61 protein-coding genes (1 of these 61 running past the window's edge) are annotated in these 57,671 nt (G+C 40.7%); 32 read left to right on the forward strand and 29 right to left on the reverse strand.

Going from position 1 to position 57,671, the window contains the following annotated elements:
* Positions 1-79: 79 nt before the first annotated feature.
* The 3 genes from CF596_RS00005 to CF596_RS00015 form a co-directional block, all read right to left on the reverse strand.
* Entirely contained in the window at positions 80-1,228 is a 1,149-nt protein-coding gene (locus tag CF596_RS00005) for a phospholipase A (RefSeq protein ID WP_096900844.1), read from the reverse strand.
* A 34-nt stretch (positions 1,229-1,262) separates the two neighbouring features.
* On the reverse strand, positions 1,263-4,202 hold the full coding sequence (locus CF596_RS00010) for an insulinase family protein (RefSeq protein WP_096900845.1): 2,940 nt from the start codon (positions 4,200-4,202) through the stop codon (positions 1,263-1,265).
* Between the two features lie 148 nt (positions 4,203-4,350).
* On the reverse strand, positions 4,351-4,800 hold the full coding sequence (locus CF596_RS00015; protein WP_096900846.1) for a GNAT family N-acetyltransferase: 450 nt from the start codon (positions 4,798-4,800) through the stop codon (positions 4,351-4,353).
* Positions 4,801-4,939: 139 nt separating this feature from the next.
* On the opposite strand from CF596_RS00015, the gene CF596_RS00020 reads away from it, so the two are divergent.
* From CF596_RS00020 to CF596_RS00055, 8 genes are all read left to right on the forward strand, one after another.
* Positions 4,940-5,944: an adenosine kinase gene (locus CF596_RS00020; protein WP_004973415.1), complete on the forward strand. Its 1,005-nt coding sequence runs from the start codon at positions 4,940-4,942 to the stop codon at positions 5,942-5,944.
* Positions 5,945-5,958: 14 nt separating this feature from the next.
* Complete coding sequence (locus CF596_RS00025) at positions 5,959-6,270, forward strand: Rieske (2Fe-2S) protein (protein ID WP_171287411.1); 312 nt, start codon at positions 5,959-5,961, stop codon at positions 6,268-6,270.
* A 152-nt stretch (positions 6,271-6,422) separates the two neighbouring features.
* A complete protein-coding gene (locus CF596_RS00030; protein WP_096900848.1) occupies positions 6,423-7,031 on the forward strand; it encodes an OB-fold-containig protein in 609 nt (202 codons plus the stop codon).
* A gap of 553 nt (positions 7,032-7,584) precedes the next feature.
* The gene (gene cydP / locus CF596_RS00035) at positions 7,585-7,776 is read left to right on the forward strand and encodes a cytochrome oxidase putative small subunit CydP (protein ID WP_070155611.1); all 192 of its coding nucleotides are present in this window, start codon (positions 7,585-7,587) and stop codon (positions 7,774-7,776) included.
* A complete protein-coding gene (locus tag CF596_RS00040) occupies positions 7,776-9,356 on the forward strand; it encodes a cytochrome ubiquinol oxidase subunit I (RefSeq protein ID WP_096900849.1) in 1,581 nt (526 codons plus the stop codon). Before cydP ends, CF596_RS00040 begins: the two co-directional genes overlap by 1 nt.
* 2 nt (positions 9,357-9,358) lie before the next feature.
* Complete coding sequence (gene cydB / locus CF596_RS00045) at positions 9,359-10,504, forward strand: cytochrome d ubiquinol oxidase subunit II (protein WP_004973405.1); 1,146 nt, start codon at positions 9,359-9,361, stop codon at positions 10,502-10,504.
* A gap of 24 nt (positions 10,505-10,528) precedes the next feature.
* Positions 10,529-10,630 carry a cytochrome bd-I oxidase subunit CydX gene (gene cydX, locus CF596_RS00050; RefSeq protein WP_004860610.1) on the forward strand — a complete coding sequence of 34 codons (102 nt, stop codon included), beginning with the start codon at positions 10,529-10,531 and terminating at the stop codon, positions 10,628-10,630.
* A 4-nt stretch (positions 10,631-10,634) separates the two neighbouring features.
* Entirely contained in the window at positions 10,635-10,934 is a 300-nt protein-coding gene (locus tag CF596_RS00055) for a cyd operon YbgE family protein (protein WP_004973403.1), read from the forward strand.
* A 252-nt stretch (positions 10,935-11,186) separates the two neighbouring features.
* Here the strand turns inward: CF596_RS00055 and aroC are convergent, their stop codons facing one another.
* The 3 genes from aroC to CF596_RS00070 all read right to left on the reverse strand — a co-directional run bounded on the left by aroC (position 11,187) and on the right by CF596_RS00070 (position 13,792).
* Entirely contained in the window at positions 11,187-12,281 is a 1,095-nt protein-coding gene (gene aroC / locus CF596_RS00060; protein WP_004973401.1) for a chorismate synthase, read from the reverse strand.
* Between the two features lie 13 nt (positions 12,282-12,294).
* Positions 12,295-13,305: a 50S ribosomal protein L3 N(5)-glutamine methyltransferase gene (gene prmB / locus CF596_RS00065; RefSeq protein ID WP_004973398.1), complete on the reverse strand. Its 1,011-nt coding sequence runs from the start codon at positions 13,303-13,305 to the stop codon at positions 12,295-12,297.
* Between the two features lie 106 nt (positions 13,306-13,411).
* Entirely contained in the window at positions 13,412-13,792 is a 381-nt protein-coding gene (locus CF596_RS00070; RefSeq protein WP_004973395.1) for a DUF1311 domain-containing protein, read from the reverse strand.
* Positions 13,793-14,022: 230 nt separating this feature from the next.
* Between CF596_RS00070 and CF596_RS00075 the strand changes: the two genes are divergently transcribed.
* The 4 genes from CF596_RS00075 to CF596_RS00090 all read left to right on the forward strand — a co-directional run bounded on the left by CF596_RS00075 (position 14,023) and on the right by CF596_RS00090 (position 18,676).
* Entirely contained in the window at positions 14,023-14,328 is a 306-nt protein-coding gene (locus CF596_RS00075; protein ID WP_096900850.1) for a hypothetical protein, read from the forward strand.
* A 143-nt stretch (positions 14,329-14,471) separates the two neighbouring features.
* Entirely contained in the window at positions 14,472-15,845 is a 1,374-nt protein-coding gene (locus CF596_RS00080; protein ID WP_096900851.1) for an AarF/ABC1/UbiB kinase family protein, read from the forward strand.
* A 269-nt stretch (positions 15,846-16,114) separates the two neighbouring features.
* Entirely contained in the window at positions 16,115-17,425 is a 1,311-nt protein-coding gene (locus CF596_RS00085) for an acyl-CoA dehydrogenase family protein (protein ID WP_004973388.1), read from the forward strand.
* Positions 17,426-17,476: 51 nt separating this feature from the next.
* Entirely contained in the window at positions 17,477-18,676 is a 1,200-nt protein-coding gene (locus CF596_RS00090; RefSeq protein WP_096900852.1) for an acyl-CoA dehydrogenase family protein, read from the forward strand.
* Between the two features lie 89 nt (positions 18,677-18,765).
* On the opposite strand, the gene CF596_RS00095 is transcribed toward CF596_RS00090, so the two are convergent.
* The 3 genes from CF596_RS00095 to CF596_RS00105 all read right to left on the reverse strand — a co-directional run bounded on the left by CF596_RS00095 (position 18,766) and on the right by CF596_RS00105 (position 20,731).
* Entirely contained in the window at positions 18,766-19,101 is a 336-nt protein-coding gene (locus tag CF596_RS00095; RefSeq protein WP_096900853.1) for a type II toxin-antitoxin system PemK/MazF family toxin, read from the reverse strand.
* Positions 19,101-19,349, reverse strand: coding sequence for an AbrB/MazE/SpoVT family DNA-binding domain-containing protein (locus CF596_RS00100; protein WP_004973383.1), 249 nt, complete (start codon positions 19,347-19,349; stop codon positions 19,101-19,103). The genes CF596_RS00095 and CF596_RS00100 overlap by 1 nt, the downstream gene beginning before the upstream one ends.
* A 176-nt stretch (positions 19,350-19,525) precedes the next feature.
* Positions 19,526-20,731, reverse strand: a complete 1,206-nt coding sequence (locus CF596_RS00105; protein ID WP_096900854.1) for an alkane 1-monooxygenase — start codon at positions 20,729-20,731, stop codon at positions 19,526-19,528.
* Positions 20,732-20,897: 166 nt separating this feature from the next.
* Here CF596_RS00105 and CF596_RS00110 point away from each other — a divergent pair, with 166 nt between their 5' ends.
* Positions 20,898-21,851, forward strand: a complete 954-nt coding sequence (locus tag CF596_RS00110) for an AraC family transcriptional regulator (protein WP_096900855.1) — start codon at positions 20,898-20,900, stop codon at positions 21,849-21,851.
* Positions 21,852-21,856: 5 nt separating this feature from the next.
* On the opposite strand, the gene lpxB is transcribed toward CF596_RS00110, so the two are convergent.
* Positions 21,857-23,032: a lipid-A-disaccharide synthase gene (gene lpxB, locus CF596_RS00115; RefSeq protein ID WP_096900856.1), complete on the reverse strand. Its 1,176-nt coding sequence runs from the start codon at positions 23,030-23,032 to the stop codon at positions 21,857-21,859.
* 226 nt (positions 23,033-23,258) lie between these two features.
* Between lpxB and CF596_RS00120 the strand changes: the two genes are divergently transcribed.
* The 3 genes from CF596_RS00120 (at position 23,259) to CF596_RS00130 (ending at position 25,991) form a co-directional block, all read left to right on the forward strand.
* Positions 23,259-24,146, forward strand: coding sequence for a sulfite exporter TauE/SafE family protein (locus tag CF596_RS00120; RefSeq protein WP_096900857.1), 888 nt, complete (start codon positions 23,259-23,261; stop codon positions 24,144-24,146).
* Positions 24,147-24,316: 170 nt separating this feature from the next.
* Positions 24,317-25,408: a 3-deoxy-7-phosphoheptulonate synthase gene (locus tag CF596_RS00125; RefSeq protein WP_042068745.1), complete on the forward strand. Its 1,092-nt coding sequence runs from the start codon at positions 24,317-24,319 to the stop codon at positions 25,406-25,408.
* 61 nt (positions 25,409-25,469) lie between these two features.
* Positions 25,470-25,991 (forward strand): protein tyrosine phosphatase family protein, encoded by a 522-nt coding sequence (locus tag CF596_RS00130; RefSeq protein ID WP_004973370.1) that lies wholly within the window; start codon positions 25,470-25,472, stop codon positions 25,989-25,991.
* Between the two features lie 34 nt (positions 25,992-26,025).
* On the opposite strand, the gene ispF is transcribed toward CF596_RS00130, so the two are convergent.
* Positions 26,026-26,514: a 2-C-methyl-D-erythritol 2,4-cyclodiphosphate synthase gene (gene ispF, locus CF596_RS00135; RefSeq protein ID WP_004973369.1), complete on the reverse strand. Its 489-nt coding sequence runs from the start codon at positions 26,512-26,514 to the stop codon at positions 26,026-26,028.
* Between the two features lie 98 nt (positions 26,515-26,612).
* Here ispF and CF596_RS00140 point away from each other — a divergent pair, with 98 nt between their 5' ends.
* Positions 26,613-27,263: a hypothetical protein gene (locus CF596_RS00140; protein ID WP_096900858.1), complete on the forward strand. Its 651-nt coding sequence runs from the start codon at positions 26,613-26,615 to the stop codon at positions 27,261-27,263.
* 28 nt (positions 27,264-27,291) lie between these two features.
* Here CF596_RS00140 and CF596_RS00145 read toward each other — a convergent pair whose 3' ends face one another.
* The 7 genes from CF596_RS00145 to CF596_RS00175 form a co-directional block, all read right to left on the reverse strand.
* Positions 27,292-28,200 (reverse strand): AEC family transporter, encoded by a 909-nt coding sequence (locus CF596_RS00145; protein WP_096900859.1) that lies wholly within the window; start codon positions 28,198-28,200, stop codon positions 27,292-27,294.
* 187 nt (positions 28,201-28,387) lie between these two features.
* Positions 28,388-29,524, reverse strand: coding sequence for a rod shape-determining protein RodA (gene rodA, locus CF596_RS00150; RefSeq protein WP_096900860.1), 1,137 nt, complete (start codon positions 29,522-29,524; stop codon positions 28,388-28,390).
* Positions 29,525-29,651: 127 nt separating this feature from the next.
* Positions 29,652-30,383 carry a 2-C-methyl-D-erythritol 4-phosphate cytidylyltransferase gene (ispD, locus tag CF596_RS00155; protein ID WP_004973351.1) on the reverse strand — a complete coding sequence of 244 codons (732 nt, stop codon included), beginning with the start codon at positions 30,381-30,383 and terminating at the stop codon, positions 29,652-29,654.
* Positions 30,340-30,744, reverse strand: a complete 405-nt coding sequence (locus CF596_RS00160; protein ID WP_004973349.1) for a septum formation initiator family protein — start codon at positions 30,742-30,744, stop codon at positions 30,340-30,342. The genes ispD and CF596_RS00160 overlap by 44 nt, the downstream gene beginning before the upstream one ends.
* 13 nt (positions 30,745-30,757) lie before the next feature.
* A complete protein-coding gene (eno, locus tag CF596_RS00165) occupies positions 30,758-32,047 on the reverse strand; it encodes a phosphopyruvate hydratase (RefSeq protein ID WP_004973347.1) in 1,290 nt (429 codons plus the stop codon).
* Positions 32,048-32,131: 84 nt separating this feature from the next.
* Positions 32,132-32,989 carry a 3-deoxy-8-phosphooctulonate synthase gene (gene kdsA, locus CF596_RS00170; protein WP_004973345.1) on the reverse strand — a complete coding sequence of 286 codons (858 nt, stop codon included), beginning with the start codon at positions 32,987-32,989 and terminating at the stop codon, positions 32,132-32,134.
* A 31-nt stretch (positions 32,990-33,020) separates the two neighbouring features.
* Complete coding sequence (locus CF596_RS00175) at positions 33,021-34,661, reverse strand: CTP synthase (RefSeq protein ID WP_004973343.1); 1,641 nt, start codon at positions 34,659-34,661, stop codon at positions 33,021-33,023.
* Between the two features lie 226 nt (positions 34,662-34,887).
* Between CF596_RS00175 and CF596_RS00180 the strand changes: the two genes are divergently transcribed.
* Positions 34,888-35,307, forward strand: a complete 420-nt coding sequence (locus CF596_RS00180) for an internalin (protein WP_096900861.1) — start codon at positions 34,888-34,890, stop codon at positions 35,305-35,307.
* A 197-nt stretch (positions 35,308-35,504) separates the two neighbouring features.
* On the opposite strand, the gene CF596_RS00185 is transcribed toward CF596_RS00180, so the two are convergent.
* The 3 genes from CF596_RS00185 to CF596_RS00195 form a co-directional block, all read right to left on the reverse strand.
* Positions 35,505-36,611, reverse strand: coding sequence for an alpha/beta fold hydrolase (locus CF596_RS00185; RefSeq protein WP_026438425.1), 1,107 nt, complete (start codon positions 36,609-36,611; stop codon positions 35,505-35,507).
* Between the two features lie 90 nt (positions 36,612-36,701).
* Positions 36,702-37,115 (reverse strand): nuclear transport factor 2 family protein, encoded by a 414-nt coding sequence (locus CF596_RS00190; RefSeq protein WP_096900939.1) that lies wholly within the window; start codon positions 37,113-37,115, stop codon positions 36,702-36,704.
* A 140-nt stretch (positions 37,116-37,255) separates the two neighbouring features.
* Positions 37,256-39,280 carry an NADPH-dependent 2,4-dienoyl-CoA reductase gene (locus CF596_RS00195; RefSeq protein ID WP_096900862.1) on the reverse strand — a complete coding sequence of 675 codons (2,025 nt, stop codon included), beginning with the start codon at positions 39,278-39,280 and terminating at the stop codon, positions 37,256-37,258.
* Positions 39,281-39,414: 134 nt separating this feature from the next.
* Between CF596_RS00195 and CF596_RS00200 the strand changes: the two genes are divergently transcribed.
* Complete coding sequence (locus tag CF596_RS00200; RefSeq protein ID WP_096900863.1) at positions 39,415-39,966, forward strand: PadR family transcriptional regulator; 552 nt, start codon at positions 39,415-39,417, stop codon at positions 39,964-39,966.
* Between the two features lie 125 nt (positions 39,967-40,091).
* Positions 40,092-41,000 (forward strand): alpha/beta hydrolase, encoded by a 909-nt coding sequence (locus CF596_RS00205; protein ID WP_096900864.1) that lies wholly within the window; start codon positions 40,092-40,094, stop codon positions 40,998-41,000.
* Positions 41,001-41,061: 61 nt separating this feature from the next.
* Here CF596_RS00205 and CF596_RS00210 read toward each other — a convergent pair whose 3' ends face one another.
* Positions 41,062-42,303 (reverse strand): acyl-CoA dehydrogenase, encoded by a 1,242-nt coding sequence (locus CF596_RS00210; protein ID WP_096900865.1) that lies wholly within the window; start codon positions 42,301-42,303, stop codon positions 41,062-41,064.
* 264 nt (positions 42,304-42,567) lie between these two features.
* On the opposite strand from CF596_RS00210, the gene CF596_RS00215 reads away from it, so the two are divergent.
* The 4 genes from CF596_RS00215 to CF596_RS00230 all read left to right on the forward strand — a co-directional run bounded on the left by CF596_RS00215 (position 42,568) and on the right by CF596_RS00230 (position 45,460).
* Positions 42,568-43,269: an NAD-dependent deacylase gene (locus CF596_RS00215; RefSeq protein WP_004973326.1), complete on the forward strand. Its 702-nt coding sequence runs from the start codon at positions 42,568-42,570 to the stop codon at positions 43,267-43,269.
* 162 nt (positions 43,270-43,431) lie between these two features.
* A complete protein-coding gene (gene trmA / locus CF596_RS00220) occupies positions 43,432-44,514 on the forward strand; it encodes a tRNA (uridine(54)-C5)-methyltransferase TrmA (protein ID WP_096900866.1) in 1,083 nt (360 codons plus the stop codon).
* A gap of 241 nt (positions 44,515-44,755) precedes the next feature.
* Positions 44,756-44,980: a hypothetical protein gene (locus CF596_RS00225; protein WP_004973321.1), complete on the forward strand. Its 225-nt coding sequence runs from the start codon at positions 44,756-44,758 to the stop codon at positions 44,978-44,980.
* A gap of 231 nt (positions 44,981-45,211) precedes the next feature.
* Positions 45,212-45,460, forward strand: a complete 249-nt coding sequence (locus tag CF596_RS00230) for a hypothetical protein (protein ID WP_004973320.1) — start codon at positions 45,212-45,214, stop codon at positions 45,458-45,460.
* A 30-nt stretch (positions 45,461-45,490) separates the two neighbouring features.
* On the opposite strand, the gene CF596_RS00235 is transcribed toward CF596_RS00230, so the two are convergent.
* Positions 45,491-46,243 (reverse strand): phosphodiester glycosidase family protein, encoded by a 753-nt coding sequence (locus CF596_RS00235; protein ID WP_242439115.1) that lies wholly within the window; start codon positions 46,241-46,243, stop codon positions 45,491-45,493.
* A 135-nt stretch (positions 46,244-46,378) separates the two neighbouring features.
* Here CF596_RS00235 and CF596_RS00240 point away from each other — a divergent pair, with 135 nt between their 5' ends.
* Positions 46,379-46,912 (forward strand): lecithin retinol acyltransferase family protein, encoded by a 534-nt coding sequence (locus CF596_RS00240; protein WP_096900868.1) that lies wholly within the window; start codon positions 46,379-46,381, stop codon positions 46,910-46,912.
* A 130-nt stretch (positions 46,913-47,042) separates the two neighbouring features.
* Here the strand turns inward: CF596_RS00240 and CF596_RS00245 are convergent, their stop codons facing one another.
* A complete protein-coding gene (locus CF596_RS00245) occupies positions 47,043-48,767 on the reverse strand; it encodes a glutamine--tRNA ligase/YqeY domain fusion protein (RefSeq protein ID WP_096900869.1) in 1,725 nt (574 codons plus the stop codon).
* Positions 48,768-48,973: 206 nt separating this feature from the next.
* Here CF596_RS00245 and CF596_RS00250 point away from each other — a divergent pair, with 206 nt between their 5' ends.
* Together CF596_RS00250 and CF596_RS00255 are read left to right on the forward strand one after the other, a co-directional pair.
* Positions 48,974-49,483, forward strand: coding sequence for a peptidylprolyl isomerase (locus tag CF596_RS00250; protein ID WP_004973310.1), 510 nt, complete (start codon positions 48,974-48,976; stop codon positions 49,481-49,483).
* Positions 49,484-49,600: 117 nt separating this feature from the next.
* A complete protein-coding gene (locus CF596_RS00255) occupies positions 49,601-50,320 on the forward strand; it encodes a UDP-2,3-diacylglucosamine diphosphatase (protein ID WP_096900870.1) in 720 nt (239 codons plus the stop codon).
* A gap of 102 nt (positions 50,321-50,422) precedes the next feature.
* Here the strand turns inward: CF596_RS00255 and hpaI are convergent, their stop codons facing one another.
* Positions 50,423-51,217 carry a 4-hydroxy-2-oxoheptanedioate aldolase gene (gene hpaI, locus CF596_RS00260; protein WP_096900940.1) on the reverse strand — a complete coding sequence of 265 codons (795 nt, stop codon included), beginning with the start codon at positions 51,215-51,217 and terminating at the stop codon, positions 50,423-50,425.
* A 241-nt stretch (positions 51,218-51,458) separates the two neighbouring features.
* Here hpaI and nfsB point away from each other — a divergent pair, with 241 nt between their 5' ends.
* Positions 51,459-52,112, forward strand: coding sequence for an oxygen-insensitive NAD(P)H nitroreductase (gene nfsB, locus CF596_RS00265; protein ID WP_004973304.1), 654 nt, complete (start codon positions 51,459-51,461; stop codon positions 52,110-52,112).
* A 115-nt stretch (positions 52,113-52,227) separates the two neighbouring features.
* Positions 52,228-52,449 carry a hypothetical protein gene (locus tag CF596_RS00270; protein ID WP_081402487.1) on the forward strand — a complete coding sequence of 74 codons (222 nt, stop codon included), beginning with the start codon at positions 52,228-52,230 and terminating at the stop codon, positions 52,447-52,449.
* On the opposite strand, the gene CF596_RS00275 is transcribed toward CF596_RS00270, so the two are convergent.
* The 4 genes from CF596_RS00275 to CF596_RS00290 all read right to left on the reverse strand — a co-directional run bounded on the left by CF596_RS00275 (position 52,412) and on the right by CF596_RS00290 (position 56,151).
* Positions 52,412-53,272, reverse strand: a complete 861-nt coding sequence (locus CF596_RS00275; RefSeq protein ID WP_004973300.1) for a DMT family transporter — start codon at positions 53,270-53,272, stop codon at positions 52,412-52,414. The genes CF596_RS00270 and CF596_RS00275 overlap by 38 nt on opposite strands.
* A gap of 103 nt (positions 53,273-53,375) precedes the next feature.
* The gene (fba, locus tag CF596_RS00280; protein WP_096900871.1) at positions 53,376-54,413 is read right to left on the reverse strand and encodes a class II fructose-bisphosphate aldolase; all 1,038 of its coding nucleotides are present in this window, start codon (positions 54,411-54,413) and stop codon (positions 53,376-53,378) included.
* 137 nt (positions 54,414-54,550) lie between these two features.
* Entirely contained in the window at positions 54,551-54,823 is a 273-nt protein-coding gene (locus CF596_RS00285; RefSeq protein ID WP_096900872.1) for a hypothetical protein, read from the reverse strand.
* A 140-nt stretch (positions 54,824-54,963) separates the two neighbouring features.
* The gene (locus CF596_RS00290) at positions 54,964-56,151 is read right to left on the reverse strand and encodes a phosphoglycerate kinase (RefSeq protein WP_096900873.1); all 1,188 of its coding nucleotides are present in this window, start codon (positions 56,149-56,151) and stop codon (positions 54,964-54,966) included.
* Positions 56,152-56,290: 139 nt separating this feature from the next.
* Between CF596_RS00290 and CF596_RS00295 the strand changes: the two genes are divergently transcribed.
* The 3 genes from CF596_RS00295 to CF596_RS00305 form a co-directional block, all read left to right on the forward strand.
* The gene (locus CF596_RS00295) at positions 56,291-56,674 is read left to right on the forward strand and encodes a DUF2237 domain-containing protein (RefSeq protein ID WP_096900874.1); all 384 of its coding nucleotides are present in this window, start codon (positions 56,291-56,293) and stop codon (positions 56,672-56,674) included.
* Between the two features lie 7 nt (positions 56,675-56,681).
* On the forward strand, positions 56,682-57,275 hold the full coding sequence (locus CF596_RS00300) for a Maf family protein (RefSeq protein ID WP_096900875.1): 594 nt from the start codon (positions 56,682-56,684) through the stop codon (positions 57,273-57,275).
* A 120-nt stretch (positions 57,276-57,395) separates the two neighbouring features.
* Positions 57,396-57,671 carry the 5' end (the start) of a cupin domain-containing protein gene (locus CF596_RS00305; protein WP_096900876.1) on the forward strand. It continues 891 nt past the right edge of the window, so 276 of the gene's 1,167 nt are visible here — the first part of the coding sequence; the start codon lies at positions 57,396-57,398; its stop codon lies beyond the right edge, outside the window.

Raw genomic sequence — 57,671 nt, forward strand, 5'->3', positions numbered from 1 at the left:
GTATCAACTTTGCCAAAAGAATAAGCCTAAAATTCATGTGATTAAATCTTTGGCTTATCCGTAACTGGGGTTAATCTACTTAAAACCAATTCATTAAAGACACACCCAAACCAACATAGGTGGCGCGGTGGTTATAATCAATCAGGCTTTCACCATAACCATCAAACAATTGGAAATGACCGCGTAATTTTCCACTGATTGGGAAAACCCAGTCAAACTGTGCTGCACCGTGCGCGTCATCACCGCCTTTTAAGCTATGACGAAGCATCAAAGAAAAGTCATGCTCTTTCCAGCGATAAAATGCCAACATATCGCCACGCCCGATATAATTTTTAATTTCAGGGTTATTGTCATCGCTGCGGTCTTCTTCAATGCGATACCACGGACGTAACATCAAGGCAAAATTGTCTTTTTCAAAACCTAAATTAAAAATCACCCGATTCCAACTGCGTGATAATGGATCAGAACGACCATTGGATTGATGGTTCAACGTCACACCCAATAAACGACCATGCAGCCCCATAAGTGTATAGTTGGTGCGGAACATCAAACTGGCTTCAGGCTCATAATTGGTTTCACGAAATGGACGTGACTCATCACCATTATAAACCTGCCAACGTGATGACTGGGTATAACCTAGCCACACATCACCGTTATCACCCAACAGATTTTCTACCGCTTTGGTTTTTAAAGACAGCTGAAATTTGGTTTCCATTGAGGTCAGGTTTTGCTCCTTACCCACGGGAACGGTATTTTGCTCATTCAAGCTTTGTGGACGTTCATTTTTATCGGACGTCCAAAAAGTAGGCATCAAATACACAGGTTGATAAGCACGTAAATTCCATGTGCCTAATTTGCTATCGGGTGAAAGCTCCCAGCGCTTATCCAGTAAAGATACATTCGGATCAAGCTTTGGTACATCAAATGAAAATAAATTACTCACACCCACTGCAATTTTTTCTTTCACAGTTTCAGGTGCAGGAGCAAGTGCCTGAGCGGCTTGACGTTCGCTAATCAGCGCTGTTTTTTCTGCTTCAGGAATTTTAAACAGAGCATCGTAACACACCAAACGATCAGCATTTGACTCTAAAGCCACACAGGCTTCAGGTGTTGCAGGTGCAACTAAGCTAGCTGGGTCTTGTGCATAGGTTTTCGCCACAAACACAGTGCTGAGTGCGGCAACACTCAGCGACAGTCCTGTGCGTTCAAACAGTTTGAACGCGCTCATAAATCCCCCTAAGTTTTCGTTGTTATTTCACGTATCAGTTCACTTGTTTAATTTCAAAACCAAGTTCGAGCAATGCTTCACGTTTTGACACAGGTGCGACTACGGCTTTAGATGCTTGCTGCTGACGCAAATATTGCTCCGCAACACGTTTTAAATCGTCTAAAGTCACCGCCAATAAACGCTCACGTAATACTGTGCGGAATGAGGGTGTACGCGCGTGCAATAATGCATAACATGCAGTAATCGCTTCACCTGCAGGCGAACCCGGTTTATCCATGCTGGCAATCAAACCTAAAATCGCTTCTTCTAGTTGATGCGGCAACTGCTCTGCATTAAGTAACCAATCAATACTCGCTTCAAAGTCTGCAAAAGTTTCTGCCAAGCGTGGGTCACGATAACTATAGAAACGGAATGAACATGCATTGCCATCGTAGCTTGCACCGCCACCGTAAGCGCCGCCTTTTTCACGGATTGCGCTGTGTAAGAAACCATTGCGCAAATATGCAGCCAATACCATCAAAGGTGCAGCATCAGGATGCGACACTTCCACCGCAGGATACGCTGCTGCACAGAATTGCACATTGGCTTGAATCAACCATGCTTGATCTTGCGCTGAATCATCTACAGGAACTTGAGTTAAAGCAGCAGGATTTTCTGCAACAGTAAGTTTATCCCAAACTTCTTGAACTTCTTCGACCAAACGGTCAGATTGATGTTCTTCACATACCAACAAAAATTGTTTAGGTGCTTGCAGTAATTTATGGTGAATCAATTGCAATTCAGCAATCAGTTTCTCGTACTCCGCTGTATCTTTTTCAATTTTAGCAACCAAGTCAGCCAACCAATTTAATGCGCCCAAACCTGTGTTGTTGTAATCACGCTGCGCCAAAGCACTGTGATGACGCCCTGCAATTTGCATGGCATAACTGTGCCCCGAACCCGACAAACGTGACTGCCAACGGGTTTTTCGTTGTTGTAACAGCTCGATAATGCGGTCTTTTTCATCAAAACGTAATTGCTCAAATGCTAATTTCAGCAAGCGGATGGCTTCAAGATTATTCACCAAAGACTTAGTGGTTAATGTGAGCCATGCACTGATCTGATTTTTGTCATCGACTTTAGAACGTAAAGATGCACCCATGCCCAAACCACCGCTAACTGCGGTTTGTAGCTGTTGCAATTCTAAATAGCCGTATTCACCTGCACCCACTTCGCCCATTAAAATGGACAGCAAATTAAAGTATGGCGATTGTACAATTTCATCTGGAATTTGAATCAACACTTGCTGATAGTAAATTCCATTGGTTCCTGCATGATATAAATTTAAAGGATAATCAATGCGGTTACTGATAATTTCACGCAACTCACCCTGCACAATATGCAAAGCTGCAGGCACATCTTCCAAACCAACTTTTGGCAATAAATTCAAATCATCTGGCGTATCTTGACGGACTTTTAAAGCTTCCGTTTGCGCGACGATTTCTGCTTTTTGCTCATCTGTGAGTTGTGCGCCTATCTCAGCCAGACGTGCTTTTTCAAGTGCAGCATCTTTGGCCGATTTTTCTGCATCTGGAACCAAAGTCATTTGAACACGGTGCGGGTTATCAATTAAATGCGTCTGAATTAGCCGTGATAACCACATTGGATCTTTAAGTTCTTCTTTGACTTGCTCAATCGCAGTATCTACATCCCACACCTGAATTGGGTCATTGTGGTGAATTGCACTGCTTAAACCATTTAAAATCAAGCTCAACCCGTATGGCATACCATCGCCATTAATTTCACGCTGATGCAATTCAATTTGATGCAAAATTGCATCGACCAATGCCGTATCCACAGGCTGTGCAGCCACGTCTTGTAAAACTTTTAAAACGCCCGCCTGAAATTCTGCTGCATGTTCAGGGTTAGAACCTTGCACACCACAGAAGAACGTCATTTCAAAGTTGGAATCATCTACACCCATCAATGGCCCTGTAGATTGTGCATGCGCCCAAGTTTCCAAATAATGACGCAGTGGTGATGCAGAGTTTTCGAGTAAAACACCTTCAACCAAACGCATACCCAAGCGTAATTTAATATCGCTCGCTTCAGGCAATAACCACGCCAAAACATGATAAGTTTTATCTTTCAGTTCTTCTGCATCGACTGCATAACTTTCAGTCACTGACACTGGTGCTGCTAAACGACGTTCAGGTTTCGAATATAGCGTTTCGCCCTGTTCAAATTTCGCCAAAGCCAACTGTTCAAACTGTTCTTGTAAATCGTATGCAGGCGTATTGCCAAAAGTCATAAATACCGCATTACTTGGGTGATAATGTGACTTATAAAAATCTACCAATTCTTGATAGGTTAAATCTGGAATATCTTTCGGGTCGCCACCTGAATTGTAGTGGTAAGTTGTTTCAGGGAATAAATGATAAGCCAATTGGTGATAAAGCTGATCGGATGGCGAACTCATCGCACCTTTCATTTCATTAAATACCACGCCTTTATAAACAGGCTCGCCATTTTCCAGCTCAATACGAATACCTTCCTGAGCAAAATCGAGAGGATTTAAATTGGCTGCAAAAGCCGCATCCATATACACCGCAAGCAGGTTTTGGAAATCTTTTTTGTTTTGTGTTGCAAATGGATAAGCCGTCCAATCTGCCGCGGTAAATGCGTTCATAAAAGTATTCAATGAACGACGAATCATTAAAAAGAACGGGTCACGGACAGGGAATTTTTCAGAACCACACAACGCAGTATGTTCTAAAATATGCGCCTCACCTTTGGAGTCCATCGGCTGAGTGCGAAATGCGACTAAAAATACATTTTCATCATGATCTGTCGCCAAATGATAATGCACCGCACCTGTAACTTTATGTTTATATTCAGACACTAAAATGTCTAAGGCTTCAACATGGTGTTGACGTACCAACTGAAACGCAGGATGTACAGTCTGGGAAATGGTTTCAGTGACATCTACAGTCATGTGATCTCCTAAAAATAAGCAAATAAAAAACTAAAGCCATTATAGCTTTAGTTCTTTAGATAATTCACGTTGAAAACCCGACTAAATTGATTGAAATTTGCAAAGTATCAACAAAATGCTGCCTACACTGCTTGTAGCAGAAGCAAAACTAGATCAGGTATTTAAAATAACTATAGTTTGGATGATTTTCGACATACACATAATTATGTTTTTGATAAAAATGCGCTGCCGATTTGGTATCAGTGTTTAAACACAACGCCGAAAAATTAGCACGTGCTTTTTTCTCTAAATGTTGCAAGAGCTGTTTGCCTACGCCATGTTTACGATAATTTGGCAAAACATAAAAACGACGTACACGTCCAATACGACTTTCAATATCTTGCTCATTCCATTGCTGGTTTAAGCCACCACATGCAACCAATTGATCACCATCGTAAACAAACAATAAAAACTCACCAGGCTGATTAAAGCGGTTTTTACCACTTTCCCATTCTTCAATTAAACGATGGACAAAATCAAAGCCTTCTTGAGCAGCATGTTTGGCCAAAGTCTGAATTTGCGTTGGTAACTCTTGTGCTTCTTTAATTTCGATGTTCATCTAACCTTCCTGATAACTCTGCTAAACCCCTATTTTTCATCAATAACATTCATTCAGCTGAATTTTATTCATGAAACTACAGCAATCCTGAGCATTGGTGTAAACTTAGCGTTTTTAATTTTGACTGTGATTTAAAGACATGGCAACTGTTGACCTTTTTGCAATTGGTAATGCATTAATTGACCAAGAATTTCAAGTCTCGGATGACTTTCTCATTCAACATAGCTTGCAAAAAGGTACTATGCAATTAACCGATGGTGAAACACAAGCAAATTTATACAACAACTTAATTAAAACACAAAGACATAAAGGCCAAGCTTCGGGTGGTTCTGCCGCAAATACCACCGTTGCATTTAGTGCTTTAGGTGGTCAAGCCTTCTATGCCTGCCGTGTTGGTAACGATGAATTGGGTGATATTTACCTCAAAGGCTTAAATGAAGCAGGTATTCACACCACAACCAAATCGGTCAGTGAAGGCGTTACAGGGACTTGTATGGTACTTGTGAGTGATGACTCTGAACGTACCATGCACACTTACTTGGGCATTACCGCAGAACTTTCTGCTACACAAATTGATTTTGAGCCACTTAAAACAGCAAAATGGCTTTATATCGAAGGTTATTTATCTACTAGTGATACTGCACGTGCTGCGGTAAAACAAGCGCGTGAAATTGCCAAAGCCAATCAGGTTAAAATTGCACTGACTTTATCTGATCCTGCCATGGTGCAATATGCGCGTGAAGGTTTGGATGAGTTACTAGATGATGGTGTGGATTTGATCTTCTGTAACCAGCAAGAAGCCATGATGTACACAGGAACGGAAACGGCTGAAGCGGCATTAGAACAACTAAAACAAAAAAGCAAATACATTGTCATTACATTGAGCGCACAAGGTGCCCTAATTTATGATGGCAACAACGCTTTTTCTGTACCAGGTCGTCAAGTCACTGCTGTTGATGCCAACGGTGCGGGTGATGCCTTTGCAGGTTCATTCCTGTATGCACTCAATGCAGGCTTAGGTTTCCAAACTGCAGCTCAACTTGCCATTCTGATTTCAAGTGAAGTGGTTTCTCAATTCGGCCCTCGTCTTGCGGTAGAAGATTACGCTAAACTTTTGCATAGCATTCAAAAGGAATCTGCATAATGAATAAAATTTGTATGATGGAAGACATTCCTGAGCGTGAAGCACGTGCCTACGAAACGCCAAATGGTGACACAATTTTTATCACCCAACGTGATGGCATGTATTACGCTTACCAAAACGTCTGCCCACACCTACAAGTGGAATTAGAATTTTTAGAAAACCAATTCTTAGACCGTGACCAAGAATATATTGAATGCTCAACGCATGGTGCTTTATTTTTAGTTGAAACAGGTGAATGTATTTCTGGCCCATGTTTAGGTCAATCACTTGAGAAAGTTGAGATCAGCGTTCATTCAGATGGTGGGATTTACTTGATCAACGACTAACTTTTTTGCAACTTTCAGAAAGAAGCGAAAAGTTCCAAATCTTAGCTCTATACAAAACCAGATCATTTATCTATGCTCTCTAAGCAGAGTTAGATCAATGATCTGCATCTAATAACATCACCTATAAATATTTCAACACGTGAGTTTAGCGCATGCATGAGTTTTTATCTGATTTGAACTTAATGCCCTTTCATCTCAGCCTAGTTGTTTTATTGCTACTCAGCACTGTCGAAACGATTGGTTATTACTTTAATTTTCGCCCAAGTCAGTTGCTCAAACGTGCATTTTCACAACGAATTACAGAATCGCCACTTTTAGATGTTAAATTTTCTAAAGTACTGATTTTTGTTTTTTTACTGATGAATTTCAGTGTTGCAGGATATTTTTTACAGTTTTTGATTTACTCACAACAACAACATTTCGTTCCTGCTTATTACATTATTATTCCAGCGTTTATTATTGCCATCTTTTTTACAGTCTTCATGATTCACTGTTTAGACCAAGTGATTAAGCCCAAATATAGCGTGCGCCAAGTCGATTTACTCGGACGTTTAGCCACAATTTCCAGTGGTAATGCCCGTCCTGGTTTTTCTGCACAAGCACGTGTACGTGATGAGTTTGGGCAACTGCATTATGTGCAGGTTGAACCTGAATTTGGTGAACTTGAATTTCAAGCTCAAATTATTATTGTGCGCAAAAAAAGATCTCACTATCTTGCCAAAAAAATTTCGGCATCAAATAACCTATTTAGCAATCAATAAGTTATTTTTTAAGATTTAAAACCAATCTTGCTGACCTAAGAAAGTTAAAATTTTTCACTCAAACTCAACACAATCTGTTTGTTTATAAACGATACATTTCATGTGATCTGAACAATATTTACACAAAATCATTATGAAAAAATGCTGTTTACCCTAGACTAAGCCAAAGACAAAGCACCACTACATTGTAGGGAAATAAAAAAATATGCGGAATCGTCATTAAACTTTAACAAAAGAATGAGAATAATTATTAGCTGATAATATCTCTAATTTATTGCTATTTTTAGATTGATTTTTATTCATAGCAATTTAGTCTGATTTGCTTTTTTAAAATATAAGTATTTTAGTCAGATTTTGAATTATTAATTACAAGTGTTTCTGTCAAGTTTAAAAAATATTACTTTCCTCCATTTATTCTCTGCAACACCCAAAAACAAACTATTGATTTATAATAAGTTAACAATATATTTGCATTTTAACTGTGCCAGCTATTTTTTTTTGTATGTTTTTGTTTAATAATATAAAACACAGTTTAAAAAATAGGCTTATAAAAGTGAGCTTAGTTCCTAAAGATTTAAATAGAAAAGTAGTTCGTGAACTCACGATCATTTTAATAATTAAGGTCGTGCTGTTAATGGTCATCAAAAATATTTGGTTTGATGCCCCAACTATTCCTCAAAATTTTGATTCACAAGTTGCTGAGCGTATTGCTGGCAGTCCTTCCTCAATCAAGGAGACACGTTGATGATTTCTGAAAGCGTGGTCGATCTCTCGCGGTTCCAATTCGCAATGACCGCGATGTATCACTTTATTTTTGTTCCACTGACTTTAGGTCTGGCTTTTATTCTTGCCATTATGGAAACCACGTATGTGATTTCTGGTAAAGAAATTTATAAAGACATGACCAAATTCTGGGGAAAACTCTTCGGTATTAACTTTGCTTTAGGGGTAACCACAGGTTTAACCATGGAGTTCCAGTTTGGTACAAACTGGGCATATTACTCACACTACGTGGGTGATATCTTTGGTGCACCACTTGCAATTGAAGGTTTAATGGCCTTCTTCTTAGAATCGACCTTCATTGGTTTATTCTTCTTTGGATGGGATCGCCTCTCCAAAGTGCAGCACTTATGTGTAACGTGGCTGGTTGCGCTTGGCTCTAATATGTCCGCACTCTGGATTTTAGTTGCCAACGGCTGGATGCAGAACCCAGTGGGTTCTACCTTTAACTACGAAACCATGCGTATGGAATTGGTTGACTTCGGGGCGTTAATTTTTAACCCTGTTGCGCAAGTTAAATTCGTACACACTGTTTCTGCAGGTTATGTAACGGGTGCTATTTTCGTTTTAGCGATTTCAAGTTATTACTTATTGAAAAAGCAAGACTTGCCATTTGCGCGTCGTTCATTCGCTATTGCAGCAATTTTCGGTTTAGCTTCTACTTTATCTGTAATTCTACTTGGTGATGAATCAGGTTATGAATTAGGTGATGTTCAAAAAACCAAACTCGCAGCAATTGAAGCAGAATGGGATACTCACCCTGCTCCTGCAGCGTTCACTTTATTTGGTATTCCAAACGAAGAAACGCAAACGACAGATTACGCAGTTAAAATTCCTTATGTAATGGGGATTATTGCAACGCGTTCTATCACCGAAGAAGTGACTGGTATTAAAGACCTGATCGCAAACCACGAAGTTCGTATTCGTAACGGTATGGTTGCTTATCAACAACTTGAGCAATTACGTGCGGGCGACCAATCTCCTGAACTTAAAGCTGCATTTGAGCAAACTCAAACCGATTTGGGTTATGGTTTATTGTTGAAAAAATACACGCCAAACGTAGTAGATGCGACTGACGAACAAATTAAAATGGCTGCTGCGGATACTATTCCACACGTACCAAGTTTGTTCTGGGCATTCCGTGCCATGGTAGCTTCTGGTTTCTTAATGCTGTTGTTATTCGCACTTGCAACTTTTGCAGTGGCTAAACGCAACGCAGAAAGTAAACCTTGGTTATTAAAATTTGCGTTATTCTCATTACCATTACCTTGGATTGCAGCGCAAACAGGTTGGTATGTCGCAGAAGTTGGTCGTCAACCATGGACAATTGGTGAAGTACTTCCAACACACTTGTCTGCATCTTCACTCAGCACTGGCGACGTATGGGGCTCAATCATTGCATTGGCAGCGTTCTATACCGTTTTGCTGATTATTGAAATGTACTTGATGATCAAATTCTCACGTCTAGGCCCAAGCTCGCTTCATACTGGTAAATACCACTTCGAGAAAATTGAAGCTGCGAAAAAAGCCAATGAGGAGGCTTAAGCATGATCGAATATGAATTACTCAAAATCATTTGGTGGGTGTTAGTGGGTGTATTACTCATTGGCTTTGCCCTCACCGATGGCTTCGACATGGGCTCAATGGCGATCATGCCATTTGTAGGTAAAAATGACGAAGAACGCCGTGCTGCAATCAACACGATTGCACCGCACTGGGATGGTAACCAGGTTTGGTTCATTACAGCGGGTGGCGCGTTATTTGCTGCTTGGCCAATGGTATATGCAACAGCATTCTCAGGCATGTATTGGGCACTACTCTTAGTTCTGTTTGCCCTATTCCTGCGCCCAGTTGGTTTTGACTACCGCTCAAAACTTGAAAACACCAAATGGCGTACTTCTTGGGACTGGGGTTTGGCTGTAGGTGGTGCAGTTCCTGCATTAGTGTTCGGTGTTGCGTTTGGTAATATGTTCCTTGGCGTACCATTTACCCTAGACGAAACTGTACGTTCAACATATACAGGCAGCTTCTTTGCATTATTAAACCCATTCGCTTTAGTGTGTGGTTTAGTCAGCTTGTCTATGCTTTGCGCGCATGGTGGTGCATGGTTAATGCTGCGTACCGATGGTGACTTACGTGCACGCTCTGCAAAAGCAACGCAAATCATGGGCATTGTGTTCCTTGTGTGTTTCTTGGGTGCAGGCGCATGGCTATACTTCGGTGGTATCGAAGGTTATACCCTAGTCACTCCATACGACACGAACGGCGTAGCAAACCCATTGGCTAAAGAAGTTTTAACCAATGCAAACCCAGGTTGGATGAACAACTACTCAGCGTACCCTATTACCATGATTGCACCAATTATGGGCATCTTGGGCGGTATTTTGATTATTCTTGCAGCAGGTAAAAACAAAGCTGGTTTAAGTTTCACAGGTTCATCTTTAGCGGTGATCGGTGCGATTTTAACTGCAGGTTTTGCATTGTTCCCATTCTTAATGCCATCAAGCCTCAACCCAGTTGCAAGCTTGACCATGTGGGATGCGGTATCAAGTAAAAACACATTAACTGTAATGACTGTTGCAGCATGTATCTTCGTACCAATTATTTTGCTATACACCACTTGGTGTTACTACAAAATGTGGGGCGTTATCACCAACAAGCACATTAAAGAGAATTCACACAGCCTTTACTAAGGCTGTGTCTAAGGAGAATAAATTATGTGGTACTTTGCATGGATTCTCGGTATTCTGATGGCATGCTTTGCAGGTGTCTTGAGTGCCCTGTATATTGAATCTCATCAAGACCTTGACGAGGAATAATTAGATGACAGACACTGCAGTGAACGCTGAAACAACAGTTCAAAAACCGAACAAGATTGCGATGGTTATTTCATGTTTATTGGCATTCCCACTCGCAGCTGTACTGCTTCTTCATCCAGCAGCAATGCTGGATGCCAACGGTGAATATAGCCACCGTGCCATGATGTTTATTATGATTGGTATTTCAGGTGGCTTTGTACACGGTGTTGGTTTTATTCCACGCTTTTGGTTTTGGAAATGGTTATTTAGCCCATTTGTGGCTTGGCCATTGATGATTTGGGGTTATTACACTTGGTTTCTTTAATGAGGTGTAAATAAATTCCTTGAAAAGAGCGCAATATGCGCTCTTTTTTATTGGCTTAATATTTAGGAGCCGCAGATCATTCCTCTGCATCTTCACCATATAAAACAGCGTATAAAATTTTGAAACTTACAATCTAAAAGAAGAACTAAGCTCAAAACTCAGGCAGAAAAAAGCCAAACACTACGGTTTGGCTTTTTTCACAACATATTTTCGCACTTGGCAATGATTATGCACCTTGCTTAAAGCATATTGTTATTTCGGCTCAATGGGTGCAAACGGTGCAACCACATCGGCATTCTGCGCACGATGACGCATGAAATGATCCATCAATACAATCGCAAGCATAGCTTCTGCAATTGGCGTTGCACGCACACCTACGCAAGGATCATGGCGTCCTTTGGTCAGTACATCCGTATCTTCACGGTTTAAATTAATGGTTTTACCAGGTGTAGTAATACTGGCTGTTGGTTTTAAAGCAATCGCAACACGAATATCTTGACCACTAGAAATACCGCCTAAAATACCGCCTGCATGGTTCGCCAAAAAGCCGTCAGTGGTCAGTTCGTCACGGGTTTCATGCCCAAACTGCGCTGCCACTGCAAAACCATCTCCAATTTCAACGCCTTTCACAGCATTGATAGACATCATGGCATGGGCAATATCGGCATCTAAACGATCAAAAACAGGTTCCCCCCAACCCACAGGAACTTTTTCAGCCACAATTTCCAGTTTTGCACCACAGCTTGTACCCTGTTCACGCAAAGACGTTACCAAAGCTTCAAAACGTGGTACAGCATCGGCATCGCCACAGAAAAATGGATTGTTTGGTACTTCGTTCCAATCTAGCTTTTCAGCTTTTTCTGTACCAATTTGAGTGACGTGACCACGAATCACAATTCCAAATTTTTCGAACAGGTATTTTTTTGCAATTGCACCTGCTGCAACGCGCATTGCTGTTTCACGTGCGCTTGAACGTCCACCACCACGATAATCGCGGAAACCATACTTTTGCGTATAGGTATAATCTGCATGCCCAGGGCGGAAAGTCTGTGCAATATTACCGTAGTCTTTCGATTTTTGGTCAGTATTACGAATCAGTAAACCAATTGAAGTTCCAGTGGTTTTACCTTCAAAGACACCTGAAATAATTTCAACTTCATCGGGTTCTTTACGCTGTGTCGCAAACTTAGACGTACCCGGTTTACGGCGATCCAAATCTTTTTGTAAATCTTCTGCAGACAGTTCAATCCCTGGTGGCACGCCATCGACAATCGCCATCAGACCTACGCCATGAGATTCACCACAAGTCGTTACACGGAAAAGTTGCCCTATACTATTACCTGCCACGTCCAACGACTCCTTATGCTTGAACAGATTGAATAAATAAATCGCGATATTGACGGCATTGTGCTGCAGTCAATGCAAAAATACCTGAACCACCTTTTTGGAATTTTAACCAGTGCAAATCAACCGTGTTGAAATTCTGTTTCATCGCCCATTCAGAATTACCTACTTCAATCACAATCAGACCATCTTCAGTTAAGTAATCTGCCGCCTGCGCCAACATTTTACGGACTAAATCTAAGCCGTCTTGCCCTGCTGCCAATGCCAATTCTGGCTCATGATGGAATTCTTCAGGTAAATCTGCCATATCTTCCGCATCAACATACGGCGGGTTAGATACGATTAAATCATACTGATTTTCGGCTGGGATTTTGGCGAATAAATCAGACTCAAGCAACGCCACTTGGTATTGTTTGTTGTGATGTTCACAGTTAATTTGTGCGACTTCCAAAGCATCTTTTGAAATGTCAGTTGCATCGACTTCAGCATCTGGAAAAGCATAAGCCAAAGCAATCGCAATACAACCTGAACCCGTGCACATATCCAAAATACGTTGTGGGGTTTTAGGCGCAGCATTGGCTGGTAAATTGTTATCTGCTTCGCGCATTTGACCTTCTTCATCTAGGCAATATGGCGCAAAACGATTTTCAATTAGCTCGGCAATAGGTGAACGTGGAATTAGAACACGCTCATCGACATAAAATGGTTTTCCGAAGAAATACGCCAAGTTTAATAAGTAAGAAGTTGGTACTTTTTCATTGATACGGCGTTCGAGCAAGCTTAAAAATTCAGCTGCTTCGCTCGGCAATAATTTTGCATCTAAAATTTCAGCGTCTGCATTCCAGTCTAAAGACAAAGTTTGTAACACCAATGCAGAACTTTCTGCAAAATAATCTTCTGTACCTTGACCTAAATGTGCATCGTATTGACGTAGTGCTGTAACCCCAAAGCGAATAAAATCACGAATGGTTGATAGGTTTTCAGCAGCTTCCTGCAAATGTTCAGGGCTAATTGTCGGTCGATCCACTTAAGGCGCTCCAAGGTCAAATTTTAAAACGCCTTATGATACCTTGTTTTGCTCGGTTTTATAATGTTTAAGCAGTTTCCAAGTAATTTATTTACTATGGTTTTACTTATTTGATTCCCACAAACTGACCTTGATAATAATCAGCGCGCTCTGCTGTTTGCAGCAAAACACATTGTGCACGTTGTAATGCGGCAAAATCGCTTTGAGTCGATAAATAACAGCGTTGTTTTACACGGTTTTCCCAAAGTTGATGCTGTTGTTGAATATTACTGGCATTGCCTGCGCTGCGTTTTACATAGGCTTTATAGTGTTTTTTGAGTCGTTTGGTTTGTGCTTTTTGCTCAGTTTTAATACATTTTTGCGATTGGGAAATTTTGCCATAACTATTGTTCATACATTGCGTATAGCCTTGTGAAACGCCATTCGCCCAAACTTGAGCTGTACCCAAAGTCAGCATCCCCAATAGTGTAAATATCCAAACTTTCATATTTTCCCCTGAGCGCAGTCTGTTTTTAAAGCGCGGTAAATTTTCAATATTTTATAATTTTACAAAACCCAAATTACTGCATTGATGCTACAAGATTCAGGTTAAAAAGCATATAGTCAATCCCCTGCTTTTTATGATTCAGTCTATGATAAATGCACAACAATCATTGAAAAATGTGACAATATCCCAATAATTGAATTACTCATTTTATAGATGAAACTTTCAGCCTTATGAGCTACAAACACAATAATTTGATGGCCATGCGCCAAAGCTATTGGAACGACAACCACTCCGAAGCAGTCTTGATTGAAAAACAATTTTTTCAGCAAATTTTGATTGAAAACGGCATTTTTGAAAATGCGTCATTAGATGATGCCAAATATCTATTTTTTAGTTTGCCCAGCGTGATTATTGTTAAGGGATATGCGCATGGTTTTTTACACGATTCTGTAAAATTGATGATTCTCAAATTTATCCAAGACAACAAAGCGCAATTGATGAAAAAAGCCGAAACCAAAGTGCAATATCGGATGTAAAAGTACTTTTAAGCCGTTTTTCATACTTTTTTCACGAGGAAACTCGTCGTTCAGCAAGTTGAACTTTTTTAATACGTTAAGACGCGCTAATATCCGTTACAATCTAATTTTCCTGCATATTGCTGATTTAAGGATTGATTTTAATGTCAGATCAGAACGATAAGCTTAAACAACTCAAGACTTCCTCTATGGATCGACGCTTATCCATCGCAAAGGCATCTTTACTTGCAGGAACACGATGGGCAGCCTCGAATGCCACCTCTATGTTTTCAAGCGAAGAAGAAAAAGAACGTAAACGAAAAAAAGCCATGAAAGAACAAGCCGATTACTTGGTGGCTGAAATTGGCAAACTCAAAGGCTCTATCGTGAAGATTGGGCAAATGATGGCGCTGTACGGCGAACATTTTTTACCTGAAGAAATTACGCAAGCACTCAACACGCTGAATAACCAGACTGTCGCATTGGCATGGCCTGCAATTAAACAGCAATTACAGGCACAGTTAGGTGCCAAACTTGATGATCTCACCATTGATCATGAGCCATTAGGTACAGCCTCTTTGGCTCAAGTTCACCGCGCGACCCGCAAGTCGGATGGTTTGGAGTTGGTATTAAAAATCCAATATCCAGGCGTAGCAGATGCGATTGACTCAGACATGAGCCTATTTAGAAATATGCTCAAATTGACACGCATGGTGCCGCAAACCCGTGAATTTGATCAGTGGTTTGATGAAGTGCGTGAAATGATGCATCGTGAAGTCAACTATCAAATTGAAGCGGAAACGACACGTCGTTTTGCTGCCCGTTTAAAAGATGATCCGCGCTACATTGTGCCGCAAATTGTGGATGAATACTGTAGCGAACAAGTGCTGTGTATGACCTTTGAACGTGGCGTACCGATTAACAGCCCTGTCATGCTCTCATTACCTCAAGAACGCCGTAACCAATTAGGCGAAGCCTCTTTAGAAATTGCTGTGCGTGAAGTATTTGAATGGGGCGAAATGCAGACTGACCCGAACTTTGGCAACTACTTAGTTCGCTTAGGTAATGGTGAAGATATTCACGATAAAATTGTACTGCTCGACTTTGGTGCTATTCGTCAATTTGATCAACACTTGCTGACTGTGGCGCGTAATTTGATCAAGGCGGGTTATTACCACGACCCACAAATGATGGTGAATGCCATGACGGGTTATGAGTTTTTTGACAGCATCCCTGAAAGCATTAAACCTGACATGGCAAAAGTGTTTCTATTGGCAACCGAAGCCTTTAGTCACTTAGACAATAACCGCGATTTACCTGCAGGCGTGATGGATGAACAATCGCGCTATGACTGGAAAAAAAGTCAGCTGCATAGCCGTGTCATGCAACAAGCATCTAAATCGATGGCTTCGCGTTACTTTAGTGTGCCGCCTAAAGAATTTATGTTTATTAGCCGTAAATTTATTGGTGCCTACACCTTTATGACCGTGATTGATGCGAAAACCAATGTCCGCAAAATGATTCAAAAGTTTATTTAAGTCCCAACTTTTATTTCTTTGATCAAAGCTGTTATATAGACCTAAATGATTGTTGCCCACTCGATGCAATTGTCATTTAGGTCAATTTATTTTAAAAGCGTAGATTTCTATAAAATTAATAATCTATAAAAATCCACATATTAGTCCAGTTATAAGAAAATTTTTACCGTTTATCTTTGACAATTCTGCATGTCAGCAATGACATAGTTTTTTTATAGTCTGCATGTCAGCATAAAAAACAAGCATTCTCTGTGTAGGACAACACAATCATGAGTCAAATGATAAACAAAGCCCAAGGATTCGGCTTAGCGCTACTCACTAAAATGGCATCGAGTGATCTGCTCGATCAATTCAAATTACGCAAATGGGTTGAACAATCTCTATATCACTCAGCCAAAGCAGGTTTTAAAACCTTTGAAACCACTCAAAAAAATTTTAAAAGCACACAAAAATTACCGCAACAACGACTGACACGTCAATCCAAAGATTTATTTGATTTGTCATTGAGTGAAGAACAGCAAATGCTGGTCGATGCCATGCAGCAATTTGCTACAGAAGTGATCTATCCATTGGCACATCAGGCAGATCATGATGCGAAATTCCCACAAGTATTATGGCAATACAGCACAGATTTAGGTTTGAACACCTATGCTCTGCCCGAAGCTTTAGGCGGTGTTGCCACTGAACAAAATATTGTCAGCCATATTTTAATTGCCGAACAATTGGCACGTGGTGACTTTGGCTTAACCGCAGGATTACTTTCCACATTTGGCGTAATGAATGCCATAACTCGCTGGGGTTCAGAACAGGTTCAAAATCAGTATTTATCTGCGTTTTCCGAAACAGACGCGAACCATCCAACGCCACTTCAAGCCACTTTTGCGATTCAGGAAAATACTGCTGCGTTTAATCCGTATCAGCTAAAAACCAAAGCGACTTTGCAAAATGGACAGTACCTAATTACAGGTGAAAAAACGCTGGTGATTTTGGCCGAAACAGCAGATTTATTTTTGGTTAGTGCAGAGCTAAATGGTCAAGCCGATGTGTTCATTGTGCAACGTGATGCTTCTATTCAATTTAAAGCAGCGCCTGCAATGGGCTTAAAAGCCTGCGAAACGGCGACTTTAAAGTTTAATCAAACCCCTGCGGAGCGTTTAGGCACAGATGATTTTGATTATAGCGCATTTTTAGATTTAGGTAATCTCATGTGGTGCGCCATGGCAGTTGGTTGCTGTGAAGCAGTGAAAAGTTATTGTATTCGCTATGCCAATGAGCGCACTGCATTTGGCGAACCAATTTCACATCGTCAAAGTGTGGCTTTTATGATTGCAGATATGGCCATTGAAATTGAAGCCATGCGCATGCTGTTGCTGAATGCAGCGAGTCTTGCCGAATCGGGTAAAAACTTTCATCGAGAAGCATATTTAGCACGTCTGCTCTGTGCAGAAAAATCTATGCAAATTGCCACCAATGGCGTGCAAATTTTAGGTGGTCATGGCTTTACCAAAGAACATCCTGTAGAGCGTTGGTATCGTGATTTACGTGCAACTGCAATTATGCATTCAGGCTTGCATGCCTAATCTCACACCATCAATAAACGATAGCCAGCTAGAAAAATAAGGAATATATCCATGAATTTACAAAATCCAAAAAAATTCAAAATGTTGGTCGATCAGGCACATGAAGTTGCTTTAAATGTATTACGTCCCATTTCAAGGAAATATGATAAAGCCGAACACGCCTACCCGAAAGAATTAGACATGCTTGCCGCCTTAGTTGATGGTATGAACCAAGCGGGCGATGGCATGAATGCAGGTGCAGCAGTCAACAAACGTGGTGACACATCTACAGGTAACAAAAATGGCGTAAATATGTCTACCGCACTGAGTATTGTCGAAATGTGTTATGGCGATACAGGTTTATTACTCAGTATGCCACGCCAAGGTTTAGGTAATTCTGCGATTGCTGCGGTGGCCAATGAAGAACAATTACCACGCTTTAATGGTGTTTGGGCAGCCATGGCAATTACCGAACCCAACTGTGGTTCTGACTCTGCGGCTATTCGTACCACTGCCACCAAAGTAGACAATGAATATATTTTAAATGGTGAAAAGATTTTTGTGACCTCTGGTGACCGCGCCGATGCCGTTGTTGTGTGGGCAACCTTAGACAAAAAACTGGGACGTGCTGCGATCAAATCCTTTGTTGTGACTAAGGGCACACCTGGCATGACCGTGGAACGCTTAGAACATAAATTAGGGATTAAAGCCTCGGACACAGCAACAATTCGATTTGAAAATTGCCGTGTTCCTGCGAGCAACCTTTTAGGCAATGCAGAAATTGATGTTGCCAAAGGGTTTGCAGGTGTGATGGAAACCTTTGATAACACTCGCCCTTTGGTGGCAGCTATGGCCGTTGGTTGTGCCAAAGCCGCTTTAGAGCGGATTAAGGAAATTTTTAAAGACCAATTAGATGCAAATTATGCCACGCCCTATTTACAGTGTTCACATATCGCAGCACAGACTTATCGGATGGAAGCAGAATGGGAAGCCGCACGTTTATTGATGCTCAAAGCAGCATGGATGGCAGACAATAAACAGCCTAACTCACGCGAAGCTTCTATTTCCAAAGCCAAAGCTGGTCGCGTGTGTAATGAAATCACGCTCAGGTGTGTCGAGTTAGCTGCATCGGTGGGTTATAACGAAGATGAGTTATTGGAAAAATGGGCACGTGATTCGAAAATTTTAGATATTTTTGAAGGTACGCAACAGATTCAGCTATTGATTATTGCCCGTCGTGAATTAGGTAAAAGTTCGAGTGAGCTCAAGTGATTTTATGATTTAAGGCATATAGTAAAGTAAGATAAAAGACAGATTTTCATAGAAATATTGCTATAAATTTCTGTCTTTTTCGATATAAATTAATCTTCAGGTGAAAAAATTGCGATATATCTTGCTAAAACCTCATCCAAAACATCTGCGTGCGAGGATTCTAAAAACCGCGCGTGTCTAGCTTCAAAATCTAAAGCTCTAGATTGATCACAACGCACAATACCTGTAGTTTTCCCACCAATAAGCTCTACAGCGAAACCCATATTTCGTGCAAAGTTTCCACCAGAAGTAATAGGCAAAACAATCGGCATTTTAGTAATAAGATTAAATGACTTAGGTGAAATAACAAATACAGGTCGCTTACCTTGTTGTTCATGTCCAAGTGTTGGATCTAATGAAATCAAATAAATATCGCCTTGATTCATTAGATTTCTTCTCGCCCAACTGCTTTTACATCATGCCACGCATCTTGCTCTAATGCTAAAGCTTGATGCTCTTGCAGCAAGTCAGCCAATTTATAAGATGGCTTCGCTTTAGGTTCGACCACTAACTTACCATTCACAATGCTCAGAGAAACTTCCTTTCCCGCATCTAAACCTAAACTTTTTAATAATGTAGGCGGTACGGCAAGCATGACCGAACCACCTACTTTTCTCAAGTTTGTATGAATCATACCCACCTCAATATTATATAAATATATAACTTTATTATGCGCCAAAATGAGATGAAGTCAATTCATAGTAAGATGAGTGAAAATAGACATCTGGTATACATCTCAATCTTTCCTTTGAAAGATATATACAAAAGAAATATCAAAATGAATATTAAAAAATAATCTTAATAATTCAATCAATTATCCACCACACCAAATTTCTTAAAAATTCGTGCACGGCGTTTAGGCTGAATATTGGCTTTGTTTAAATTGCCTTGATAATGTTCAAATACACGTTTATCCATAATTTTAAACCACAAAGGTGGAATCATGGCAGGCAGCAACATGCTGGCATAACCGCTTGGTAATTCAGGCGCTTCATCAAAATGTCGCAAAGCCTGAAATGGTCGGGTTGGATAAGCATGATGATCGGAATGACGTTGTAATTGATACAAAAACAAATTGGTCACAATATTGTTATTATTCCAGCTGTGTTCAGGCATAGTGCGCTCATATTTGCCATGCGCATCTTTTTGTCTAAGCAAGCCATAATGTTCTATATAATTAATTATTTCAAACAGGCTAATGCCATAAAAAGCCTGTGTCGCCAAATACGGAATGATCCCAGTACCAAAACGCGCCAACAATGCAGCATGAAATGCCGCACTCATGCCCCAGCCTTGTAATAATTCATTGTCTTTCGACCAAAAACTTTTGCCTTTACGTTTTAAACGCTGAGTTTCAATTTGCAGTGCAGACTTAAACGAACCTTTTACCGTGCGGGGCCAAAACTCATAAAATGTTTCTCCCATACGTGAAGATGCAGGGTCTTCAGGTGTCGCAGCACGTTTATGATGCCCATACGGATGCTCAACCCGAAAATGGTTATATCCTGTTGGTGCTAAAGCCAAATGTGACAGTAAGTGATCAATTTTTGAAGATTTATGGCTGAGTTCATGCGCAGTATTGACAGCAATACCATTCACCATCCCCATGGAAATACCCAGAAAAATTTTATCGACTAACGAGGTTTGTGGCCGTCCAACCAAATAAGCTGCATAAATATTGGCGGCATATTGCAAAGGAATAAAACTTTTCACCAAACGCGAATAATACCGATCTTCCTCAAGTCGTTTCACATCTTCATTGCTTGGGTTATTGGCATCTTGACCAATTAAAGTATCAATTGTTGGAATAATCACATGCAATAATAAAGGGCCACCTAGAGCAAAAACTTTTTTCACAGGCTTCGGAGCGAATTGATAACCCGCCAAAATCCCCATCCCCAATACAGGTAAAAATGGGCTGATCAACCATAAATAACGCTTTTTATCGAGTTGAGCCGCGCTTTTATAAGGAACATCCTGTTCCATCTCTTTAAGCAAATGAAGTGGTGCGTTCATCTTATTTTCTTCCTTCTACGCTGTTCTACCTATATATTTGAGGAAAGACACGAGAATGAACAGTTGCAGACGTCCAAAAAAGCTATGCAAAAGTCTTTGGCGCAAAAATGCGCTATATTGTCCTGAAATCACAGGTTTATTTTTTATAATGATTTATGCTTAAAATATGGATGCTTTAAGTAAAATTTTTGATGATATACATCTGCACCAATCAGAATATATCTATTTAAATCCTCAAGGAGATTGGTCATTTCAATATCGTGACCAAGGGGCAATGCTGGCTTATGTAGTACTACAAGGCTCGCTGCATATCCATTTATCTGCACAGACACACCTTCACATTGATGCAGGTGATATTGTCCTGATTCCATCGGGTTGCAGTCATTACGCAAGTGCAACTGCAGACACTCACTGGACAGAACACTTTGATATTTCGGATTTATTTCAAATTCAGTCACAGCAGTCAATAAATTTTGGCACGATAAATCACACACAAGCTGAAGACGCATTTATTTTGGTGATTCAATGCCACATGGACACCACCATGGCAAAACCGCTTTTAAGTGCCCTACCCGAATATCTGCATATTCCGCATATCATGTGCAGCACAGCGCCCGAGTGGTTACAAATTGGCTTGCAATTTTTAGCGGTGGAAAGTCATCAAATCCGACCGGGACGGGATAAAATATTAGATCACTTGGTCAGTATTTTACTGATTGAATGTGTGCGTGATTATATTTTTCAGCTTGATGACTCAAATAACTGGCTCGGCGCTTTGGCACATCCTGAACTTTCCAATGCGCTCGCAGCTATTCATGGTCAACCCGAAAAAGCATGGACGGTAGAAAGTTTGGCAGAACAATGTTGCATGTCACGTTCTAAATTTGCCAATTTGTTTAATCAGGTGATTGGTGAGCCGCCTTTGGCATACTTACAACAACATCGGCTACGCTTGGCATCGCATTATTTACAGCAAGGACAATTGTCGATTCAACAAATTGCCCATCGTGTCGGTTATTCTTCCGAAACCGCCTTTAGCCAAACTTTTAAAAAGCAATTCGAGCTAACACCTAGCCAGTATCGGCAGCAGTTTCAAAACAACAATGCAATCACGAAATGAACAGTTTAACGATCTAAAATCGCCAAAATTGCTTGTGCAGGGTCTTCGCTGTTATCGGACAATAATTGCTTATGCATAGTGATATGTTGCATCACTTGAATTTGTGCTGTTTCGATATCAATTAACTTTTCAATTTCTACTGCTAAACGCTCAGGTGTTGCATCCTCCTGAATTAACTCCTGAATCACCTTTTTACCTGCAATAATATTTGGCAATGAATAATAAGGAATTTTCACCAACAGTTTCGCAATCCAATACGTGATCCGATTCAGCTTATAAAACGTAACCATTGGACGATGTAATAGCATTGCTTCTAGCGTCGCCGTGCCTGAAGCTAGTGCAATTATATCGGACGCATTCATCACCTGACGTCCAATTTTAGATTCTGTGCCACGATTTTCCATCAATTGCACTTTGTCTTGTAATGCACTCGGATAAGACTGTAATAACGCTTCAACTTGTTGTTTACGTGCATCATTAATTGCAGGAATTAGAAACTTAAACTGCGGATATTTTTGCGTCAAAATATAAGCCGCATCTAAAACTAACGGCCCTAAACGCTCAATTTCACCACGTCGGCTACCGGGCAAGAGTGCAATATATTGTTGCTGTTGGTCTAAACCCAATTCGAGCTTTGCTGCAGCAATTGGATTTTCCAACGGCAATTGACTCGCCAAAGGATGTCCGACAAAGGCTGCAGGCACATCCCATTTTTTAAAAAAGGCTTTTTCAAACGGAAATAAACACAGCACCAAATCTATACTGGCTTTAATGCCATGCACTCGACCTTGTCGCCATGCCCATACCGAAGGACTAACATATTGCACGGTTTTAATTGGCAAGTTTTTCTGTTTTAAACTTTTGGCAAGACGTAAATTAAAATCGGGTGCATCAACCCCAACAAAGACATCAACTGGATCTTGAGTCCATTTTTCGACCAAACCATCTCGTACTGCAAAGAGTTTTTTCAAATCTTTCAGCACTTCAACAATGCCCATTACCGATAAAATATCCATCGGATAATAACTTTTAAACCCTTCCGCAATCATTTGCGGACCACCAATGCCTTCAAACTCAGCATCAATGCCTTGCTCACGAAAACGTCGCATGAGTTGTGCCCCCAAAGTATCACCCGATACTTCTCCCACAACGATACCTATTTTAAGTTTCCGATTTTGCAAGCGTTTTGTCCTCTAAATTTTAATGGATATGAATTTTCGCATTTTAGCATAGCCACTGTATTTTGTAAGAAACAGAAAGTAAGCCGTGGCTTGAATCTGCGATCTTTTGCACTGATTTTCCACATTGACTATATCTGTTTTAAGAATAAGTAAATCATTAATCAAGACAACAGCTTATTGCCAAAAGTCATAATATATTCACGATTTTTGACTTCGGCATATCTTCATGGTTGGTCCTTTAGAGTTTATTTTGGCAGGTGTATTGGTCGGCTTCTGCGTGGGTGTGACTGGCGTAGGTGGCGGTTCACTGATGACTCCCATTCTGATCAGCTTGTTTAAAATTGAACCGCATATCGCAATTGGAACAGACCTACTTTATGCCGCCATTTCAAAATTCTGCGGCTCATTGGTTCATGCCAAAAAAATGAATATTGTATGGCCCATTGTCATTTGGCTTGCGGTGGGCAGTATCCCTGCTTCATTTGCGACCCACTGGGTTTTAGAGAATTATTTAAGCCAATCTACCCATTACAAAATGGTACTGACCGTGGTACTGGGCTTTATGTTGACCTTAACTGGCATCTCAATTGTGTTTCGCAGTCAAATTGAAACGTTTTTTAATAAATACCATAAACAAGAATTGCCCGATATGACCCAAGACCTTGAAAAGGTCAAACTACAGGCTGCAGATAAGCGTGCCCTCATTGTAATTATGGGAGTTGTACTGGGTGTATTTGTCACACTTTCTTCAGTGGGTGCAGGTGCTTTTGGCATCATGGCATTGGTGCTGATGTTCCCGAATCTACCGATGATTCGTATTATCGGTTCAGATGTCGTGCATGCCGTCTTACTTACCCTAGTTGCAGGCTTAGGTCACATGAGTTCAGGCAATGTCGACTTTCACCTATTGGTTTGGTTGTTGGTTGGCTCGATTCCTGCAATTGTGGTGGGAACTTTAGTCAGTTCACGTTTACCTGAAAAAGTGATTCGTAAAGTTTTAGGTATTACCTTATTTATTATCGGGATTAACTTTATGGTCAATCCTGTGAAATCAAAACCTATCAGCACACAAGAAACTGCAACAGCAGTTTCTGAGGCACAAGCCAGCCAATAATGAATGCTTTATCTGACAGGATTTTGCTAAAACAGACCGTTTAATTTATCTACCCGATTCATCGCTTATTTTTTAAAGAAGTATTCATCTTTTTATAACAAAATACAGTGAAATTCATGTTATATTCAGACTATTAAACAATCTTTTGTATGATCAAACCAGTGACGGCAATGAATACTTTACAGTCTAATCCTCTTACACAATCAGACATCGATGACGTGAATATTGAAAGTATTCAGCCACTCGTGACTCCTGCAGAATTAAAAACTGAGTTACCTTTGACTGAAAATGCTTATCAAACCGTTCTTCGTGGTCGTGAAACAATCCGCAATATTTTAGATGGTAAAGACAAGCGTCTATTTGTGGTGATTGGTCCATGTTCTATTCATGACCCTGCTGCTGCACATGAATATGCAGATCGTTTAAAAGTATTAAGCGAAAAAGTAAAAGATTCTCTTTATATTGTGATGCGTGTTTATTTTGAAAAACCACGTACTACAGTGGGCTGGAAAGGCTTAATTAACGATCCAGACATGAATGACTCTTTTAACATTGAAAAAGGCTTGCGTCTTGGTCGTAAACTTTTACTTGAGTTAAATGAAAAAGGTTTGCCATGTGCGACTGAAGCACTTGATCCAAACTCTCCGCAGTATTATCAAGATTTAATTTCTTGGTCTGCAATTGGTGCACGCACTACAGAAAGCCAAACGCACCGTGAAATGTCATCTGGTCTTTCTTCTCCAGTCGGCTTTAAAAATGGTACAGATGGCGGCTTAACAGTTGCTACCAATGCCATGCAGTCGGTAAAACACGGTCACAGCTTCTTGGGTCTTAATGATCAAGGTCAGGTTTCAGTAATTCGTACTAGCGGCAACCCGTATGCACACGTGGTTTTACGTGGTGGTAATGGCAAGCCTAACTACGATGCAGGCTCTGTTGCAGATGCTGAAAATGCATTAAACAAAGCCAAAGTCAGCACCAAAATCATGATTGACACCAGCCATGCTAACTCAAACAAAGACCCATTCTTACAGCCATTGGTATTAAAAAATATCACTGAGCAAATTTTAGATGGCAATAAGTCTATTGTTGGGATTATGGTCGAAAGTCACCTGAAAGGTGGTCGTCAAGATATTCCTGAAAATTTATGCGATTTAGAGTATGGTAAGTCTGTGACTGACGGTTGTATCGACTGGGATACCACTGAAAAAGCATTGCTTGAAATGCATGAAGCATTAAAAGACGTTTTAGTGAATCGTTAAGATTTAAAAACGCCATCTTCATGATGGCGTTTCTATTTGTAGCATAGGAAATTCTGCGCGCATGAATGACATTGAAACCCAACTTAGCCAAATTAAAAATTTCCAGTTCATTCATGAGCGTTTGTTTTCTTCAGGTCAGCCTACGGCTGAAGAATTAAAACAAATTAAAGAATATGGTATTGGCACTGTCATTAATTTGGCTGAAAGTGATGCGGAACACGCCCTTCCCCATGAAGACAAAATTTGTCTGGATGTTGGACTAAACTATATTCAACTGCCAATTTCATGGGAAACACCATCCTCTGATCAATGTTTATTATTGCTCGATTTGGTCAATCATTTATTAGAAAGCCAAATGGTGTGGGTACATTGCAGCAATAACAACCACGTCAGTAGTTTAATGTATTTGTATCGTCAATATTTTATGGATGTGGATATTGCAACGGCTCAAGACTTTTTACATGATATCTGGAAACCCAATGAAACTTGGACAGGCTTAATTCACGCCGTTTCTTTGCAATTACAAGGTCGTAAAGCCACGCAAGATTTACAACAAGCTTTAGAATCTGCTGAACTTTCTTAATTCAGCAGATTGTATAGATAAAATTCTAACGCGATTATTTTGTATGAGAAATCAATACAATCGCTGTTGCTAAAATACCTTCCTGACGCCCAGTAAAACCTAATTTTTCAGTGGTTGTCGCTTTGATACTGATTTGTGTGACCTCTACATCCAATACATCAGCGACACTTTGGCGCATTTCTAGCGTATGCGGTGCAAGTTTAGGACGTTCGCACGCCACAGTAATATCGGCGTTATTCAGTTTATAGCCACGGTCTAAAATGAGTTGATAAACCTGTTTAAGCAATACCCGACTATCTGCACCTTTATAATTTGGATCGGTATCTGGAAAATGCTGCCCAATATCCCCCAGCGCCAAAGCACCTAATAATGCATCGCATAGTGCATGCAGCACTACATCACCATCTGAGTGTGCTTTTAAACCTTGTGTATGAGGAATTTGAACACCTGCAAGCGTCACAAAATCTCCCGCTTCAAAGGCATGAACATCTAATCCTTGTCCAATACGAATCTGTGCAACCATGTTCAACTCCTGTAGAAATAAATCATTGAAATCTTGTATTCATACTTTCGATTTCGCTATATTAGACCTAGCGCAACATAGTGAAAGTATAAGCGATCATGCTGTTGAAATCTGAGATTCATCTTATCAAAAACTTAAGTACACTGCTGTTATTTGGCTGTTTATATTCATCTTTCTCTTATGCACAAGGGATTGATTGTAGATCTACACCCAATAAAAAGTTGGCGCAGGTGTGCACAGAAAATTTCTCAGAATTGCGTGAAAAATTAAGTGATCAACATTTAACAGCTTATTTGATGAGTGATGCGCCTATTCGCTTGTTAGAAGATACTCAGCAATTGTGGATCCAACGCTTACAGCAATGCAAAAGCTTAAATTGTTATACTCAGCAATTTGATTTTAGAATTGATCAACTGAATTTTTTCACTTCAATGAATCAAAGCATGACTCAACATTATTTAAAATATGAAAATGGTCAATTTGCTGCACAACCCGTACATTTACAAATTCATCAACTCAATAAAAACAGCATTAAAATTGAAGGTATTGCTTATCGCAATCCAAATAACCGCCTTGAAAGCCAAAGTATTGCCTTTTTAGCTTATACAACACCTGATCAAAAAAACAAAATCATCGACAATGAGCACGATTGCAGTTATGAGTTTAATTATTCTAAAACAATCTTAAAAATTCAAACCAAACAAAAAGGTTGTGAACGCTTTGCGGGCATCTATCGTTTATACGATTAACGCTGAACAATAGATTGTATTAGACAGATTAAATGAGCAACCACAACACAATTGGCAAAGTTAATGCGGCGAATACGGTTTGCAAGCTAATAATTGAAGCCATTAAACGACTATCTCCCCCTAAAACTTGTGTAAGTACATAAGCTGCCGATGCAGTAGGTAAAGCAAAAAACAAGACTAAAATTTGCGACTCCAACACTGGAACATTTAAGCTCTGACAAATTAGCCAAGCCAAAGCAGGCATAAATAACAAACGCCCGAACACATTCAATGCCAATGCGAATACATCTCGTTGCAAGCCATTAAATTGTAATGCTGCGCCCACACACATTAATCCCAAAGGCAAACTGCATAACGCTATTTGACGAATAAAATGCGCTGCACCTTCCCACAAGCTCAAACCTGATAAATTAAATAGACCGCCAACAATACACCCTAAAATTAATGGATTTTTCATTAATGACCATAGGATTTGCTTTGCCTGTAAAGTCTTAGTATCGCTTAAAGCCAGCACAGATAAAACATTCACCAATGGAATGCAGAACACCAAAATAATCGCAAACAGCGCCATGCCCTGCACCTGAAACAATGCTGCGACCAAAGCCAAACCGATATACGTATTGAAACGTACCATGCTTTGCATATACACCCCAAAACGGACTGCGGGTGTTTTGAAATAGCCGCGCAAGGCATATAACAGACAACTTACTAAAGCCACAATAATCCCTACGACCGACAAAATCTGTGCGATTGATTTCGCTTCAATGTTTGCTGTAGCGAGGTTTAATAACAACATGCTAGGAAACAAAATATAGTAATTTAACTTTTCTGCACCCTTCCAAAATGGCTCATCCAACATACGTGATTGCTTAAGCAGATAACCCATTGCAATTAAGGCAATCAAAGGGAAAAGTGCAATAAAAATTAAATGGGTCATGGGGTGCTCTGTGTTACTGTTATGCTGTTCTTTTTAAATTATTGCTTAATAAATAAAGTAAATTTACTGGATATTATAAGGATTGTTTTGTGTTTATCCTAATTGCTTAGGCTTTTTAAAACCACAAAAAGAGAAAAAGATGATAATAGCAAAACTCACCTATATCATCTTTCAGATGGATTCTGTATTAACGATGAGTATGGATAGACATCACAATCCCCATACTCGCCAACATGGAAATAACAGCCGTTCCACCATAACTCATCAGCGGCAATGGGTCACCCGTTACAGGTAAAATACCACTCACCATCCCTGAGTTTAGAAATACAAAGAAAAAGAAAGTCAGACCAACCGTGCCTGCATACAAACGCCCGAAATTATGGAAACAATTCATCCCAATCATCAAACAACGTAAAATAATCGCGGCAAACAAACTGAACAGTAAAAACACGCCAATAAAACCAAACTCTTCGGCATAGGTCGACATAATAAAGTCAGTATGATGTTCAGGCAGATAACCCAAATGCGATTGTGTTCCCTCTAAATAACCTTTACCTGTAAAACCGCCTGACCCAATGGCAATTTTGGATTGAATAATATTCCAGCCTGCCCCCAAGGCGTCCGACTCTGGGTCAAATAAGGTGAGTACCCTTTTCTTTTGGTATTCCTGCAAAAAGAACATCCAAAGCAACGGTGCTGCAACAGCCAATGCGGTGATTGCCCCCAATATTAATCGCCATGACATGCCACTTAAAAATAGCGCAAAGACACCGGGAATAATCAAACCAATGTTTAAATCGGGTTGCAATGCCACCAAGACAAAAGGAATCATCATAATCACTAAAGCGACAATGATATGGATCAATTTAGGCGGGAAAGCACGACGCGAAAAATACCACGCCATCATCAATGGCATGGCAAATTTCATAAATTCACTGGGTTGCATACTGCCAATACCCGGCAAGCTGATCCAGCGTTTTGCCCCCATACGGGTTTCACCAATGACCAAAACCAAAGCCAGCATGATGACTGCAAAGATATAAAAATATGGACTGGCAGCTTGATATACCTTAGGCGGAATTTGCGCCAAAATAATCATGGCGATAAAACCAATGCCAAAACTGGTTGCTTGACGCAGCACCATCCCCATATCTTGCGCGGTGGCACTATATACCACCATTAAACCCAGAATCGCATTTAAAATCAGAAAACACAGCAACCATGGATCTAAATGTAATTTAGTCCAGCGTGAGGAATCATTTTTAATGCTTCTACCATCACGTAATGAGTGACGTAAAAAACGATACTGCTGCGATGGATTCATGCGACTCAAAGGTATTTAAAATAGACAGGATGGACAATTATAGAAGCAAAGCGGCACAGAGTGAATCATTAAAGCTTAATCGTTGAAGATTCAAGTTTAACGCGGTGTTAATTACACTAGATTTTTATCATCCATGTTGTTGTGAGGCTAAAATTAAACGTGCCAGCTCTAAATCATCGGGATAGGTGATTTTAATATTATCCGAACGACCGTGCACAACATTTACAATTTGCCCTGCTGCTTCTAAAGCACTGGCCTCATCGGTAATCGTCAATTGCTGTTTTAATGCAGATTCAATGGCTGTTTTAAGCACATCAAGTTTAGCAATTTGCGGAGTTTGCGCTTGCCAAAGTTGGTCACGGCTTACCGTGGTTTCAATTTTTGTGCCTTGGCTTACCTTTTTTAAAGTATCACGCACTGGAATAGCCAAAATTGCACTTTGATCTGTTGCCAGTGCAGTCTGATACAACTGTTCAAGGCAAGCAGCTGTCACACAAGGACGCGCTGCATCATGCACCAAAACCCAGTCATCTGCATGGGCGATTTCAGATAAATAATGCAGTGCATTTAAGACTGAATCCACTCGCTCTGCACCACCTACGCAAAAATGTGCTTTTTCTTTTTGTGCCAAGTTTAGGTTTTGCGCTACATCATCTGCTTGACCAATCGCCAAAACATAACCCGCTAAAGGCAAGTGATTTAAACGTGCGATGCTGTGCGCTAAGACTGTTTGATCTTGAATATACTGATATTGTTTAAGTTCAGTTCTAGAAAAACGACTACCAGAACCCGCTGCGGGAATAACCGCCCAAAGTTTAGGGTGTCGGGGCGGTTGCTGCTGCAAGTTGTTGTGATTCATTGGTGCGTAAATCTACTGTGGAATTCGGTTGAATATAAATTGGTTTATATTGTGTGCTGATGGTGCTCATTTGCACAAAGGTTTCATGTGGCTTAATTAAGCCTAAATCTAAACGGGCATGCTCTTCAATGGCTTCTACCCCATTTTTTAAATCATAAACTTCTGCTGCAAGTACACGATTGCGCTCCTTCAGCTCTGTATTTAATTCTATTTGTTGTTGGATTTTTTCTGTCAGTGCAGCATGGTCACGATAACCACCTTCACCAAACCAGTGTAAATATTGAAACCCTGCGATCAAAAAGATCGCAAGGCCCAACAATGCTTTACTCGCTTTGGAGTCAAATACATTTAATAATGACATCTACTGATTTCGCTTAGTTCAAACCTTTGAACTCAGCTTTACCGCGATATGCAGCATTCGTCAATTCTTCAATACGAAGTAATTGGTTATATTTTGCTACACGGTCAGAACGGCACAGTGAACCAGTCTTGATTTGACCTGCTGCTGTACCTACTGCAAGATCCGCAATTGTAGAATCTTCAGTTTCACCTGAACGGTGTGAAATAACAGTTGTGTAACCATTGGCTTTCGCAAGGTAAATTGCATCAAGCGTTTCAGTCAAAGTACCAATTTGGTTGTACTTGATCAGGATTGAGTTACCTACTTTTTCATCGATACCGCGTTGTAAGATTTTCGGGTTAGTAACGAACAAGTCATCACCGACCAATTGAATCTTGTCACCTAAGATCGAAGTGAGGTAAGACCAACCTTCCCAATCAGACTCATCTAAACCATCTTCAATTGAGATAATTGGATATTGATTTACAAGACCAGCTAAATAGTCAGAGAATTGGTTGCTTGTGAATGCTTTGTTGCCTTCACCTGCAAGAATGTACTGACCATTTTTGTAGAATTCTGAAGATGCACAGTCAAGCGCCAACATGATGTCAGAACCCGCTTTGTAGCCAGTCTTCTCAATAGCTTCAAGAATAACTGTGATTGCTTCTTCGTTAGAACGTAAGTTTGGCGCAAAACCACCTTCATCACCCACTGCTGTGTTTAAACCTTTTTGATTCAATACAGATTTTAATGAGTGGAAAATTTCTGCACCAGCACGTAATGCTTCAGAGAATGAAGTAAAGCCCACTGGCTCAATCATGAACTCTTGAATATCAACGTTGTTGTCTGCGTGTGAACCACCATTTAAGATGTTCATCATTGGTACAGGCATGGTTAAAATGCTGTTGTTACGAAGGTCTGCGATGTATTGGAAAAGAGGAATTTTCTTTTCATCAGCAGCAGCACGCGCAGCAGCCAAAGACACGGCTAAAGTTGCGTTAGCACCTAATTTTTCTTTGTTTTCAGTACCATCAAGCGCAATCATGGTGTTGTCGATGTCTTTTTGTTCAAACACAGACTTACCAAGTAAAGCATCACGAATTAAAGTATTGACGTTATTTACCGCAGTTTTAACGCCTTTACCCAAGTAACGTGCTTTATCGCCATCACGAAGTTCTAGAGCTTCACGAGAACCAGTTGAAGCACCTGATGGTGCACATGCACGGCCAACTACGCCAGATGCTAAGATTACGTCTGCTTCGATGGTTGGGTTACCACGAGAGTCCAAAATTTCACGTGCACGAATGTCAACGATTTGGCTCATGAACAATTCCTCAGTTGATTAATAACGTGATGCTTTAGGCATCAATGAGTCTATAATTTAATATGGATTTAATATGGATCTAATTTAGTGTGTATCTAGCTTTTGGAAACCTTTTACCAAGGTATCCAATTCTTTAAGCTGTGCCAAGAACGGCTCAAGTTGTGATAGACGCAATGCACATGGGCCATCACACTTTGCCTGCTCTGGTTCAGGATGTGCTTCTAGGAATAAACCTGCCAAGCCAGTTGCCATACCTGCACGTGCCAAGGTGGTAATTTGTGCACGACGACCACCTGCCGAATCTGCACGACCACCCGGAGTTTGCAAAGCATGGGTTACATCAAAGAACACAGGTACATTCATTTCTTTCATGATGTCAAAGCCCAGCATATCGACAACCAAGTTGTTGTAACCAAATGCTGAACCACGCTCACAAAGAATCAATTTGTCATTCCCTGCTTCTAAACACTTATGCAAAATATGACGCATTTCGTGCGGCGCAAGGAATTGTGCTTTTTTGATGTTGATAATGGCTTGAGTTTTTGCCATCGCTTCAACCAAATCGGTTTGGCGACTTAAAAACGCAGGAAGCTGAATAATATCTGCCACTTCTGCCACAGGCGCAGCCTGATACGGCTCATGCACATCGGTAATAATTGGCACATTAAAATGCTTTTTAATGTCAGCCAGCCATTCAATGCCTTTTTCTAAACCGGGACCACGAAATGAGTTCAGGCTAGAACGGTTGGCTTTGTCAAAACTGGCTTTGAATACATACGGGATATTTAAGCGTGTGCAAATATCCACATAAGTTTCAGCAATTTCAAATGCAAGGTCTTTAGACTCAAGTACATTCATGCCGCCAAACAATACAAATGGCAAATGATTCGCCATTTGTATATCACCCAAACGTACAATTTCTTGTGGTTTTAATTGTGACATTTCAACTTCCTAGTTTATCCCTAAAGCCATCTTATTTGGTTTTTTGATGCTGTTGTTTTGCCGCACCGATAAAGCCAGCAAACAATGGATGTCCATCACGTGGCGAGCTGGTAAATTCTGGGTGGAATTGTACCGCAATAAACCAAGGATGTTGCGGAATTTCAACAGTTTCAACCAAGTGCTGAATTGGTGAATAACCCGAAATTTTAAGACCTGCTTCTTCAAGCACAGGAATATAACGGTTATTCATTTCATAGCGATGGCGATGGCGCTCTACAATTTCTGCAGAACCATACACTTCACGAGTTTTGGTACCTTCAACCAATTCAGATTTTTGTGCACCTAAACGCATAGTGCCGCCCAAGTCAGAATCGACAGAACGCTGTTGAACTTCGCCGCGCTCATCTAACCATTCAGTAATCAAACCAATAAGTGGCGACTTAGTCGAACGGTTAAACTCTGTTGAACTTGCATCGGCAATACCTGCCACATTACGTGCATATTCAATCACAGCCAATTGCATACCCAAACAGATTCCCAAGAATGGGACACCGTTTTCACGTGCATATTTGATGGCTTGCATTTTACCTTCGGTACCGCGCTCACCAAAGCCGCCCGGAACTAAAATTGCATCGGCATCTTTAAGTACAGTATTAACGTCTTGGCTTTCAAGGTCTTCTGCATTGACATAGTCAATTTCAACTTTGACGCGGTTTTGAATACCCGCATGCAATAATGCTTCGTTTACAGATTTATAGGCATCTGGCAGTTCAACATATTTACCCACCATCGCCACACGAACGCTGTATTCAGGGTTCAATAATGCATCAACTACGTTATCCCAATCAGATAAATCTGCTTCTGGAAGATCATTGAAGCCAAAACGCTCACAAATTAAATCATCAACGTCTTGTTCATAGAATGTACGCGGAATTTGGTAGATGGTTTTGGCATCTTTACATACCACAACCGCACGTGCTTCTACGTTGGTAAATAACGCAATTTTACGGGTAGTGTCAGCATCAACATCATGTTCAGTACGGCAGATGAGAATATCTGGCTGAATACCGATAGATAACAATTCTTTAACTGAGTGTTGAGTTGGCTTGGTTTTTAACTCTGCCGCAGATTTGATATATGGCAATAAAGTTAAGTGCATGAGCATAGTACGCTTATGCCCTAATTCCACCATCAATTGACGTACAGATTCCATGAATGGGAGAGATTCAATGTCGCCTACTGTACCGCCAATTTCTACGATTGCGACATCGTAGCCTTCGCCAGCGCGAAGTACACGTTCTTTAATATTATCGGTAATGTGTGGAATCACCTGAACAGTACCGCCCAAGTAATCACCACGGCGCTCTTTGTTTAGAACGTCTTGATACACGCGACCAGATGTAAAGTTATTTAACTTGGTCATTTTCGCACGACGCAAGAAACGTTCGTAATAACCCAAATCTAAGTCAGTTTCGGCACCATCCTCTGTGACAAAAACTTCACCATGTTGGAAAGGACTCATTGTCCCTGGATCGACATTAATGTATGGATCCATTTTGACCATGGTTACTTTTAAACCACGGGCTTCTAAAAGTGCAGCAACTGAAGCAGCTGAAATACCTTTACCTAGTGATGAAACTACACCACCAGTCACGAAAATAAAATGGGTCATTGGGTTTCTCGTACAATCGAGCCTAAATCGGCCTGCAATGTTGCGCAATTTTACTTTACTCTGCACCAATAAAGCAAAGTCATTCCGCATCAATTCATAGAACAATAAACAATTGGTTATTCTATCAGCATTTCCTATAAAAAATTAGAACTTCTTGAGAGGATTTTCATCTGTCATTTTATTGCTATAATACGTCCGTCTATCCGATCTTTTATTTTGTGCAATTATGAATAAGAAACTTTTAATTTGTGGTGCAATTGCAACGGCGTTGTTATTAACTGCATGTGTAAAAAAAGAACAACCAAAGCAAGATGAGCAAGAACAAGTAGAGGTTCAAACTGAACAAACTACTGAAACTGCTCAATTTGAACCACTAGAACCTGTTGAAAACATTCAAGATGCTGAACCAGAAGCGCCTGCACAGGTAGAAGTGGAGCGCACTGAAACAGTGAACACCACAACTGAAATCCGTCGTGAAACACCTGCACAACCTGCTGCTGCACCTGCGCCTGCGCCGAAAGCGGCAGCTCCTGTAGCAGAAGATAAACCAACTCAAGCACGTCCAAGCAATAACACAGGTGCTCAATCTGAAGATGATGCTGTTGCCGCTGCGATTGCTGCTGCAACCCCAGCACTTGAGAACTAAGTGCTCACTTAAAACTAAGCTTTAAGTTAAAGTCAGTTTTAAGGTGTAAGTTCTTATCTTAGATTTGAATTGACGTTAAAAAACCCAGTCATTGTGTACTGGGTTTTTTATTCATTTGGATGAGTCTTCGCTGAGATAACTCGTGAATACATTTGCAATACAGCTACCTATTTCTATATAGGTTTGTGCGCTTCACTTTAACTTGCCTGCAGCAACTGCGATTGCACTTTAAAATAATTAGAAATTAAACGCGATGCCCAAGATTTAGTAAAACCGACACCTTCATAAAAACCACAATGACTGCCTTTACGGGTCGTCACTACCATAATATTTGGCATTTTCCGTATGGTTTCTTTATAAGGATCAAAGTTTTTGATGTGGCACACTGGGTCATCTTCTGCATTTAAAACCATAAGCGGAATTTTGACATTCTCAAACACATAAATTGGGTTAATGGCTTGTGTGTAGCTGTCATAATCTTCAAAACCCGCCAATTCAAAATACGCCTTTTCAAACTCTGCCAATGTAGTCGCACTTAACACTTGCGATAAAGATTTTACGTTTTGCCAAATGTCCTGATGGGGCTGAATAAAAAACTGGAATAATTTTTTGGTCATCACTTTACTGTAAAAAGGATGCACATGCTGAAAGCCTAGTTCAGTGTTATATCCTGGGCACAGTGCAAACGCGGCTTTAATTGGGGTTTGCTCGCCTTCTTCGCCCAAATAGCGCACCAATAATCCTGTCCCTGCGGAAGAACCAACAGCATATAATTCAGATTGTGGAAATTGTTGCTGAATAAACACTATTTGTTCACGCAAATCATGCGTCGAACCAAACAGATTCATTTGTGGTACAGGCATTGGTAAATTGCCATGCCCACGACGTAAACATAAGGCAATACGCCACTGTGTCTGTTGATGTAAATCGCGCACCAACTCACGCATACTTTCCAAAGAACCTGTAATGGTATGCATTAAAACAATTGTGGGAGTATCTGCAGGTAAGTCATAACCCACCCAAGCAACTGCGGTGATACCGCCATCTTGCATAGTGAGTTGATCAACCCGATCATACTGCTGACGAATGGTTTTCTTTTTAATTAAATCAAAATATAAAAGATGCGCATGTGTATTGGACAGCCACGGTGTTGGACGGTATTTTTCTTTGAGCTGTGGTAAATAATCCAATACCCGACGGATTTCTCCATGTGGATGATAATACAACGTCGGTAAATCTGCGCCTGTGACCTGATCTAAAACCGCTTGTGTAATTTTCGCTATTTTTTGTAATGTAGACATCATTTTACTCCCAAGCAATACATGCACTTTCAAGCATGCCAACCCGAAACCGATTTCTATAAAACAACTTCATTGCCATACACACGCGGTATTTTATTTTTCGGTTGGCATAAAGGCAGCCATACGTTGTCCCATTTTCACAGCCAATGCCTCTAAACCACTTTTCGGGCGAATCATCACTTCAAAGTCCACAATTTGTCCTTGTGTATTGAATTGAATCATATCAATTCCTTTAAGTTTTTTATCTCCCACATTGGCGGAAAATTCAAGTACAACATTGCAACCATCTTCAGTATAAAACTCACGGTGATAAGTAAAGTTTTCAAAGACCTGAATTACATTGGTCAAAATAAAAAATACCACTTGTTTACCCGCATAAGGTTGGTACGCTACAGGTGAACGAAACACCACATCATCTGCCAGCAATTCACTCAAAATAGACATATCATGGTTTTGCAGCATTGTATGCCAACGCTGTACCGCTAATTTTGTTGTTTCCAAAGTCATGTTAAGTTCCTTTTTTTTGTTTTGATATTTCATTTCTATGCAGAGTCCCTGAGTGAGACTGAAGCACTGCTGCACTGGGCAGAAGCGATTATTAACTCTCTCCCCAGCCCCCTCCCAAAGGAGAGGGAGAAGGAATTACATTAAATTTTCGCTGCCAATTCAGCACCCTGACGAATTGCGCGTTTGGCATCTAACTCGCCTGCTTCTTTCGCCCCACCAATTAAATGCACATTTTTGCCTGCTGCCTGTAATTGCTCATACATGGCGGTGTAAGACTCTTGCCCTGCACAAATCACCACATGATCAACTTCGAGCACTGTACTTTGACCATTGACGGTGATGTGCAAGCCTTGATCATCAATCAGGTCATAACTTGCCCCTGCAATCATTTTAACGTCACGGTTTTTTAAACCTGTACGATGAATCCAGCCTGTTGTTTTACCCAAGCCAGCACCCACGGATGATGCTTTACGTTGCAATAAATAAATTTCACGTGGCGATTCTTCAACTTTTGCTGCTTTTAAACCACCGACATGCGCATAATTGGTATCAATTCCCCATTCATCGTAGAATTTTTCAGGATTTAGACTACCACTTTCACCTTCATGGCTTAAATATTCTGCAGTATCAAAACCAATACCACCAGCGCCAATAATCGCAACACGTTGACCTACAGGCTTACGCTCTTTTAATACCTCAATATAGCTCAGCACTTTAGGGTGATTAATACCTGCGATATCCAATTGACGCGGGGTTACACCTGTTGCCACAACCACATCATCGAAGTCAGCATCGAGCAATTGTTCAAAACTAGCCGTATGATTCAATACCAATTTAATATTCGGTTGCAGCTCAATTTGGCGTTTGAAATAGCGCAAAGTTTCGTAAAACTCTTCTTTACCAGGAATGGTTTTAGCAATATTAAACTGCCCACCAATTTGATTCGATGCTTCAAAAATCGTCACCTGATGCCCACGTTCTGCAGCATAGGTTGCAAAGCTCAAACCTGCAGGCCCTGCACCAATCACCGCAATTTTTTTAGTCTGTGTTGCTTCTTTAAAAATTAGTTCTGTTTCATGGCAAGCACGTGGATTGACCAAACATGAAGCAATCTTCATTGAGAAAATATGGTCTAAACAAGCTTGGTTACAACCAATACATGTGTTGATTTCATCACTGCGACCTTGCTCTGCTTTTTGCACAAAGAAAGCATCTGCCAACATTGGACGTGCCATCGATACCATATCGGCATGTCCTGCAGCCAAAACATGCTCAGCCATTTCAGGGGTGTTAATACGGTTTGAAGTGATCAGTGGCACTTTAACCAAACCTTTTAATTTCTCTGTCACCCATGTAAAAGCTGCGCGAGGGACTTTGGTAGCAATGGTTGGGATACGTGCTTCATGCCAGCCAATCCCTGTATTGATAATGGTTGCACCTGCTTTTTCAATCGCTTGTGCCAATTGCACCACTTCTTCAAAACTCGAACCGCCTTCGACTAAATCCAACATCGACAAGCGGTAAATAATAATAAAGTTTTCACCCACTTCTGCACGGGTACGTTTAACAATTTCAATTGGGAAACGAATACGGTTTTCATAACTGCCGCCCCATTCATCATCACGATGGTTGGTACGCGCAACAATAAACTCATTAATTAAATAGCCTTCCGAACCCATGATTTCGACACCATCATAGCCTGCGTATTGTGCCAATTTGGCACAATTCACAAAGTCGGCAATGGTTTGCTGTACTTCTGCCGATGTTAGTGCATGTGGTTTACTTGGGTTAATCGGTGCCTGAATTGCTGACGGTGCGACAATATCGGGCTGATAGGAATAACGTCCCGTATGTAAAATCTGTAAAGCAATTTTGCCGCCTGCATCATGCACAGCCTGAGTCACCACTTTATGTTTTTCTGCTTCTTGACGAGTATCAAGTTTATTGCCGCCCGCAAAGGTTAAGCCTGCATCATTCGGTGAAATACCACCTGTTACAATCAGCCCAACGCCACCTTTGGCACGCTCTGCATAAAAAGCCGCCATACGTTCGTATCCACCCGGTGCTTCTTCTAGTCCAACGTGCATTGAACCCATTAAGACCCGATTTTTTAAAGTGGTAAAGCCTAAATCTAAAGGCGCAAGTAAATGTGGATAGTCAGACATAGAATCTCCCTGCTGGCAAAAATGCTGGCTGTTTTATGCTTAATGCAACTTGTTGCATACTTTTATATTCTAGATTTAATTTTTATGCAACATGTTGCATAATTAAAGCTGAAAAAAATAAAGTTGCTCTGTTTATGTCGCTCGCTCACGTTTTATTGACCAGTTTAATTGAAAAACCCAGTAACGGTATTGAATTGGCACGCCGTTTTGACCGCTCAATGGGGTTTTTCTGGAATGCGACCCATCAACAAATTTATCGCGAACTAAATACCATGCTGAAAAAAGGTTGGATTTCAACCTTAGAAGATGAAGATTCTAGCAGTCGTAGCAAAACCTATCAGGTAGAAGCTTTGGGGCGGCATGAACTGGCAAACTGGATAGTCGAGCAAAGCCCGCCTGCACAATTACGCGAAGAACTTATGGTACGTTTACGTGCCGAAGCCCAACTTGGCGGCAACAGCGTCTTACCCGAACTAGAACGACATTTGCTGCTTCACAAAGCCAAGTTGCACACCTATCAACAGATTTTTGCCAAAGACTTTAGCCAAGCACCTGCGAACAACCGTACCCTGTATATTCATAAAATGATTTTGCAGCTAGGGATAGATCAGGAAATTGGCTGGATTGAATGGCTAGAAAATGTGATTCCTGAACTGAAAAAGTTTGATGCCGAAGCCTCATCTTAAAAGTATATTTTTAAGTAATAGCAACCACATCAATGTGAAATCAGGGTTGCTCACCATACAGAAATGATCAGGCTATGCTATAAAGAATAACGCATCTTTAATTACAACCATGCAAGGAAATGCTGATGCCTTTTTACCGCATGCCCGATGGCGAAGCTCTATTTGTACGTGAATTTGGTCAAGGTGAGCCTGTGGTTGTGCTTTCAGGTTTAGGCATGCACAGTTGGCAATGGTTGCCATTTCTGTATCAACATAAAAAGCAGTATCGTTTTATTATTCCAGACTGGCGTGGTTTTGGGGGTTCAAACCTGTGTGCCGTTCCAGAACTGGATGCTATTTCGAGCCATTGGCAAGATTTAAACAGTCTGCTTCAACAACAGAACCTGCAACAATTTAAACTGATTGGCTATTCCATGGGGGCAACCACTGCCATGCATGGCATGCAATATGGACAATTGGCTGCGCATTTAAGCAGTTATTTACAAATTGACCAAGCACCAAAAATTGGGGTAGATGAAAACTGGCCTTATGGCTTATTTGGCAATCAACATCAACAATTTAAACAGTTATTGATTCATCTGTCCGAGTTTTTACATGATCACGCGCAATATACTGATATTCAACAAATGGATGTGTTGCAGCGTAAAAACTTAGTCGAACTTTGGCTAGAATTTATAGAATTACAAGCCAGCAATAAAATCAGTCCGTTTTTATTTAAACTGGCCGTCAAACGTCCTGTTTTACAACGCTATATTTTACCTACACAGCGTTTAGATTATTTACGCTGGTATATCGACAATTATTTACACCATCAGGAAGATTATCGTGAGGCTTTAACTCAACTGGGTTGTCCGACAGTCTTTTTTACAGGCGCACAATCGACCTTGTATGCGGCAGAAGGACAACGTCAAGTGGTAGAAGCTATGCCGAATGCGAAACAAGTCATATTTCACCAATCTGGGCATACCCCTTTACTGACCGAACCGTTGAAATTTAATCAGGAAATTAGCCAATTTTTAAAACTAAACAGCTAAAGTAAAACGGTGGAAAATGTGGTTTGCAATATTTTCCACCGTAGCATCATTAGACCTAGATTTAGTTGGCAAAAGCCGCGATACCCGTTTGCGCACGACCTAAAATTAGCGCATGCACATCGTGCGTCCCTTCATAGGTATTCACGACTTCCAAATTGACCAAATGCCGCGCCACGCCATATTCATCACTGATACCATTCCCACCAAGCATATCGCGCGCCATACGAGCAATTTCTAAGGCCTTGCCACAGTTGTTGCGTTTAATCAGCGAAGTACCTTCGAGTGAAGCAATACCCTCATCTTTCATACGACCAAAACGTAAAGCAATTTGTAAACCCAGCGCGATTTCGGTTTGCATATCGGCAAGTTTCTTTTGAATGAGCTGATTGGTCGCCAAAGGACGTCCGAACTGAATCCGATCCATCGTATATTGATGCGCAGTATGCCAACAAAACTCAGCCGCACCCATAGCACCCCAAGCAATGCCATAACGTGCACTATTTAAACAAGTGAACGGCCCTTTTAAACCACGCACTTCAGGTAACATATTTTCTTCAGGCACAAAAACATTGTCCATGACAATTTCACCTGTGATTGAAGCGCGTAAACCAACCTTGCCTTGAATGATTGGTGCAGAAAGTCCATCCCAACCTTTTTCTAAAATAAAACCGCGAATATCACCCACTTGCCCATCTGCTGAAACTTCTTTTGCCCACACCACAAATACATCGGCAATTGGACTATTGGTAATCCACATTTTCGCACCGTGTAAACGATAACCGCCTGCAACTTTATGTGCTCTGCTGTTCATACTGCCAGGGTCGGAGCCAAAATCAGGTTCAGTCAGACCGAAACATCCGATCCATTCACCCGAAGCGAGTTTGGGTAAATATTTTTGTTTTTGTGCTTCACTGCCAAACTCATAAATTGGCACCATCACCAATGAACTTTGCACACTTGCCATTGAACGATAACCTGAATCGACCCGTTCAATTTCACGTGAAATTAGCCCATAACTCACATAATTTAAACCTGCACCGCCATATTGTTCAGGTATGGTTGAGCCTAACAAACCAAGCTCACCCATTTCACGGAAGATGCTGCGATCTACCGTTTCATGTCTAAACTGATCACGTACCCGCGGCAGTAATTTTTCCTGACAATAAGCATAGGCACTATCACGAATCATACGTTCGGTTTCAGTCAATTGCTGTTCAAGCAAAAAAGGATCTTTCCAATCAAATTTCACTTTTTCACTGTGAGTTGCAGGCGTGTGATTTGGCGATGGATTGTGTTGTGACATGGCATCCTCTGCACATTATTATAGGTTCTGGTTCATCAATATTTGATTTTGTAGCGTCATACTACTTTACTTTATGTTCTATCATTAAAATGAAATAACAAGCAATAAAAAGTGAACTTTGATTCAATTATTCAGCAAAGTTATAGACAGCACTAAACTTTCACATATTTAGATACTTAAAATTCTGAAAAAATGAGCTGTAGATTTGTGTTTCTATTTTCGGCACTTATACTCAAATCTAACCATCCATCAAGAGAATAAAACATGCGTAAATTAGTAGTTTTTTCGGGTGCAGGTATGAGCGCAGAAAGTGGAATCAACACCTTTAGAGATGGTGATGGCTTATGGGAAAAACATCGCGTGGAGGATGTCGCAAGTCCTGAAGCATGGGCAAGGAATCCTGAATTAGTCCAACGCTTTTATAATGAACGTCGTAAAAACATTCTTAATGCGCAGCCTAACTTGGCGCATCGCTTAATTGCTGAACTTGAAGATGATTTTGATGTACAAGTGATCACCCAAAATATTGATGATTTGCATGAACGTGCAGGCAGTTCAGAAGTTTTGCATTTACACGGCAATATTCGTTTAGCCAAAAGCTCAGGGCCTCATGCACAATACACGACAGAATTTTTTCCAATTGAAGGTGACTCGCTGAACTTGCAACAGGATCTTTGCCCACAAGGCTATCCTTTACGTCCGCATGTGGTCTGGTTTGGCGAAGCAGTTCCTGCCTATGAAGAAGCACTGGATTTGATTCAAGATGCCGATATTTTTATTGTGATTGGTACAAGTTTGGTGGTGTACCCTGTTGCTGGATTAGTACACGAAATTCCTGCAAATTGTCAGGCTTATTATATTGACCCAAAAGCCATGCAAGCCCAACTTCCTGCTCAATTTCAACGGATTTCCAAAACTGCCACTGAGGGCATGCAGCAATTGTTCGATCAATTACATCAAGTTTAAAGTAATTACAGTATCTAAATTTTTCCACTTGTAAGATGTCATCAACATGCTTAGGCTATTTTGACATCTTGCAGGATTGCATCATTTTCATAATAGTTTTAGGTATCTCTTTAAAACTTTGTTACCATCGCTCTTTCTCTGTGTTTGTGATGTTTACTGCATATGACCTCATCTTATCAGCAACAACTTGATGCAAAAGTTGCCCGTATTTCTGCCCAATTTGCCGAATATAACCCGCCTGCCTTGCAAGTATTTGCCTCACCAGAACACAACTACCGTATGCGGGCAGAGTTCCGAATTTGGCATATTGAAGATGATCTGTTTTATGCCATGTTTGAACGCAGTGAAGATAAGCAGAAAAAAGTTATTCGTGTAGATGAGTTTCCGATTGCAGACCGCAGCATTAACTTATTAATGCCAAAGCTGTTAGCCGCCCTGAAAGCCGATCCCGTATTATCGGCTCGTTTATTTGAAGTGCATTTTTTAGCGACTTTAAGTGGCGAAATGTTGGTTTCACTGCTTTATCACCGCAAACTTGAATCTGATTGGGAGCCTGCAGCCCAAGCTTTGAGCAAAGCATTAAACATTAAACTGATTGGACGCAGCCGTGGGCAAAAATTCGTGCTATCCGATGAGTATGTAGTTGAACAATTACAGGTTTTTGAGCGCACTTATACCTATAAGCAAATTGAAAGCAGCTTTACCCAGCCAAACGCGCAAGTTTGCCAAAAAATGCTGGAATGGGCATGTACGGTTGCCGAACATTCTGAGCAAGATTTATTAGAACTTTATTGTGGTAATGGTAACTTTACCCTGCCGCTATCGACTCGTTTCCGTCGTGTACTTGCCACAGAACTGGCTAAATCTTCGGTATATGCAGCGCAGTGGAATATTGAACAAAACCAGATTGAGAATATTCAAGTGGCACGCTTATCGGCTGAAGAGTTTACTCAAGCCTATAACGGTGAGCGTGAATTCCGCCGCTTGCAAGAAGCGAACATTGATCTTGCAAGTTATGATTTTGATACGGTCTTTGTCGATCCGCCACGCGCAGGAATTGACGATGACACCTTAAAACTCCTACAGCGTTTTAAGCGTATTATTTATATTTCGTGCAACCCAGACACATTGCATGACAATTTAAAAACCTTGTGTCAAAGCCATAAAGTGACGCAATTTGCACTGTTTGATCAATTCCCATACACCCATCATGTTGAGTCGGGTGTTTTACTGGAAAATATTTAAACAATTTGTTGCATTATTCTTCAATATTTACAAGTTCTCCTTTTTAGCACTTGTAAATATTATGATGTAAATGAATCAGTTAAAGCATTACAAGCCCTTTAACTGTCATAATTTCGTTAAAAAAATGCAATATCATCGAAAATTCTGCAACTCGATTGCTGCTTTTATCACTTAGGTCGACTTGATTTATTTTTTATATTGGCTATATTTCGATCTATGTTAGGTTGTGAATGAAGGCTCTATGAGTTTTTGGCAAAAGTTGTTCTCTACAGAACAGCAAAACGAGCATAAAAATCAAATTGCTTGTGTTGAAAATGATTGCTCTTGCAAGACAAATGAACAACTTCTCGAAGCTTTAACCAAAGCCACAGATGAAGATGTCATTATCGGGATTAAGAAGGTTCTCGCTTCGCGAGGTTATAGCCGCAAAGAGTTAAATGAACTCCAGCATCTACCATTCCAGTAATGGAATATGATAAAAAAGGCATTTAGTTGAACTAAGTGCCTTTTTTAATTGCTTCAAATATATTGGCACTTAAAACAATAAATTTTATAAATCTTAATACGTGCTTGAGCTTGCACAAAAACGCTAATCTTTTCAAACGCAGTCAATCATATCTTCATAATCATGCGCTAATATTTCTACACATAATCATCACACCAATAAATTCGAATTATTCAAACAGAGAAAATGACAATGAAAAAAACTAGCCTTAGCTGTCTTGCCCTACTCAGCCTAAGTTTAACAGCCTGTAGCCCAATGCCGAAAGAATGTGCCGAAACTTGGGAGAAAATGGAAAGTTTTGCTAAAAACATGGGTATTTCAGATGAGCAACTTAAACAACAAAAAAAGCAATTTGAAAATGAAGTCAAACAAATGAAAAGCGAAGAAGCAGTCAAAATCTGCAGGATGCAAGGCACAGCCTTAGGTTTTATTGGACAATAAATTCAGCCAAGCCAAAACCAAATTCCAATGTTAGGGTTTACAGCCTTGATGATCTATATAAGCTAAAATTGGACCTAAATTGCGATGTGGATGAGTATGACGTTGTAATTGCGGAATATACGCTGTAGAAATCGAACCATCTAAATACAAGGCATTTGGCGTTTGCAGCTCATCTTTAAAAAAGGTGGCAAATTGATGAAAAGTTACGGGCGTCTTGCTAATCACAAAGTACAGGCTTTGGTCTTTTAACCCAACCCCATTTCTAATTTTATAAGAAGTACTGTCTGCCAAAAAACGTGAATTTAACTGGCGATTAATAACTAACATTGGGCCAGACTGTGTCGCATACTGCGCTTTGAACGCTTGATTGGCATATTGTTGGGTTGTTCCTAAAAACACCCGTTGATGATTCCACGCCAGTACACCATTGGGCTGAATTAAAAAATTCCCCCATCCCTGTTGCTGTCGGTTCAGCTTTTTAAGTTGTCGTCCTTGTTCCACATACAAACCCACAGGCGAATAATCTGGATGAAACATGCCTGCATTCATGGCAAATTGCATGTTTTCACAAGACTGTAGATTTTTTTGTAATTGTGAAATTTGCTGATACGGTTTCCCTTGCTGATCTTTCAGATATAAGCCTAGCTGTGACAACTGCGTCACTTCCACTACATCTACATTAATTTTACTGTTATTGACCGTCCATGCGCGAATTTCCGCCTGTGCAGCAGGCGTCCAGAATAAATAACTGAGTAATAAGTACTTCCACCGAGAACGAAACATTATCATCTCCATACCTGCTATGTTACAAATTGTGCATATAACTGAATGGGTTATCGCATATTTGCGTCAGACGCAGTACACTATAAAACCTGATTTCTTTTCTCTACTCATGTTACTTTATTGGTCAAGCGTACGATGCTCAAGCAGAAAACACGATTTCCTTTAGGGGCACATTTAATTGTGAAACACTTCGGCTATAGCCATCATGGTATCTATGCCGGGCGTGGTCGCGTGATTCACTATTCGGGTTTTGCACATCTTTTTAAAAAACACCCGATTGAAATGACCAGTATTGAAAAGTTTAGTCACGGCAAAAATATTATTGTGCAGTCGTATCATGCGCCCAAGTATAAAGGCCGCAAAGTGGTACGCCGTATGCGCTCCAGAATGCATGAAAACAATTATCATCTGATTATGAATAACTGTGAACATTTATGCACTTGGGCAATTACAGGTGTGGAAAGCAGCCCGCAAGTATTTAAGATGATGGATCGTTTAACCACCATTGGTTATGTCAGTTCATTGATGAGTTATATGAACAGTATGATGCTGACCCTGACCACCACTTGCTTTGCTTTAGTGCTCTATATTAAGAAGAAACTACGCGATAAAGCCAAAATGCAGTTACCGCAAATCCTGATGAAGCAGGAACAGCATAAAAACCGCTAATCGCAGTCATTTTAGCGACACTGTATATCTCACAAAATATTCTATAAACCTCAAATAGATAAAACCAAAAGCCCAACCTGAATTGATCAAGTTGGGCTTTCAAGTTGCAAGCTAAAACTTAAATAAGGTGTTACTTGCCAGGTTTGAAGCTGTCTTTTAAGTCTAAAATGCGGTTAAACACTGGTTTTTCCGCACTGTGATCATACTGATCTGCAACAAAATAACCTTCACGTTCAAATTGGAAACGATCTTCTGGTTGTGCTGTTGCCAATGCAGGTTCAACAATGGCTTGTACCACAGTCAACGATTCGGGGTTTAAATTCGCCAAGAAATCATCACCCACTTCTGGATCAGACTCAGTAAATAAGCGATCATATAAACGAACTTCTGCCGCAACGCCTTTACTTGCAGATACCCAGTGAATCACGCCTTTGACTTTACGACCTTCTGGGTTTTTGCCCAAAGTTTCAGGGTCAATTGAACATTTCAGCTCAATAACTTCGCCGTTGGCATCTTTAATCACTTCATCACACTTGATTACATAAGCATGGCGTAGACGCACCTCACCTTCTGGCACTAAACGCTTGAAACCTTTAGGCGGCACTTCTTCAAAGTCTTTACGGTCAATATAAATTTCAGAAGTCAGCGGAATGATACGTTCACCCATATCTACATTTGGATGACGTGCATGGACTAAATCCAGTGCTTCAGGCAAATTGGTCAAAGTCACTTTAAGTGGATTCAACACCGCCATGCCACGCGCTGCAGTATTTTCCAAAGATTGACGGATGCAATATTCAAGCATTGCCACATCCACAATACCATCCGACTTTGACACACCTACACGCTTACAGAAATCACGCAAACCTTCTGGTGTAAAGCCACGACGACGCATACCTACCACTGTTGGCATACGTGGGTCATCCCAACCATTCACAAAACTGCCTTCAACCAATTTACGCAATTTACGCTTAGATGTGATGGTGTAATCAATATTCAAACGGCTAGATTCATACTGACGCGGCACAGCCTCGGATTTCACCTTTTCCACCACCCAATCATAGAATGGACGATGGTCTTGGAATTCTAAAGTACATAGTGAATGAGTAATGCCTTCAATGGCATCTGATAATGGATGCGCATAATCATACATTGGGTACATTTTCCATTTATTGCCCGTTTGGTGATGCGATGAATGTAAAACACGATACAAAATCGGATCACGCATGTGTACGTTTGGTGAAGCCATATCAATTTTGGCACGGAGTACTGCCTGACCTTCGCCTAATTCACCATTGCGCATTTTTTCAAATAAAGCCAAGTTTTCTGCTACTGGCGTATCACGATATGGCGAATTTTTACCCAGCTCTACAAAAGAACCACGATTGAGCTTAATCTCATCAGGGGTTTGCAAATCGACATAAGCATCGCCTTGTTCGATCAGCTGAATTGCCCATGTATATAATTGATCGAAATAGCTTGATGCATAGCGTGGTTCGCCATTCCACTCAAAACCCAGCCATTTCACGTCATTGGCAATACCATCAACATATTCTTGTTCTTCTGCATCTGGGTTGGTGTCATCAAAACGTAAGTTACACACCCCTTGATATTCTTGTGCGATGCCAAAGTTCAAGCAAATTGCTTTCACGTGACCAATATGCAAATAACCATTCGGCTCAGGTGGAAAACGTGTCACCACCTGCTGAGTGCGACCCGCCGCAATATCATCGGTAATGACTTGACGTATAAAGTCTAAGCCCGGCTGTTGTTCTTGCTGCACAGCATCGACAGAGGCATTTGAACTTGGTGTCGGGGTGTTTGGCAGAGATGCAACAACATCATTTGGCTTCATAGCAATAAAATCACTTCTAAAATAAAATTGGATAAACTAGGTTACAGAAACTTCAGTAGTGAAGCATACATCACCCATTAGAACGCTTTTCCTTGTTTTTAACAAAGAAAATAACGTTTTTACTTGCCTTGTAGTTTACAGTTTGCTTATGCTTCTCTCAACCAAAAAACCCATGGCATTCGTGTCCATGTTTAGGAGATTACACAATGAGTTTTCCTCAAGTCGAATTAAACACCAATAAAGGTCGTATTGTTTTAGAATTGAACGCTGAAAAAGCACCAATTACAGTTGCTAACTTCTTAGAATACGTTCGTGATGGTTTTTATGACGGCGTAATTTTCCACCGTGTTATTGATGGTTTCATGATCCAAGGCGGTGGCATGGATGAAAACTTCAAAGAAAAAGCAACACGTGATGCGATTGAAAACGAAGCTGACAACGGCTTAAGCAACGATGTTGGTACAATTGCAATGGCTCGTACCCAAGCACCTCACTCTGCTTCTGCACAGTTCTTCATTAACGTAAAAAATAACTCTTTCTTAAACCACACAGGCAAAACTGCACAAGGTTGGGGTTATGCCGTGTTTGGTAAAGTTGTTGAAGGTATGGACGTTGTAGATGCAATTAAAGGCGTGCGTACTGGCAACCGTGGTTATCACGCAGATGTTCCACTAGAAAATGTGGTGATTGAATCTGCAAAAATCATTGCTGAATAAGAATCTTACCCGACCTCGCTTACGCACATCATTTTAAAGTACTGCTTTAAAATTCGTTTAGGGAGGAGAAATCCCTCTTTTAAAAGAGGGATTTCGGGAGATTCCAAGGAATAATTCGTGACCTATCTGTTTATCGCAGATTTACACTTGTCACCAAATCACCCTCGACTTGTTCGGGGGTTTTTAGATTTGCTAGATGCTTATCAAAATAAAAACACCCAACTGTATATTTTAGGCGACTGGTTTAATGCATGGATTGGCGATGATTACACCGCAGCGTGGCTCGATGAAGTTGTTGCACGTTTAAAGCAATTTAGCCAAGCAGGTAATCAAATTTACTTTATTGTCGGCAATCGTGATTTCGCTTTGGGTCAGAAATTTTTAGATCAGTTTTCAGGACAACTCCTGCCCGATGTGTACACGCTGCATATTGGTTCTCAACAGGTACGTTTAGAACATGGCGATGCACTGTGTACCGATGATGTGTCCTATCAAAAATTCCGTAAAATCATTCGCAATCCCATCATTTTAGGGATTTTAAAGAAAACACCTTTGGCTTTTCGGCAAAAACTTGCACAAGGTTTCCGCAAAAAAAGTCAGCAAGCCAATCAAGTCAAAAGTTATGACGTCATGGACGTAAATGCAGATGCTGTGTCACAAGCCTTGCAGCATGCAGATGTGTTAATTCATGGGCATACGCATCGTCCAAATATTCACAATGAACACGGCAAACCTAGAATTGTATTAGGCGATTGGCGCGCAGATGCTGCACAAATTTTAGTAGTTGAACCAAATCAAGCCTTAGCAACTTGGCAACTGAGTCATTGGAACTATTAAGCGCAACATCTTTACATAAAAATAATAGATACAACACTAAAGGTACTTAGCTAAACATAGCTAACTAAAACCTCTTTAGCCAAAATCTCTTCAGCTAGCAGATTAATACCCACCTTCCGTTTTAATCACTTCGGCATCAGCTTTATATTTAGCCAACAACTCACGCAGCGAAGTCATCAACACACTGGTATCTACCCCAACTGCCACAAATTCTGTGCCTAAATCCAAATACTTTTGTGTCACTTCATGTTGGGTCGATAAAATCCCTGCTGCTTTGCCTGCTGCACGAATCCGTTGAATCGCATCGACCACAGCGGCTTGTACTTCTGGATGGTTCGGATTGCCTTCATAACCCATCGTGGCAGATAAATCCACCGCACCAATAAACACCCCATCAATCCCATCGACTTGTAAAATAGCATCCAGATTTTCTAAACCTGTGACCGATTCAATTTGAATGAGCAAACAAATATTTTCATGCGCTGTCGCGTAATAATTTGGAATACTGTTCCAGCGAGTTGCACGTGCTAAAGCTGCGCCTACGCCGCGAATACCTTCAGGTGGATAACGTACCGCTTTGACCATCAACTCAGCGTGTTCAACGCTTTCAACCATAGGAATCAGCAAAGTTTGTACGCCAATATCCAACAGTTGTTTAATGAGTTGCACACTGCCAATCGGCGGGCGCACCACCGCTTGAGAGGGATAAGCCGCAATACTTTGTAATTGTGACAAAGTGGTTCTTAAATCACTCGGTGCATGTTCCCCATCAATTAAAAGCCAGTCATAGCCTGCATTGGCGGCAATTTCAGTGCCATACGCATCTGCTAAACCTACCCATAAGCCAATTTGCTGCTGAGTTTTTAATTTACGCTTAAAATAATTGATATATTCCATCCATACACCTTTGGGATGCACCATGCTCAAGTTTATATTTAACGCCTATTTGCTATAAACAACCAATAGTGAAAACGTCTTGCATGATTGAATTTAACACTAAGTTTAAAGATGTTTATGTCGTGCTCATCTCATCTTAACCGCATAAATAGCACATGGATTCATTCCGTTAGCATAGCGAGGCATGTTAAGCTTTTGGCGCACACCTGCCCCAAATATAGTCTTTAAATGGAGATGATTCATGGATTTGCTCAACGTTGCACAAACTCGTTATACGACCAAAGCCTATGATGCGAGTCGCACTATTCCTGCAGAACAATTTGAGCGTTTATTAGAAATTCTGCGTTTAGCACCATCTTCCATTAATATTCAGCCGTGGCATTTTTTTATTGCAGATCGCCCTGAAGCCAAACAACGTATTGCTAAAGCTTTAGTTGGAAAGTACGCCTATAACGCCCCTAAAGTTTTAGATGCTTCGCATACCATTTTATTTTGCACCAAAGCTGACATTAGCGAATTACATTTAGAAAACCTGCTTAATCAGGATGCTGCTAGTGGACGCTTTAAAGATGAAGCCGCTAAACAAGGTCAGAAAGACAGCCGCACAGGTTATGTCGATTACTACCGCAATGAAAAAGGCGATATTCAGCGTTGGGCAGAAAATCAAACCTTTATTGCACTCGGACAAATGCTTTTGGCTGCAGGCATTGAAGGAATTGACGCAACGCCAATTGGTGGTTTTGATGAAGCAATTTTAACTCAAGAACTGCAACTAACTGAGCAAGGACTGATTCCTTCGGTTTTATTGTGTTTAGGCTATCGTAGTGAACAAGATTTTAATGCCAAACTGCCAAAATCACGCCTTGATAAACGCGAGATTTTCACGCAACTGTAAAACAAACATGCGATAACACTAGGGACAAAATTTGTCCCTATTTTTTGGTCTGAATTTTGCTTTATCTATATTTGCAATCTGTACTCAATCTCTATCAAAAATAAAAATGAGGTGTATGATGCTCAATTTAATGCCGCTAAAACTAGAATGCCGACGTTGTAAAAAACTGTATTTATATCAAGCCAAACCAAGCTATCCAACCCTGCGCTGCCCGATCTGCGATAGAACCACAATGCTGCATGGTCTTGCAGAAACTGCAGATTTATTGCGACATCCTTTTCGCTTTATGTTGAGTTATCTTAAACCGTCATGGCATAAGCGAGGCAAAGCACACTAAGCAATGCCAAGCCTAGCCCAATAGTGGTCGTGCTTTTCAGCTTTTCTTTAAAGAACAATACTCCACTGATCACGCCAAATAGCACCACTAAAATATTCATCCCTGCAAATACCACTGCAGGGCTGTCTTTGAGCAGCATGTGAGCTTTGACATACAAGGCAATATTGGCAAAATTCAGTGCACCCAAAATTAAACCTGCACTGATATTTTGCATACTGCCCATGCTTTTATCGCGGATTAAGATATAAGCCATCGCCAAAACAAAAGCACATACAAACATCAAATTCAGCGCAACTGCAAATTGCAGTCCTAAACCTGTGCTGTATTTAAGCAAAACATCAATCAGTGCATAACCCAGCCAAACACAGCTCAAATATAAGATGCCTTGTTGCGCTTTAGCAGACTGCCCTGCAGCACGATGCGAATACAAAATACATAAGACTGCGATAATCCCAAGCGCGATTCCCACAATTTTCAGTTGGCTAAAATTTTCCTGAAAAATAAAATAAGCGGCCGCCAAAGACAAAACCACTGACAAACGCTGTGCAATTTCAGTTTTTAAAATACCTGCGCTGTCTAACGATTTTGCTAATGCTAAAAAGACACTCGGCAACAACACACCCAAACTAATAATGAGCCACCACGGCGTATGTTGGATTGAGATCGTGCCCAAGTTGGGTTTAAACCAGTAAAAACACAACACACTGGCACTGACATAATTCCATGTGATCATCTGCATAGGGTTAAAACCCTGCATTTTGCAGACTTTTAATAAAATAGAGACCAGTACACTACAAAAGGCTGCGGCTACAATCAGTTCCATGACACGCTCGAGGATTGTTTTTGTTCTTGATTGGAAGTTGTGGATTCATCAGTAAAAAGCCCACAAGGACTGTGGGCTTTCGAGTTCTTAATCAAATTAAGAATTACTTATAGCGTTCAACCATTTTCTCTAAAGAAATTGGGCGAATTTTGTCTGCATTACCTGCAGTACCAAATGCTTCATAACGGTCTATACAAATTTGTTTCATTGCATCTACAGTTTTTGCGAAGAATTTACGTGGGTCAAATTCGCTTGGTTGTTCTGCCATCATACGGCGCATTGCACCTGTAGACGCTAAACGCAAATCTGTGTCGATGTTGATTTTACGCACACCATGTTTGATGGCTTCAACCAATTGCTCAACAGGTACACCATAAGTTTCTTTGATGTCGCCGCCATACTGGTTAATTACAGCCAACCACTCTTGTGGCACAGAGCTAGAACCGTGCATAACAAGGTGTGTATTTGGCAATGCTGCATGAATTTCTTTGATGCGGTCAATTGCAAGAATATCGCCTGTAGGTGGACGAGTAAACTTGTATGCACCATGCGAAGTACCCACTGCAATCGCTAAAGCATCTACATTGGTATCTGCCACAAAGCTATGTGCTTCTTCAACAGAGGTTAACAATTGAGAATGGTCAAGTACACCTTCTGCACCCACACCATCTTCTTCACCTGCCATACCTGTTTCTAGGCTGCCCAAGCAACCAATTTCACCTTCAACTGACACACCACATGCATGCGCCATTTGAACCGTACGACGAGTCACTTCTACGTTATATTCGTACGATGTTGGTGTTTTACCATCTTCACCAAGCGAACCGTCCATCATGACTGATGAAAAACCAAGTTGAATTGAACGTTGACATACGTCAGGGCTAGTACCGTGGTCTTGGTGCATAACCACTGGAATATGTGGCCATTCTTCAATTGCAGCCAAAATCAGGTGACGCAAGAAAGGTGCACCTGCATATTTACGCGCACCTGCAGAAGCTTGAACAATGACAGGTGAGTTTGTTGCATCTGCGGCTAACATAATTGCGCGCATTTGTTCTAAGTTGTTGACGTTAAACGCTGGAACGCCGTATGCATGTTCGCCGGCATGATCCAAGAGCTGGCGCAATGAAATAAGAGCCATAATATCCTCCCAAATAATGCTGGTTATTCTACCCTGTGATTTGTTTCAATTCAGCAACAAATCATCTTTTTCAAAAAAAAATCCCTGCATAGCAGGGACTTTTAAACAAATTACAACAATTCTTTATTTTTCAGCACTTATTGCGCTTCAGAAGCAGCAACTTCTGTGTCTGCAGTCGCAGCATCAGCAGGTGCATTTGCAACGTCTTCAGGAATATCAGTGTTGCCTTCATCCATAACAGGTTGGTCAATCGCATCAATTGCTGCTTGTTGTTCTGGGGTTACTTGTGCGTTATCTACAACTGCAGAAGATGCATCAGTTTCAGTCGCAGGTGCACTTTCTTTTTTTGCACAAGCAGTAAAGGCTAAAGATGCAGCGATTAAAGCAGCAAGTGTTAGTTTTTGAATCATCATCATTTCCTACAGTTAGGTCATTCATTAAGACTAATTTTATTGCATATTTATGACATTTTTATGACTGTGCTATGACCCACAATAAAAAAGGTTGACCGAAGTCAACCTTTTGTGCAGTTTTGTTGAATAATCAACAATTAAGCACGTTCTAATAAAACCGCAACTGCAGGTAAGGTTTTACCTTCTACAAATTCAAGGAAAGCACCACCACCTGTAGAGATATAACCAATTTTGTCTGCAACTTCGTACTTGTCAATCGCAGCGAGCGTGTCACCACCACCTGCAATCGAGAAACCTGCAGATTCAGCAATTGCCAATGAAAGTGCTTTGGTTCCTTCACCAAATTGATCTATTTCAAATACGCCCACTGGACCATTCCAAAGAATTGTTTTTGAAGTTTTTAAAATTTCTGCAAATGCTTTCGCTGTTTCAGGACCAACATCCAAAATCATGTCGTTGTCAGCAACATCTTCAACTTTTTTTACAGTGGCTTTCGCTTGAGCCAATGAGCCTAAGAAATCTTCAAAGTTGATTTCAGACGCATCAGCAACCACAACATCGGTTGGTAATGGTACTGAAACTTTTGCAGCAATTGCTTTTGCAGTGTCAATCAAATCATTTTCGCATAATGATTTGCCCACGTTATAGCCTGCTGCAGCTAAGAAGGTATTAGCAATACCGCCACCTACAATAAGTTGATCACAAATATCAGACAATGATGTCAATACATCTAATTTAGTCGATACTTTAGAACCTGCAACAATTGCCACCATTGGTTTTTCAGGTGTTTTTAAAGCACGACCTAGTGCATCCAATTCAGCGGCAAGCAATGGGCCTGCTGCTGCAACTGGTGCTAAACGTGCTACGCCTTCAGTAGAGGCTTCTGCACGGTGTGCCGTACCAAAAGCATCCATCACAAATACGTCACACAATGCTGCATATTTTGCTGCAAGCTCAGGGTTGTTTTTCTTTTCACCGTGGTTAAAACGGCAGTTTTCTAATAAAACCACTTGACCCGGTGCAACTTCCACACCCTCTAAATAGTCAGTGATGAGTTGGACATCTTGACCCAAAGCTTGGGTTAAATACGCAGCCACAGGCGCTAAAGATTGTTCAGCTTTTGGCTCACCTTCAACGGGACGACCTAAGTGAGAATACACCATCACTGCCGCACCTTTGGCAACAGCAGCTTGAATCGTTGGCAATGCCGCACGTAAACGTGCATCGCTGGTGATCACACCATTTTTAACAGGGACGTTTAAATCTTCACGAATAAGGACACGCTTACCTGCTAAATCGAGGTCAGTCATACGCTGAAAGTTCATGTATAGCTCACTTTATTGATATCAAAACGCCACGATTTTAAATGATTATGCAGAAAAAGGTTAGCAACTTTTGTAGAATTGCTGTTTAAAGCAAAAGTTTTGATTATGATAGAGAAAAGCCACCATCTTTCTCGCACTTATGTCTATCCATCCTGATCCGAATATCAATCGTTTAAACGTTTTGGGCGAACCTCTCGCCAGTTGTTGTTTTGACCCTATTACCGGGTATTTCCGTAACGGTTTTTGCCATACAGCCCCAACCGATTTAGGTCAGCACACCGTTTGTGCACAAATGACTTCGGAATTTTTAAATTTCTCGCAAAAAATTGGCAATGATTTAATCACGCCAGTACCTGAAGTTGGTTTTAACGGCTTACAACCAGGTGATTTCTGGTGCATTTGTGTCACCCGTTGGGTAGAAGCTTATCAGGCAGGTCAAGCGCCACCAATTAAAATTCAAGCCTGTCATCAATCAGTATTGTCTTATGTGCCTTTAGATATCTTGATGGACTATGCGGTGTGATGATCTAATGCAACATCCTCAAATTATTTTGGCTTCTGGCAGTCAAACTCGGCAACAATTGCTGGATCGCTTGCATTTAGCCTATACATCTGTCTCCCCAGATATTGATGAATCTGCGCAGGGTGAATTACATGCAGATGATTTAGCGCGACGTTTGGCTTTTGAAAAAGCACGCTGTATTGCGTTGCAACATCCTGATGCAATAGTAATAGGTTCAGATCAAGTGGCATGGCGTGAACAGCAGCCAGATGTTTTTATCGGTAAACCACTTACTTCAGAAAAAGCTATACAACAATTACAAGCCAATTCAGGTCAAACGGTTTATTTCAGCACTGCGCTGAGTGTGCAGCAGCAATCTACAGGCTTTGAACAAACGGTTGTAGAACACTACACAGTTAAATTCCGCAGCTTAACTGACAATGAAATTGCACGATATGTTGCAAAGGAACAACCGCTACACTGTGCAGGTAGTTTTATGTGCGAAGGTTTAGGTATTAGTCTGTTTGAAGCCATGCAAGGCAATGACCAAACTACTTTGATGGGTCTGCCGATGATTCAGTTATGCCGCATGTTAAGAATGCTGAATATTCAGGTTCCTTAAGTTTAAAACTGTGTAATTTAACAGCCGTGAATATTTATAAAGACTATAAATCACCTTGCCCTTTGCAGCGACAAATCAGACAATATTGAGATTATTGATAAAACTTGCTTAGGCTATTTTATGTCGCAACCTTTAGATGTTTTGGGCGGAATTACCGCAGAACAATTCCTAAGTGAATATTGGCAAAAAAAACCACTTTTGGTACGCAATGCACTCCCAGAAATTGCCAACCTACTTGAACCTAGTGATGTAATGGAACTGGCACTTGAAGAAGATGTGACTGCCCGTTTAATCAAACAAAAAGATCGCGATCCAAATCAATGGACTGTGAAATCATCACCGCTCATTAAGGCTGATTTTCAAAAAATGCCAAAGTTGTGGACGCTATTGGTACAA

This window comes from Acinetobacter sp. YT-02 (genome assembly GCF_002412355.1).
Classification (GTDB): Bacteria; Pseudomonadota; Gammaproteobacteria; order Pseudomonadales; family Moraxellaceae; genus Acinetobacter; species Acinetobacter towneri.

Excerpts from the sequence above, each read along its gene's own strand:
- CF596_RS00005 (WP_096900844.1), bottom strand. The coding sequence starts at position 1,228 with ATGAGCGCGTTCAAACTGTTTGAACGCACAGGACTGTCGCTGAGTGTT.
- CF596_RS00010 (WP_096900845.1), bottom strand. The coding sequence starts at position 4,202 with ATGACTGTAGATGTCACTGAAACCATTTCCCAGACTGTACATCCTGCG.
- CF596_RS00015 (WP_096900846.1), bottom strand. The coding sequence starts at position 4,800 with ATGAACATCGAAATTAAAGAAGCACAAGAGTTACCAACGCAAATTCAG.
- CF596_RS00020 (WP_004973415.1), top strand. The coding sequence starts at position 4,940 with ATGGCAACTGTTGACCTTTTTGCAATTGGTAATGCATTAATTGACCAA.
- CF596_RS00025 (WP_171287411.1), top strand. The coding sequence starts at position 5,959 with ATGATGGAAGACATTCCTGAGCGTGAAGCACGTGCCTACGAAACGCCA.
- CF596_RS00030 (WP_096900848.1), top strand. The coding sequence starts at position 6,423 with ATGCATGAGTTTTTATCTGATTTGAACTTAATGCCCTTTCATCTCAGC.
- CF596_RS00040 (WP_096900849.1), top strand. The coding sequence starts at position 7,776 with ATGATTTCTGAAAGCGTGGTCGATCTCTCGCGGTTCCAATTCGCAATG.
- cydB (WP_004973405.1), top strand. The coding sequence starts at position 9,359 with ATGATCGAATATGAATTACTCAAAATCATTTGGTGGGTGTTAGTGGGT.
- cydX (WP_004860610.1), top strand. The coding sequence starts at position 10,529 with ATGTGGTACTTTGCATGGATTCTCGGTATTCTGATGGCATGCTTTGCA.
- CF596_RS00055 (WP_004973403.1), top strand. The coding sequence starts at position 10,635 with ATGACAGACACTGCAGTGAACGCTGAAACAACAGTTCAAAAACCGAAC.
- CF596_RS00070 (WP_004973395.1), bottom strand. The coding sequence starts at position 13,792 with ATGAAAGTTTGGATATTTACACTATTGGGGATGCTGACTTTGGGTACA.
- CF596_RS00075 (WP_096900850.1), top strand. The coding sequence starts at position 14,023 with ATGAGCTACAAACACAATAATTTGATGGCCATGCGCCAAAGCTATTGG.
- CF596_RS00080 (WP_096900851.1), top strand. The coding sequence starts at position 14,472 with ATGTCAGATCAGAACGATAAGCTTAAACAACTCAAGACTTCCTCTATG.
- CF596_RS00085 (WP_004973388.1), top strand. The coding sequence starts at position 16,115 with ATGAGTCAAATGATAAACAAAGCCCAAGGATTCGGCTTAGCGCTACTC.
- CF596_RS00090 (WP_096900852.1), top strand. The coding sequence starts at position 17,477 with ATGAATTTACAAAATCCAAAAAAATTCAAAATGTTGGTCGATCAGGCA.
- CF596_RS00095 (WP_096900853.1), bottom strand. The coding sequence starts at position 19,101 with ATGAATCAAGGCGATATTTATTTGATTTCATTAGATCCAACACTTGGA.
- CF596_RS00100 (WP_004973383.1), bottom strand. The coding sequence starts at position 19,349 with ATGATTCATACAAACTTGAGAAAAGTAGGTGGTTCGGTCATGCTTGCC.
- CF596_RS00105 (WP_096900854.1), bottom strand. The coding sequence starts at position 20,731 with ATGAACGCACCACTTCATTTGCTTAAAGAGATGGAACAGGATGTTCCT.
- CF596_RS00110 (WP_096900855.1), top strand. The coding sequence starts at position 20,898 with ATGGATGCTTTAAGTAAAATTTTTGATGATATACATCTGCACCAATCA.
- CF596_RS00120 (WP_096900857.1), top strand. The coding sequence starts at position 23,259 with ATGGTTGGTCCTTTAGAGTTTATTTTGGCAGGTGTATTGGTCGGCTTC.
- CF596_RS00125 (WP_042068745.1), top strand. The coding sequence starts at position 24,317 with ATGAATACTTTACAGTCTAATCCTCTTACACAATCAGACATCGATGAC.
- CF596_RS00130 (WP_004973370.1), top strand. The coding sequence starts at position 25,470 with ATGAATGACATTGAAACCCAACTTAGCCAAATTAAAAATTTCCAGTTC.
- ispF (WP_004973369.1), bottom strand. The coding sequence starts at position 26,514 with ATGGTTGCACAGATTCGTATTGGACAAGGATTAGATGTTCATGCCTTT.
- CF596_RS00140 (WP_096900858.1), top strand. The coding sequence starts at position 26,613 with ATGCTGTTGAAATCTGAGATTCATCTTATCAAAAACTTAAGTACACTG.
- CF596_RS00145 (WP_096900859.1), bottom strand. The coding sequence starts at position 28,200 with ATGACCCATTTAATTTTTATTGCACTTTTCCCTTTGATTGCCTTAATT.
- rodA (WP_096900860.1), bottom strand. The coding sequence starts at position 29,524 with ATGAATCCATCGCAGCAGTATCGTTTTTTACGTCACTCATTACGTGAT.
- ispD (WP_004973351.1), bottom strand. The coding sequence starts at position 30,383 with ATGAATCACAACAACTTGCAGCAGCAACCGCCCCGACACCCTAAACTT.
- CF596_RS00160 (WP_004973349.1), bottom strand. The coding sequence starts at position 30,744 with ATGTCATTATTAAATGTATTTGACTCCAAAGCGAGTAAAGCATTGTTG.
- eno (WP_004973347.1), bottom strand. The coding sequence starts at position 32,047 with ATGAGCCAAATCGTTGACATTCGTGCACGTGAAATTTTGGACTCTCGT.
- kdsA (WP_004973345.1), bottom strand. The coding sequence starts at position 32,989 with ATGTCACAATTAAAACCACAAGAAATTGTACGTTTGGGTGATATACAA.
- CF596_RS00175 (WP_004973343.1), bottom strand. The coding sequence starts at position 34,661 with ATGACCCATTTTATTTTCGTGACTGGTGGTGTAGTTTCATCACTAGGT.
- CF596_RS00180 (WP_096900861.1), top strand. The coding sequence starts at position 34,888 with ATGAATAAGAAACTTTTAATTTGTGGTGCAATTGCAACGGCGTTGTTA.
- CF596_RS00185 (WP_026438425.1), bottom strand. The coding sequence starts at position 36,611 with ATGATGTCTACATTACAAAAAATAGCGAAAATTACACAAGCGGTTTTA.
- CF596_RS00190 (WP_096900939.1), bottom strand. The coding sequence starts at position 37,115 with ATGACTTTGGAAACAACAAAATTAGCGGTACAGCGTTGGCATACAATG.
- CF596_RS00195 (WP_096900862.1), bottom strand. The coding sequence starts at position 39,280 with ATGTCTGACTATCCACATTTACTTGCGCCTTTAGATTTAGGCTTTACC.
- CF596_RS00200 (WP_096900863.1), top strand. The coding sequence starts at position 39,415 with ATGTCGCTCGCTCACGTTTTATTGACCAGTTTAATTGAAAAACCCAGT.
- CF596_RS00205 (WP_096900864.1), top strand. The coding sequence starts at position 40,092 with ATGCCTTTTTACCGCATGCCCGATGGCGAAGCTCTATTTGTACGTGAA.
- CF596_RS00210 (WP_096900865.1), bottom strand. The coding sequence starts at position 42,303 with ATGTCACAACACAATCCATCGCCAAATCACACGCCTGCAACTCACAGT.
- CF596_RS00215 (WP_004973326.1), top strand. The coding sequence starts at position 42,568 with ATGCGTAAATTAGTAGTTTTTTCGGGTGCAGGTATGAGCGCAGAAAGT.
- trmA (WP_096900866.1), top strand. The coding sequence starts at position 43,432 with ATGACCTCATCTTATCAGCAACAACTTGATGCAAAAGTTGCCCGTATT.
- CF596_RS00225 (WP_004973321.1), top strand. The coding sequence starts at position 44,756 with ATGAGTTTTTGGCAAAAGTTGTTCTCTACAGAACAGCAAAACGAGCAT.
- CF596_RS00230 (WP_004973320.1), top strand. The coding sequence starts at position 45,212 with ATGAAAAAAACTAGCCTTAGCTGTCTTGCCCTACTCAGCCTAAGTTTA.
- CF596_RS00235 (WP_242439115.1), bottom strand. The coding sequence starts at position 46,243 with ATGTTTCGTTCTCGGTGGAAGTACTTATTACTCAGTTATTTATTCTGG.
- CF596_RS00240 (WP_096900868.1), top strand. The coding sequence starts at position 46,379 with ATGCTCAAGCAGAAAACACGATTTCCTTTAGGGGCACATTTAATTGTG.
- CF596_RS00245 (WP_096900869.1), bottom strand. The coding sequence starts at position 48,767 with ATGAAGCCAAATGATGTTGTTGCATCTCTGCCAAACACCCCGACACCA.
- CF596_RS00250 (WP_004973310.1), top strand. The coding sequence starts at position 48,974 with ATGAGTTTTCCTCAAGTCGAATTAAACACCAATAAAGGTCGTATTGTT.
- hpaI (WP_096900940.1), bottom strand. The coding sequence starts at position 51,217 with ATGGAATATATCAATTATTTTAAGCGTAAATTAAAAACTCAGCAGCAA.
- nfsB (WP_004973304.1), top strand. The coding sequence starts at position 51,459 with ATGGATTTGCTCAACGTTGCACAAACTCGTTATACGACCAAAGCCTAT.
- CF596_RS00270 (WP_081402487.1), top strand. The coding sequence starts at position 52,228 with ATGATGCTCAATTTAATGCCGCTAAAACTAGAATGCCGACGTTGTAAA.
- CF596_RS00275 (WP_004973300.1), bottom strand. The coding sequence starts at position 53,272 with ATGGAACTGATTGTAGCCGCAGCCTTTTGTAGTGTACTGGTCTCTATT.
- fba (WP_096900871.1), bottom strand. The coding sequence starts at position 54,413 with ATGGCTCTTATTTCATTGCGCCAGCTCTTGGATCATGCCGGCGAACAT.
- CF596_RS00285 (WP_096900872.1), bottom strand. The coding sequence starts at position 54,823 with ATGATTCAAAAACTAACACTTGCTGCTTTAATCGCTGCATCTTTAGCC.
- CF596_RS00290 (WP_096900873.1), bottom strand. The coding sequence starts at position 56,151 with ATGAACTTTCAGCGTATGACTGACCTCGATTTAGCAGGTAAGCGTGTC.
- CF596_RS00295 (WP_096900874.1), top strand. The coding sequence starts at position 56,291 with ATGTCTATCCATCCTGATCCGAATATCAATCGTTTAAACGTTTTGGGC.
- CF596_RS00300 (WP_096900875.1), top strand. The coding sequence starts at position 56,682 with ATGCAACATCCTCAAATTATTTTGGCTTCTGGCAGTCAAACTCGGCAA.